Genomic DNA, 57,671 nt, shown 5'->3' on the forward strand with positions numbered 1-57,671 from the left:
CTAGATGATTTAGGACGCAATGAAGAAGCGATCGCATCCTACGACCAAGCACTGAAATTTAAACCAGATGACCACCTAGCTTGGTGCAATCGGGGCATTGCGCTAGATGATTTAGGACACAATGAAGAAGCGATCGCATCCTACGACCAAGCACTGAAAATTAAACCAGATGACCACCTAGCTTGGTACAATCGGGGCATTGCGCTAGTCAATTTGGGATGCAATAAAGAAGCGATTGCATCCTACGACCAAGCACTGAAAATTAAACCAGATGACCACCTAGCTTGGTACAATCGAGGCATTGCGCTAGGCAATTTAGGACGCAATGAAGAGGCGATCACATCCTACGACCAAGCACTGAAATTTAAACCAGATGACCACCTAGCTTGGTGCAATCGGGGGAATGCGCTAGATGATTTAGGACGCAATGAAGAAGCGATCACATCCTACGACCAAGCACTGAAATTTAAACCAGATGACCACCTAGCTTGGTACAATCGGGGCATTGCGCTAGGCAATTTAGGATGCAATGAAGAAGCGATTGCATCCTACGACCAAGCACTGAAATTTAAACCGACCACCTAGCTTGGTGCAATCGAGGCATTGCGCTAGGCAATTTAGGACGCAATGAAGAAGCGATCGCATCCTACGACCAAGCACTGAAATTTAAACCTGATTTACACGAAGCTTGGCACAATCGGGGCAATGCGCTACTTAAGTTAGGACGCAATGAAAGAGCGATCGCATCCTACGACCAAGTACTGAAATTTCAACCTGATTTACATGAAGCTTGGAACAATCGCGGCATTGCGCTAGGCAAATTAGGACGCAATGAAGAAGCGATCGCATCCTACGACCAAGCACTGAAATTTCAACCAGATGACCACCAAGCTTGGTACAATAAAGCTTGCAGTTATGCCCTTAAAAGTAATATTAAGCAGGCACTAGAAAACTTACAACAAGCAATCAATCTGAGTCCTGATGAATATCGAGAGATGGCAAAAACTGACTCAAATTTTGATAGCGTTCGGGAAGATGGGCGCTTTCAAGCTTTAATTCAATAACCACTATAAATACTAAACTAATGTAGGGATTAATGTAGCGATCTCCTTCCCACTTTCACTGAAAATATTAACTGAAATTAAAAGCGATGCTTATGAATGAAAAATTAAAAAGTTAACCTATCTTGAAAAGAGGAAATCAAATGTCAGAAACAATCAATATTGAACAAGCGGTATTAGATAATCTGCGAATTCTCTCGAATGACAAGCAACAAGAAGTCCTAGATTTTGTTGAGTTTCTTGTAAAAAAAACAGTCAATCACCAACAGTTAGACACTGAAGATTCAAATTATAGTATCTCATCAAATCTCCAACAGCAACAACGGCTATCTATCCGAGAAATTGCCCGACTACCTGTAGCAGAACGTCACAAAATACTAGAACCTTTTATCGCCGCCACAGCCGAAGATTTTTTGAATGACCCAGAATTAACAGAGTTTGCCGTTCTGGATGGTGAAGACTGGGAAATTGAAAATGACTAATCCCAAAAAAGGCGAGATTTGGCTAGTGCAACTCGATCCAACCAGAGGACAAGAAATTCAGAAGACTCGCTCTGCTGTTGTGATTAGTTCTAATATGTTGAGTTCCATACCAATGCGGATTATTATCCCTGTGGCAACATGGCAACCTAAATTCCAAAATCGCCCTTTCATGATTCCTATCCAGCAAACTAGTGAAAATGGCTTAGACTCAAACTCAGCAGGTAATGTTTTGCAAGTTCGTAGTGTAACAACTGAGCGATTTGTCCGATGTTTAGGAAAAGTTTCAACAGCCGTTATGCAAGAATTGCTAGATGGTTTAATTATCTGTATTGATTATGCTGCTGAAACCAACGACTGAAAAAGAGTATTTTTGAGAAAAATACAATTCAGATGCAGCGATCGCCTTTGCACTTCCACTGAAAATACGAACTACAATTAAAAGCGATCGCCCCTAAATATAATTACAATAACATTATGAAAATCCTAACCAACAGTTATGCAAAATGAATTGACTACTCTGACTTATGAAATTGAACTAAAACCAGGGGAGAAATTGAATCTCCCAGAATCAATACTGGAAAATATAACTACAGGACGCTGGGTAATCACCATCCAACAAAAAGCAGAAGAACCCAAAAGCACCCGCAACCATGACGCTTTTTTGAACGGTTACGCACCAGAAGACGAAGGACTTTATGACGCATCCCTCAAAAGATAGACATGGCAGTTTAAACGCTATTGTAAAATATACATATAAGGATTCGGGGGGCCATTTAACTGGTCATAAACGCCTATAGAGACTATTTTTGGAAATCTCCAAGGTCTGAAATCCAGCCAGCTGAAGCAACTACAGCGGCTGTATCACCAGCGCATACCAGGCGATCGCATCACCACGCCTGACTTTTCCCAGCGTCTGGCAGCAATTAGCACAGAAGTCAATCAGCCTGTGTGCGCCTACATCAACCGTCGCGGACAAGTGATTCGCGTCGGGGTAGGCACACCGCGTCAAACGCAAATTCCACCCCTGGAATTACCCCGTTACGGTGCAGAACGACTCAGTGGTATTCGTTGTATTGCCACCCATCTGAAGCCAGAACCGCCCAACGAATCGGCGCTCACGGCTATGGCACTGCAACGCTTAGATGCCCTAGTTATCTTAAACATTACCGGAATGGGATTTACACGGCGGGGAGGCGGTGCAACTGGGTATGTCAAAGAAGCTTATCTAGCTCATCTGACACCCCAAGAGTCTCGCACCCTGATTACTAGTCCTGCTGCTCTCAAGGTAGAGGAAAGCCAAATCCAATCCCCAAGTTGGAATATATCGCCACCTCTGGGCTTGGATGATCTGGCAGAGCAAGATTTAGTAGACTTGGTGGAAAATCTGGAAGCGGAATTCCAGCGCGAATTTATCGCCCAGGAAGTAGATGCTGACCACGATCGCGTGCTGATTGTTGGGGTGATGACCAGTGAGATAACTCCCCTACAATTCCAAGACACCCTAGTGGAATTGGCACGTTTAGTTGATACTGCTGGGGGAGATGTATTACAGACAATACAACAAAAGCGATCGCGCGTTCATCCCCAAACCGTAGTTGGCGAAGGTAAGGTGCAAGAAATTGCCCTAACTGCCCAAACACTAGGAGTTAATCTTGTCGTCTTTAACCGGGATCTCTCACCCTCTCAAGTCCGCAACTTAGAAATGCAAATTGGTATTCGGGTGGTTGATCGCACCGAAGTTATTTTGGATATCTTTGCCCAACGCGCTCAGTCCCGTGCTGGTAAGTTGCAAGTAGAACTAGCACAGCTAGAATACATGCAGCCGCGACTGGCTGGTAGAGGTCGCACGATGTCCCGATTGGGTGGTGGTATTGGGACTCGTGGCCCTGGTGAAACCAAACTGGAAACAGAAAGACGTGCCATTGGGCAGCGCATTTCCCGACTACAAAAAGAAGTGAACCAGTTGCAGGCACATCGTTCGCGGTTACGGCAGCGACGGCAGCATCGAGAAGTTCCCTCAGTGGCTTTGGTTGGATATACCAACGCCGGCAAGTCCACTTTGCTGAATGCTCTCACGAATGCAGAAGTTTATACAGCCGACCAGTTATTTGCCACCCTCGATCCTACTACCCGCCGCCTAGTGATTCCTTATGGCGAAACAAATGAACATCAGGAAATTCTCATTACAGATACGGTAGGGTTTATACACGAACTCCCTGCATCGTTAATGGATGCCTTCCGCGCCACCTTGGAGGAAGTCACAGAAGCCGATGCCCTACTACATTTGGTGGATTTGTCTCACCCCGCTTGGTTGCGTCATATTCGCTCAGTCAGAGAAATCTTGGCGCAAATGCCAATAACTCCTGGACCGGCGCTGGTTATTTTTAACAAGATTGATCAAGCCGATAGTGAGACACTAGCTTTAGCTAGGGAAGAATTTCCCTTAGCGGTGTTTATTTCTGCGAGTCAGCGCTTGGGATTAGAAACCCTACGTCAGCGTCTTGCCCAGCTGATTGAATACGCCGTTGACTATGGTTAAAACTTGAGTAGCGAATTCCGCGTCAGCATCTTATTATTAGTGTCCTAAATTTTTAACTTTGGGGAAGGCTAAATCGCCTTCCCCTCTTCATTTCATCTTCATAAAATCTCGGCTCCCCAACCTACACTGGTTTTGGTTTTTGGCTTTAACCCAAGCATATTGATTTAAAACCCACACTTCGCACTTCAATTAGTAGTATAAATAAAATACATTTAATCAAAATCCAAAATTATAAATTTGATACGTAAATAACCGGATGTGTGTGAGTACAAAAGGCTACTTTATTGATATGATTGAGCATCCGCTAACACACTTCTCTTAGCGATACTCACAGCTTGGCTAAATCAATATGCCTCGGTTTCTCAGGTTAGTCATCAATATAATAGTCTTGGGCGCATTGTTACTCATATCCCAGCAAGTTTGGGCCCAAGATTGGCGTCCGGTTCGCGGTGGTATCCCTTTCGGTATCAGTGGTATGGCTTTGATAAAACAGCAAAGCTATACACTCGATTTTCTGATTGTCCATGACAACAAAAAACCCAGTCAAACCCGTTTAGCAATCATCAGCATTAAGGGTAAAAATCAACCTGAATATTTCCCCTTGAACTGGCCAAATAACATAGAATTGCCCATCGACTTAGAAGCTTTAACATCTGTTCCAGAGAAAACAAAATCCTCTTTTATCGCTTTAAGCAGTTCTGGAAAAGCTTATTACATCAGATTAGACCCTGCCAACAAAACCATCTCGGTTCTCAAGGAATTCAATCTCCCAGGAGTTATTCAAGGAAATAATTTTGAAGCATTTGGATTACAAAATATAGACGGCAAATTAGTTGCTATTTGGGCACATCGGGGTCAAGGAAAACAACCAGCAACTATTTTTTGGGGAGTGTTTGACTTGGGTAAATATCAAATTACTCTCGCAGGTTCTGCCAATCTGAAAGTACCGTTTCCATCTGGCAATGTTCGCCATATTTCAGATATTAAAGTAGACCCCGTAGGAATTGTGTACATCACCTCAGCAAGTGATGCCGGTGATGATGGGCCATTTCAGTCAGCTGTATATGTCGCTGGTTATTTGGGATTGCATGGTGACAAAATTGCATGGCGACAAAATCCTCAATTTGTTCCTCTCTACCGCTCTAACTACCACAAAATTGAAGGTATAGAACTTGTTCCCGGTGCGGAAGGCGGTGTGGTTGTTGGTACAGATGACGAGAATTTGGGTTCTTATGTATACATTGTGGGTGGAAGTAGCTAAAAAGTATGTCCTTTGATGGCACAGCAAGTCAATCGGTTAGCAAGCGCTCAACAGCAGGAGGTTTCGACCTACACGCAGATTTTAGCAGGATTAAAATTTAAAAAAGACTTGATTCGTTGAATATTTCGAGAGGGTATGATACGCAAGTCGGTTTTCTACCAACATGCGATCGCGGATTAAGCATGTAGGCAATGAAAATAAAAACTATTGCGTTGCCGATAAATTTTGGTTATCCCTGATATCGTAATGCGTAAGTAACAGCGATAGGCATTCTGGTTTGCCCAACTGGATCATGCGATTGATATCTGCACATTGTAGGAATAATTTGACTTAAACCAATTCTGAAGTTAGTTGTCAGCTTTATTGTCATGAGAACGCAATAGCTTTGGCACACTGATTTCAAAGATCGAGTCTATAATGCAAGCCTAACTCCTTGCATCTTGAATTGAACCAAGCAAAGTTGCTACTTCATCTAATTTTTTCAAGATGCTATTAATAGCAGCATAATAAAATTATGCTTTCAAGTAGCATGAACGAAGAGGAAAAAGAATACTTAGACTATGAAGATAATAATCCACTACTGTCTAAAGTCATACAACGCAACATTCGCACTCTTATCCGTCTTCGGGCCAAGGCTGCTAATAAGAGAAACTTGCAAGACCGAATTGCCGACGTTATTACCTCTTTTTCAGGACATATAGTTTTTGTTTACGTACATCTTGTCTGGTTTGGTGCTTGGATTATTTTGAACACTGGTAAGTTAGGTGTACATCCCTTTGATCCATTTCCCTACGGATTGTTGACAATGGTGGTATCGCTGGAAGCAATTTTTTTGTCAACATTTGTGTTAATTAGTCAAAACCAACTGAGTCAAGAAAGTGAGTATCGCGCCAACTTAAATTTACAAATTGCACTCCTGACTGAGCATGAAGTTACACGAGTATTGCAAATGCTAGATGCGATTCAAGATAAAATGGGCATTGAAAATGATGAAGACAGTGAACTTGCTGACTTAGAAATGGAAACTAAACCGGAAGATGTGTTAGTTGAGATTGAGCGACTTCAGCAGTTAGCACTTAAGAGAAAAAAGCTGAATAAACTCAACCACAGATCATAACTACGATTGCAATAAAGTAGTACGTTTCATCACACAATCGCAATAATTACTCCTTCTAAATGAAGAATATCTTGTGATCATTTTGAGGATTACTGGTTTATTTGCGATCGCCTCGCAACTTCCTTAACAGCAATACCCATATATCGAGGATTTTGTCAATGCTTTTAGGGCGATCGCAGTTAATATTTTTTATATTATGAAAAAGTGGCTCGTTTTTATTACAATTGCATTTTTATGTTTCTGTTCAATTTATATTGTTAATCCGTCTGATTCTGCCTTGATAAATTATGAAAAAAGTTGTAATTTCCAAGTGATGAGAAAGGGAGAAGGTTGTTTTATTTACAAAGTTAAATCGGGTAAATTTTATATTCCTATTTACTACTATCTGCCTGATAATTTACAGGAAAATACTAAAGTTTTATTTGCTATGCACGGTGAAAAACGTAATGCTCAAGATTATCGAACTGATTGGAGAAAGATTTATCAATACAACAGTGATCACCAGAGTAATTTTATTTTACTTGCTCCCCAGTTTGAACAAAAGTGGTTTACAAAAGCTGTAGGGTATAATCTTGGTAATATGTTTACTGAAGATTTAAAGATTTTAAATCCTAGAAATCAATGGGCATTTACTGAAATTGAAAATATCTTTACTTTTGTTAAAATAACCACGAAAGTAAAGGCTAACAAGTACTATCTTTACGGTCACTCTGCGGGCGCACAGTTCGTACATCGAATGGTTATCTTTATGCCCTATGCCCATATTCAAAAGGCTGTGGCTGCTGAGGCAGGTTCGTATACAATACCTGATGAAAATAGGGAATATCCCTGCGGTTTGAAGAAACTAACTGGAGAGCCACTATCATCTGTAGATTTGAAAAAAACATTTACCATACCAATGACAATAATTTTAGGTACAAAAGATAATAAAGTTCTACCTCCTGAACATGATTCTTATGCTTGCGATATACAGCAAGGTTCTAATCGTTTAGCTCGTGGCGAATATTTCTACACTCATGTTAAAAGTATTGCTCATAATAGAAAAGAAAATTTTAATTGGACTCTCAAAGAAGTTACTGCTACTCACATTGTTGCAAATACGAATCCTCCGATTGAAGATCCTATGTTAGTGTCATATGCCGCTTTGGAGTTTTTTCCTAAATTGACCTTCATTAATTGCAAATAGTTATTCAGCTTATACAGCGCTTCCCGCTATTATGCAATACAGTTTTTCTCCTTGCCCTCTCCTAGCATAGCTTTCAGCTTTGAGGATGTACCTCATAGCTGCCGGAAGTGCTGTATAGAAAATTTTTCATCTCTCTTTTTATCAAGAACTGCTGCGATCTCTCCGACGGGCTGTGACGCTCGAATGCGAACAGCGTGTTGTAGACAAGACTCGCTATCGGTGACGCGCTTAGAGCAAGGGTTTAAAACCCTCACTGTTGTGTCAGCTTGTCGCAAGGTACGGGACTGGCTGTGGCTCCAAATCATTCGCGGTCGAAACAAGATAGCTGATTTGTTCTTCCTGGCTCCTTAAATTCTGCACACTGTCAAATTTTGAATTTAGAATTGCAGGAGCGATCGCAATTTGGTGTAGGTTGACCATTATCTGATTGATAACGGTCACTGATTAATTACAGCTACACATTAAATCGGAACAACATTACATCCCCTTCCTGCACAACATACTCTTTCCCTTCACTGCGAACCAACCCTTTCTCCTTCGCAGCATTCATCGAACCAGTTGTTACCAAATCTTTATAAGCAACAGTTTCGGCGCGAATAAATCCCCGCTCAAAATCACTGTGAATTACACCAGCAGCTTGAGGTGCAGACATTCCGGCATTAATTGTCCAAGCGCGGGTTTCTTTGGGGCCGCAGGTAAAATATGTCCGTAAGCCTAGAAGCATGTAAGTTGCACGAATCAATGATTTCAAACCGCCTTCTTCCACACCTAAAGATGCGAGGAAATCAGCTTTATCTTCTTCTGGTAATTCTACTAATTCCGCTTCAACTTGGGCCGAAACGATGACAACTTGGGCATTTTCTGTCGCTGCAATTTGCCGTACTTTTTCTACAAAATGATTACCCGTTGCCAACTCATCCTCAGATACATTGGCGGCGTAGATAATCGGTTTATAAGTGAGCAGTTCTAGTCCCTTAATAATCTCTGTTTCTTCTTCATTCAAGCTCACCTGACGCACCGATTTACCTTCATTTAAAGCCGCAGCTAATTTTTCTAAAACTGAGACTTCAAACTGTGCATCTTTGCTGGTACGAGCTTGTTTGCGAGTGCGGTCAATTCGCCGCTCAATTTGTGATAAATCTGATAAACCCAGTTCTATATTAATGATTTCAATATCTCGCGCTGGGTCAATAGAACCAGCAACGTGGATAATATCGTCATTTTCAAAACAACGTACCACATGGACGATCGCATCAACTTCCCGGATGTGGGACAGGAATTGATTCCCTAGTCCCTCACCCTGACTTGCACCTTTAACTAAACCAGCAATATCTACAAATTCCACCCGCGCCGGGATAATTTGTGCCGAACTGGCAATCTTAGCAAGAACATTTAACCGTTCATCCGGTACTGCGACAACGCCGACATTCGGTTCAATCGTGCAAAAAGGGAAGTTAGCTGCTTCTGCTTTGGCATTAGCAACTACAGCATTAAATAAAGTAGATTTTCCGACGTTGGGAAGTCCGACAATTCCGGCTCTTAGCATTTTGGATTTTAGATTTGAGATTTTGGATTACATTACCAAGGTAATCTAAACAGGTTCCGGTATGGTTTGGGGAATTGGACCTGGAACTGTTTGAGGAATCGGAGCAGGTACTGGTTCTGGTACAGGTTGCGGACTCGGTAGCGGATTTGGTTCAGGATTGGGGCTGGGTAGCGGGTTCGGGCCAGGATTGGGAATTTGTGGTTCTGGTATAGAAATCGCAGTAGGATTAATCATGGTAAGTCTAAATGAAATTATTCAACCTTCCCAAACTAGATGACAACCTCAGCTGTTGACATCTCCCCAAAAGACTATACCCACGAACACTCCCTTTAATAATTTACCCCTCTTCTCATTAGAATTCTCTGCGTCCCTCTGCGTTTCCCTCTGCGGCGGCAGTCGCTCATGGGGAGCCACTGCGGTGGACGGGTTCCCCGGCATAAAGCAAGTGGCGTGGAAACCCCGATCGCTTTTAGCGTCTCCCCTTGGGAGAAGACTGCGCTGCCTTCCCTTTGCGTTTAAATTTCAACCCTCAATTCGGCTCTTTTACCTTTTCTACCACCTCTGGCACTGGATCGTAACCGCCTGGATGAAACGGATGACAGCGCAAAATCCGCCGAGTTGCCATCCACCCACCATGCAACACTCCAAATCGTTCAATGGCTTGAATAGCATACATCGAACAAGTTGGTTGAAAGCGACAAGTCGGGAGAAACAACGGCGAGATAAACATTCGGTAGCCGCGAATCAGCCAAATCAATAATAATTTCATTGCAGTTACCCAAATCTTATAAATTAGTAACAGAGGTAAAAATTTTCATTTTGTTGCATCTTTGTTAATTAAATTTTCTGACTTCACCTCAATTCCGGTTTTATGGCTGCAAATTGCGATAGCTGCAATTTGGGTGTTACTCATCCTCCTAATTGCATCGGTGGTAAACCGCTTTGGCGACAAGCCAGAAATCGTGCGGAAGATAGTTCATATTGGCACTGGTAATGTGATTTTAATCGCTTGGTGGCTCGATATTCCCGCCAGTGTAGGGATTACAGCTTCAATTTTAGCGAGTGCAATCACCTTATTATCTTACCGATTGCCCATTCTTCCTGGTATTAATAGCGTTGGACGCCAAAGTTTAGGGACGTTTTTTTACTCTGTCAGTTTCGGTATTTTAGTTGCCTGGTTCTGGTACTTGCAACAACCCCAATACGCAGCACTAGGAATTTTGATAATGACTTGGGGAGATGGATTAGCAGCCTTAATTGGGCAACGCTTTGGTACACATAAGTATAAAGTCTTTGGTGCAGAAAAAAGTTGGGAAGGCTCTCTAACGATGATGCTCGTTAGCTTTCTAGTCTGTAGTTTGATTTTAGTTGGAACTCAAGGAAACAGTTGGCAAACTTGGGCAATATCGCTGATAGTGGCAGTTATAGCTACAGCTTTAGAGGCTGTTTCATTTTTGGGTATTGACAATTTAACAGTTCCTTTAGGCAGTGCAGCCCTTGCTTTCTTTTTAAGTCAGTTAGTTTTGAGTTAGTAATTGCCTTGAGTACTATTCCTAATTAATCAAATAAGAGACAGTGCTAAAAATTTATCGTTAGTTAATAAATATAGCGCTTCTAAGTTGAGTCCAATACGGGTAAGCAATTTCGTAGTAAAGACTTTAGTCCTTATTTTCTAAACACTAAAGTCCTTACTACAAAACCTCAAAACCAACTTGACAAAGTACTAGGTGCGAAACTGATTTACTGGTTTAGCAGTCCGATCGCCATTTCAAGGTGTATCTTAGCTCTATGCAAGTTAAGCAGTCCCTCTTGGTCGTATCGGTCAGGGTAGCTCATAGCCTTACCCTCCATTGTTAGCTTAATCAGCGCCGCTTGCTCATCAGTGGGTGAGTTCATCTCATCTACCACTCCTTCAAGGAATTGAATAACGCTAAAACCTGGTGACTTCAACCCTCTTCCTTGCCTTAGTTGAGCGAGTGCTATCTGTGGGAATGCCATCAAGGTAACAATCCAACTGGTCTTGTACCCTCCATTCCCGGTAGGCTTCAATCCGTAACGCCTACACAAGTCTCTCAACTCAGCAGTGGTTTTGATTTCGAGTTCTGACCTTATGAACATAAAATAGAGTTACCCATTTGTAAAAGTGGTATCGGTGGTGAACTTGTTTTCTAGACTGGGTATCACCACCGATTTAAAAGTTTATTCTAATGGTTTCGTTAGTATCAAGTTATATTTATATTTCTCAACAATGCCTAATCCTAAAGGGAACCCTCAAAATTTTGAACCAGCGCAACCAAAGGGAGATAAGCCATTAACTGACCAATTGAGTTTTAGAGTCTCCAAGGAAATGAAGGAAGAGGTAAAGGCTAAAGACGACCCTCCTGAATTTTGTCGCCAAGCTATCCAAAAAGCACTAAATGAAGATAAGGAGAAATAGTTAAAAGTTATTGGACTAATAGTTCAATAACTTTTAAGAAAGCCTTCCTGTTAAAGAGGGTATTATCGCTAAGTCAAACTTTTAATTGAATTGAGGTCATGGTCTTATTACCAATTTTTCGTATCGGCTCAATCAACAAAAAATAAATTTTTTTGATTATATTCAATACGACCCATTACGTGAAGATTCTGCTGAGTCTATTACCGCGATCGCTCCAAAATCCAATCGAGTAAAATTGGATTGACTAACTCCGGTGCTTCATCTTGCGGACAATGCCCCACTCCCTCTAAAGGAATAAACTTTTCTACTTGCGGAAAGTTAGCTAATTCTCTACCTAACTTGATTGGTTCCCACGGATCAGCCGTTCCCCACAAGATAATCACAGGACAGGCTAACAGTGGTAAAAGTTCTTCAGGTAGTGGCCCTGTGGAATAAGAAGTAAAAGCCAGGAAAACAGCTCCAGCCCCCGGATCACTTGCTGGTGAAGTGAGAATATCTACCAACTCATCTGTCACCATCTCAGCATTAGCATAGGCTTGCAGCAGAATCTTCCGCACTGTTTTCGGTTTGGCGAGTTGATTGAAAAAGAACTCGCCCACTGGTTTGATAGATAACAGGCGTTGCAGTAGAGGCGCTCCGAAACGACGAGTCCAAGGTAAAGTTACCCGTTTGCGATCGTGCAACAGCCGTAAAGAACAGTTCAGCAAAGCAACTCCTAAGGCAATATCTGGGTTGCTTACTGCTGCTTGCATGGCTACAATACAGCCTATAGAATTTCCGACTAAAAAAGCTGGCTCACCTACAACTTCGCGGCAAAAATCTGCCACCTGCTGTCCCCAGGTTTCTAGTGTGTAGGCAATTTTTTCATCAGGTTGAGGTTTTGCGGAAGCGCCAAAACCAATCAAATCGATCGCATAAACCCGGCAATTTTGTGCTAATACGGGAATATTTTTCTGCCAATGCCACCAAGAAGCGCCAAATCCATGCACCAGGACAACAGCTGGCCCAGTAGTTCCTTGGGTTTGATAGCAGATAGGGAAATCTTGCCAAATCCAGGTTTTTGTAGAGTTAAGTGCTGTTTTGGAACTTGAGGTTGTCATAGAAAATTTGATGAAAACAAGGGTAAAAGCCTTTCAGCAGCAAAACGCAAGTAAAATTGTTTCAAATTTGAATAAAATTTATCAGATTTTCAAAGTAAATCCTTTGCTCTAGTGATAGCTTAGACGTACACCACGAAAGCTTCTAGGCTGATAACACTAGAGTTTTATCCAGTATAGAGAGTTTTCATCTTGTTAATAGAGCTAATTTACTCACAATTTAGATTATGTCAGTATTAGGAATCATCACTTTTGTAATGTGAGTAATATTTTTGCTATTTTTAGATGTGAGAGAATTAGCATCAGTGCTAGATTCAGTAGTTTCACAATTTACGACAGCCAATGCAAGTCTATAAAATTGTCGAATATGAGGCATCGGCTAAGGGGTGGTTTGCAACTGGAAACTGACGCTAAATTTAACAATATTTTTCTTGTTCTTAGTTCTGCGAGCCAGAAAACATGAATCTAGTAGAAACAATTGATACTCCTGTTGGGAGTTACGCACCAGATTTTGAAATACCAGGAATTGATGATCAAGTACACCATCTCAGGCGTTATCTTGAGAAGTTCCGAGCAGTGGGTGTCATTTCCATGTGTAACCATTGTCCTTATCTAGACCGGTATCTAGGCAGGTTAAAAAACATTCAAGGCGAATTTGCCCCAGAAAGCTTCACACTAATTGGCGTGAATGGTAGTAGTGGCGATCGCGACGCTAAATCAACCTTGGAAAATATGAAAGCTTTTGCCAAGGGTCACGACTTGAATTTCCCTTATCTATGGGACTCTACGCAAGATGTGACCCGCAGTTTTGGTGCGACAAAAACACCAACGGCCTTTCTCATAGATGCTAATGGTATAGTCCGCTACAAAGGAAAAATTGACGATCATCCCCAAGATGCCTCAGCAGTGGGAGAGGATTATTTGAGAACTGCGATCGCTTCTCTGCTTCAAGGTCAAAAAATAGATATACCACAAACAGAAGCAATAGGTACTACATTGATTTGGCGTAACTAGATATAGATTGTCCCTGTAACTGCTATCTTAAATTGGAGGCAATTGCAACTTTTCTGATAAAGCGTAACTTCATGGGAACGAATTACCGACGGGTTTTACTCAAACTGAGCGGTGAAGCCTTAATGGGCAACATGGGCTATGGCATTGATCCAGAAGTGGTCAAAGGAATAGCACAAGAATTAGCAGAGGTGATCGCCACTGGAGTTCAAATGGCCATCGTTGTTGGTGGTGGCAATATTTTTCGTGGCGTCAAAGCGGCGTCGGCGGGGATGGATAGGGCAACAGCTGACTATATAGGGATGATTGCCACGGTAATGAACGCCATGACGCTGCAAGATTCGCTCGAACATATAGGGGTACAGACGCGGGTGCAAACTGCGATCGCTATGCAAGAATTAGCAGAACCGTATATCCGTCGTCGCGCCATCCGTCATCTTGAAAAAGGACGGGTGGTAATTTTTGGTGCTGGTTCTGGAAATCCCTTTTTTACTACAGATACTACTGCGGCATTAAGAGCCGCAGAAATTGATGCGGAAGTGATTTTTAAAGCCACCAAAGTAGATGGAGTATATGATGCTGATCCTCATATTTATCCTGATGCGAAGCGTTACAATAGCCTCACCTACGCACACGTTTTAGCCAAAGATTTGCGGGTGATGGATAGTACTGCGATCGCCTTGTGTAAAGAAAATAATATCCCAATTCTAGTATTTGACCTAACGGTGAGAGGTAACATCCACCGAGCAGTCATGGGAGAATCCATCGGTACCCTTGTGGGAGGTTCTTGTGAAATTAGCTGAAGCTGAAAGTACGATGCAAAAAACCGTTGAGTCAACTCAACGAGCTTTTAACACGATTCGCACTGGTCGCGCCAATGCGAGTTTATTAGATAAGGTATTGGTGGATTATTACGGTTCGCCCACATCCTTGAAATCACTGGCAAACATCAGCACGCCGGATGCGACGACAATCTTAATTCAACCCTACGATCGCAGCAGTTTAAATATAGTCGAAAAAGCGATTTCCCTCTCAGATGTCGGTTTAACCCCCAGCAATGACGGTTCCGTAATTCGGCTGAATATTCCGCCCCTGACAAGCGATCGCCGTAAAGAATTCGTCAAAATGGCATCTAAGTATGCTGAAGAAGGTCGTGTTGCTATTCGCAACATCCGCCGCGATGCCATAGATGCCATTCGCAAACAGGAAAAAAACGCCGAAATTCCTGAAGATGAAGCACGGGATCAGCAAGACAAACTGCAAAAGCTGACAAACAAATACAGTGCGAAAATTGACGAATTGTTGGCAGAAAAAGAAAAAGACATCACGACTGTTTAAAGTCTAAAGTCTGAAGTATAAAGGCTGAAGGATGATGGATAAATTCTTCAGCCTTTATCATTTCTTAGGTATCTAACAAAAATTGATCTAGTGAATAATTAAAGTAGGGGCAATTCATGAATTGCCCCTACTCAATAGAAAATAAACTAATTGAGGAGCAAAAATTCAGCCATATGTACGACTGCATCATCGTCGGTGCTGGGCCAGCTGGTGGAACAGCTGCATATCATTTAGCCAAGCAAGGTCGCTCAGTATTAGTGTTGGAGAAAGAATCTCTGCCAAGATATAAACCTTGTGGCGGTGGTGTATCTCCAGCGATCGCTCAATGGTTTGACTTTGATTTTAGCCCAGTGATTTCGGTGAAAGCCGACTCCGTTCGCTTTACCTGGAAATTGGGCGACCCCGTGGAAGCGAAAATTGCCACAAAAGAACCAGTCTGGATGGTGCGACGAGATATTTTTGACCATTTCCTAGTACAGCAAGGACAGAAGCAAGGGGCTGAACTACGAGATAATACGGAAGTAATGGGTATTGAGTTTCAAAGTGATTATTGGCAAGTTAACACAGCCAATGGCTCAGTTATAGGTCGCTACTTAATCGCGGCTGATGGTGCCAAAGGGTCAATGGCAAAATGGTTAGGCTTCAAAGAACGTAAACGCCGTTTAGCGGGAGCCTTGGAAGCAGAAGTTCTCGCAACTGTCAAAGACAAATCCACAATTCATTTCGAGTTTGGCTTGGTGAAAAATGGCTACATTTGGAACTTCCCAAAAGCTGATGGTTATTCCATTGGTGTCGGTACGTTTATCGGCGGCGAACCTCAAGATTTTAAGAAGATTTTAGATGAGTACGCGCGATCGTTTAATGTAGATATCAAAACTAGCAAGCAGTATGGTTATCCCCTTTGCTTGTGGGATGGCAACCAAAAGTTGCATACTCAAAATGCAGTTTTGGCTGGGGAAGCTGCTTGTGTAGTTGATCCAATGACAGCAGAAGGCATTCGCCCGGCAATTTTTAGCGGTTTGATTGCAGCAGGAGCCATTAATCAGGCTCTTTCTGGTGACACTAACGCTTTAGAAAAATATACCGAAGACATTAATGAACAATGGGGTACTGAGATGGCTTGGGCGCAAAAATTAGGTGGAGCATTCTATCGCTTTCCAGGCATTGGCTACAAAGTTGGTGTTAAGCGCCCCTCAGGGGCCCAAATCATGGGTAAGATTCTATGTGGAGAACTACGCTATGGCGAGGTTGCCAGTCGCGCCTTGAAGCGTTTAATCCCTGATTTTGGCGGTTAAGGATTAGGTAACAAATCTCTAACAGACAAGACACCCACCGCACAAAAATTAATCATCTCTAAACTAGGGTTTTATATCATGTCCGCTTGATTACTTATAAAACCCCAAGAACCCCACCCCGGCAAAGCTACACTTTGTCTCCCCTCCCGAAGAGCGGGGAGGGGCTGGGGGTGGGGTGCAATGACTGTGGGAATCATAACTAATTATCCGAATTTGATATTAGTGCTCCAGTTCTATCTTAATTGTGCATGGCTTGCCCGTCTTTGCAAGATATTATTTGAAAGCCAAGCTTAGTTAGCAGGCTTGGCTTTCAAATATTGCACCTTGGCGCGAAATTAAAAATACCTAGATGAAAAGCCAGATAATCACTCCAGTTCCCAATATACAAATAATTCCCGCCAAGCCAGCTAGAGGTTTTTTATTCTTACCTGTGAACCAGTCAGAGACTTTATCTGTGTAAGTAATTAGTTCTGCTGTATCTAGGGTTGCGATCGCCCATATCCATCCCGCGTGCAGTCCCCAAGCTAAACCCAAATTACCGCTTGCAGCAAAGCGTGCCAACACTAGCACTATTCCCATCAGCCACAATCCAGGGAGTTGGGGTGCCGTTTCGCGTTGCTCCCAAACCAGGTGTAGCAAGGCAAAAATCAAGCTAGAAATTGCTGCTGCTAACCAAACTGGATAACCATGCGCTAATTCAGTGAACAGGAAACCGCGAAAAACTAACTCTTCTATCCCACCGACTAATAACGCTATCAAGAAAATCGGTAGCAAGATGGGTAGTACTAACTTGAAATTCGTCTTTTCAAAAGAACACCAACCTAACCCAAATTGCCCACTAAATACAATAGCTAGGCTCACTACTCCCAAACCGAAACCTAGTACTAAAGAACCAAGAGTTGAAAGATTCCCAACAAAGCCGTAATCCGAAAAAGATTTATTCCTCAGCCAACTAACTCCCCATAGAATCAGGGGAGCTAATAGATAGAGTGACGCCAATAACGGCATCTTTTGCTCTGGCTGCAAAGGTTTAGTGGGTTGCCAATTGAGCAATATTGCTGCTACTGCTGCTACTGGCAACCAGCAAACTATCCAGCAAATAAAAAATGCCATCACTATAACTAGTGGTGGTGCATTTTCCAGAAATGCCAGTAGAACGTTGACCGAAGACTCAAAGAAAGTTATCAAAATAAACAAAAAAAACACGATAGACTTCTTGCACTATAGATTTCTTGCTGATTAATCAAGACTCTACTAAATTTGGTGACTCCTGCAAGGGGTCTAATCGTATTTTTTACCTGAGACAAAATTTTCTCAATAGAGCTACCAGTTTGCCGACGGGATAAGGACAAGTTATCATCACCTGAAACTTATCCTTACCATCAGCAAATTTACTCTTCGTCTTCCAAATCTTCGTCTGATTCGTCAGAATCTATATCTTGTGAGGTTAGTTTTTTATCAGTTTCACCGAGTTGAATCAAGTGAATATGCTTGTATCCCAACCTAATTTCAAACTCATCTCCAGGTTTTAAGCCCATTGCCTTGGTATATGTAGCACCAATCACAATCTGACCATTTTGATGGACACTAACCCGATATGTCGGTTCACGACCACGACCATCTTTAGGTGCTTCTGGACTTAGAGGAATTCCTCTAGCCGATAGCAAAGCGTCATAAAAATCGGTGAGATTGACACGAACCTGGTTATTCTTAGTAACAGTGTAATAGCCACACTGTTTAGCTCTTTCTCGGCGCGGTAAAGTGGAAAGTTCTTTTACTTTAGCAAGTAGTGCTTTTCCGGTTAATGGCGCGGTTGCAGTTTCAGTCATTATGCTCAAATTTTCCTTACTCTCTCCAAACTGATAAACGATGTAGTCTTATGCTGGCATTTGACTTTTTAGCATTTGCATAGAGCTACTTCGGACTCTAGTGTAACGAGTGAATTCCTGCTGATAGGAGCCAAAAGCACTTCTATATATGGTTGTCCACAACAAATTAGAGGTCATAGTTGCCACAGACATTAATTTTGCTGATTTTACGGCACTTTTAACCATTATTCGCCATTAGAAATGAAATTGTTTTCTCTTTTGGCGCTACTGTAGCGGTGTAACTTCAGCCACCTTAACAAATTGGGTTGTTTCTACTACAAATAAGTCGTAGAACCAAGAAATTGCAGGTTTTTCACTTTGAGTGCTTGCCCTTCTGGCGAATGAGAAAGTAGAGTTTTCTCTACTCCTACTCTCAAGCTTAGGACAGCATAGTATTTCAATAGAGTCCTACGGGCTTATGCCCTTTTGTCCTGCCAGTAGAGACGCGAATTTTCTTGTCTCTACATTACGAATCAACAAAGCAGTAGTAGCCGCGCTGATACGGCTATTGATTCTGGTTTTGTGACTTAGTAATTTTATATTAAATACTAGCATGGACTAATAATAGCAAAATAATTGTTTAATTTTGAATTAAAGTTGCTAGTAAATTTTTATTTAAATTCCTGGACTTAAAGCTTGGAAAAAGCAGTGACGATTTTCCTAACCCTTGATTGTAAGCGTGAGTGTTGCCAGATGGCTTTTATAAAAACTTATCTAATATAGATGAGCAGTTTTGACCAATGAGTTAAATCCAAGATTTTCTTGATTGAGAGGAAGCAAAAATCTAAAAGTCTCGCGCATCAGGGATTCCCGGTGCAAGAACTTTTCTTTGAAAGTGATGAAGATTTGTCCTCGGTTTATTACTCTAAGCTCAAAAGCGCTCAGAGGATTTTGTACGTATGTCTATGGGAAGAATAAATATCTTAACATCTGCCTACCGCTTGATTGCCACTACTATATATTGAAGATGTGCTTTTACACTTCTATATAATCCAAAAATTCCGTCAAGCGGTAGCAAAGGCGGAATTTTCCAGCCAGGACTGCTTGACTCCAGTTGACATCAAGACGTGTCGCTAACTTGATATGCATTTAATTTGGATACGATCGCTAGGTCAAAGATAAACCTAAGTGCCTTTTTGAGCAAACCCCGTTTCCTTTACATTCCTAAACAGCGAAATTCAATGCAAAGCTGCGATTACATTTTTGGCGTTTTAACTCAGAATTTGACATAAATCTTGCCTAGAGCGCTACTACAAGTAAAATTTTAATGGTTATCCTTAAGTTAGAATCAGTTGCTCTTTCCTCGTCAGCCTATTAACACCAGGGTTTGAATTAAGGGCAAAAAAAGTATAGCTCACTTTTCACAACTACCTACCTTGACTCATGATTGTTGAGGCTGGTGAAGCAATTTTAAAATTTTGGTTAGTGGTCATGGAAGTTATTTTTAAGGTGATTCGACAGCAACAAAATTCCTCCCCTGTTGTGCAAACCTACCTTGTAGAGGCAGAACCAGGTAATACAATCCTGGATTGCCTCAATCATATTAAGTGGGAGCAAGATGGAACCTTGGCCTTTCGCAAAAACTGCCGCAATACCATTTGTGGTAGCTGTGCTATGCGAATTAATGGGCGTTCGGCTTTAGCTTGTAAGGAAAATGTTGGTAGTGAACTTGCCAGATTACAACAAATAGCATCATCCCAAAGTAAAGTAAATGCCATTGGCGAAATCACGATCGCTCCTCTCGGCAATATGCCCGTGATTAAAGATTTGGTTGTAGATATGAGCAGTTTCTGGAATAATCTAGAGGCAGTTGCTCCTTATGTGAGTACGGCAGCACGACTTGTACCAGAAAGAGAGTTTTTGCAAACACCACAAGAGCGATCGCGTCTCGATCAAACTGGTAACTGTATTATGTGCGGTGCTTGTTACTCGGAATGTAATGCTCGTGAAGTTAATCCAGACTTTGTAGGTCCCCATGCCCTTGCCAAAGCTTACCGGATGATAGCAGATTCTCGCGATCGCGACACCGAAAATCGCTTAGAAAGCTCCAACGAAGGTACTAAAGGCGTATGGGGCTGTACCCGTTGTTTATACTGCGATTCAGTTTGTCCAATGGAAGTTGCACCATTAGAACAAATCACCAAAATTAAACAAGAAATTCTCACCCAGAAACAAGCCAGCGATAGTCGCTCACTTCGTCACCGAAGAGTATTGGTGGATTTAGTTAAAGAAGGTGGTTGGATTGATGAACGTCAATTTGGTTTACAAGTTGTCGGTAATTATTTTCGGGATTTAAAAGGATTACTCAGTCTTGCACCCCTCGGTTTGCGGATGATCCTGAGAGGTAAGTTTCCCCTATCATTTGAAGCTTCTGAGGGGACGGAACAAGTGCGATCACTTATTGAATCTGTGCAACAAGCAGAAAACAAAAGTTAGGAGTGAGGAGTTAGGTGAGGAGTTAGGAGTTAGGAATTTTAACTTCTAACTCTAGTTCAACGCGGTTCTTGAGGTATATTTAACGGTTGTCCATTCCGGTCATATACTAAAACATCCCACTGACCGTTGTTACTAGACTCAAAAGCAATCCTACTAGCATCAGCGCTAATTGTAGGGTTGCGGACTTCCGCCTGTAGGTTATTAGTCAAATTCCGTGATTGACGTGTTTCCCGGTCGTAGAGAAAAATAGCCGATCGCCCCTGACGGCTAGCACCAAACACAACATAACGACCATCTTGTGAAACGCTAGGATGAGTTGCGATCGCATCAAAGGAATTTAAACCTGGCAAATCAACCAAATCACGAGTCACTGTATCAAACATATAAACATCTTGGCTACCCCGTCGGTCAGTAATAAAAACAATATATCTCCCAGAAATTTGGGGATCTAATTCCGACGCTAAACTATTGAGACTGCGACCCCCCGGATCAAAGGGATAATTCAAAATGCGAGGGTAGCCAAAACACCCAGTCAATAAACTTAAACATAAAAATGCAGGTATAAAAAAAATACGTTTCATACAATTTAGTCATTAGTCATTAGTCATTAGTCATTAGTCATTAGTCATTAGTCAATAGTCTCATAACTCCTAACTCATAACTCCTAACTCATAATTCCTAACTCCTAACTCCTAACTCATAACTCCTACGGAGGTGAACCAACGGTTGCACCGTTGGGAATATCTAACTCAATATTTGGCCCCCGATCTAGAACTTCAATATCCCACTGACCACGGCTGGCGGTTTCAAAAACAACATAACGTCCATCTGGGCTGATATTTGGTTTTCTGACCCAGCCACGATAGATTGGTGTGACGATTTGCGACTGTTGCGTAGCGCGATCGTAAAGCGCCACTACAGGTCTACCTTGGTCACTAGTAAGATAAGCAATGTAACGCCCTGTGTAGCTCAAACTAGGACTTTCGGCAATTGTTTCCTGTCGGTTTATCCCCGGTGTACTAATAAACAGTTGCCTCTCCAAATCGTAGACTAGTAGCTGCTGATTACCATTCCGATTAGATACAAACGCTAAAAAGCGCCCATTTCCACTCAAAGCAGGTTGCTCCTCGGTGTACCGACTGTTGAGGGAAGTAGGCCCTATGGGAATATCGTTAGAACCACAAGATACAAGCAAACTTGTTAAACCAAAAACCAGGCTCCAATGAATAGGTCTTTGGAGCCAAAATATAGGCGTAAATTTTTCCACCTCAACTGTTTTCCGTCGCCTCTAAATCTACTTCCACGCTAACTGTTTTAAACATCGTCATAATCAGTCAAATTCTCTGGCCCCTCATTTGGCTTTTCAATCGGGTTGTATGGTACATAATCAGTTGGTATCGCCTCATCATCTTCGCGCCCTCTTCGAGGAGTTGAGTCAGTGGGCGGACGACGCTTTCTCGGTCTGGGAGCAACATCATCTTCACGACTTTCGGGACGCCCAGACCCGTTATTAGTGCGGCGAGAAGGTTTTCTGACTTCCCCACCCGAACTTTCCCAATCATCAACTTGTCTAGATGAAGAACCCCAATTTTCTTCTTCAGAGCTTTCAGAAGGGCGATTCACCGGACGCCCAGAAGTACGGCGACGCGTTTTATCAGCTGGAGCCTGTTTTTCACTGCTGCTGTTGCGACGTTCTGAACGACGAGGGGGTTGCTCCTCGTAGTAGTCATCACGAGTTGAAATCTCATCCCTGCTACCCCGAATCCGGGCACGCACGGGGCGTTCTTCCTCGTCTTCATAAGGCAATGGATCTAAGTCTGCATCCATTTCAGCTTGATACTTTTTGCGATCATTGTACGAATAGTTTCTGCTTACCTCTCGCTCATCGTCCACAATCGGAGTGTTGCGCTTTGCTTGCTGGGTAGCTATACTCCGCAGGCGAATACTTTCAACTGCAAAAAACACCGTTGTGCCGACTAAAAGCAGTTGACCAAATTGTAGAATTGGGTCTAGCCGCCATCCTTGAAAGACGAGAATGAAGCCGCAGAGCAAGCCGACTGCCGCAAAAAAGATATCTTGATCCCGTGACAATTCTGGACGCACAGTGCGGAGAAAATACAGTGCTGCCCCAGCCACAGCCAGGAAAATTCCTAGAATACTGGCTGAGTTTGCCCCAAAATTTACCTGAGCCAGAAAACTGGCTGAGTTCAGCCCAAAATTTATCATTGCTGTTTTCCCAATATCAAATCTATGTTAGCGAGTCACAATTAAAATCACTACTCTAATTTGTCACGATATATTGAAGCTTCAAAGCCTCTGGCAAAGAAGCTCTGAAGCTATTCACCGAAAAGTAAAAAAACCTATGTCTGTCAGCTACAACTGCTTATAGCGGCAAACACTGCTGCTTTTGGTGCAATTATAAATACCTGACAGACAATCGGTTATGAGAGTAAATTCAACTCTCATAAGCATTATGAGCGCTGAATTTTATCTTTCTGGCTAATGAAAATTAGACCAACTGTAACGGGTATCACAACAATTGCACTACCCCAAGCCAAACTCCAAAGAAAATTTGCTAAAGAAGGCGTCATACTTCTCAACCTTTTTTTACACACTTCATCCTAATTTTAATAGTGTATTACTTTCTTGAGAAGCCTCTAAGTCTGAACTGCCAAACTTGGTAACTGCTTTCACCGGTTGTTGAGTTAACCGCGTCAGCGTGTTTGCTTTTGTATTCCAGAAAGAAATGCCAGCATTTGGTTAAAATGATCATGAGAGTGCTTTACAAAGCTTAAAATTTTTTGGCGATTTCTACGACGGGCTACGCCTACGCGAAGCGCGGCTTGCCGTTCGCCTAAGTTTTTTCTTTATTTACAGATAGATAGTAGCTGAAACCGATGACTGGTGTTGACCTGACTGCTTGGATTCTGGGACCTGTGTTAGGGCTGATAACATTTTTATTTATATTTCGGATCATTCTCACTTGGTATCCGCAAGTGGATCTGAATCGTTTGCCCTTTAATTTAATAGCTTGGCCTACTGAGCCATTTTTAATACCCTTGCGAAAGGTGGTGCAACCTATCGGTGGGGTAGACATTACACCTATTATTTGGGTTGGTATCTTCAGCCTGCTACGAGAAATCCTGCTAGGTCAGCAAGGATTGCTGACTATGCTATCTCGTGTAAATTAGGGATTGGGCAAAATAGTTCCGAGTTCTGAGTTCCGAGTTCTGAGTAAAGAAGTGAGATTCCCCACTCAGCACTCAGCACTCAGCACTCTCCTAACCGTTCATTTCCTGCACAAAATTTGTATAGACATTACCCTGCAAAAACTGTGGATTTTCCATAATTTTTTGATGAAACCCGATGGTGGTAGGTAGTCCAGTGATGGCACATTCCCGGAGTGCGCGTTTCATACGGTTAATAGCAGTGGGTCGGTCTGCTCCCCAAACAATTAACTTGCCGATCAAGGAATCGTAGTAGGGTGGGATTTGGTAATCTGTGTAAACGTGGGAATCAATCCGAACACCAGGACCTCCAGGGGGAAGATAGCCGCTAATGCGTCCAGGAGAAGGGCGAAAGTCGTGATCGGGGTCTTCAGCGTTGATCCGACATTCGATCGCATGACCCCGTAATACTACTTGGTCTTGGGTAAGCTTAAGTCTTTCCCCTTGAGCAATCCGAATTTGTTCAACAACTAAATCTATCCCAGTAATCATCTCTGTTACAGGATGTTCTACTTGAATCCGGGTGTTCATTTCCATAAAGTAGAATTTACCCGATCTATCCAAGAGAAACTCGATAGTACCCGCCCCAGTGTAATTAATGAATTGGGCAGCTTTGACGGCAGCTTGTCCCATTTTCTCACGTAGGTCTTGGTCGAGAGCCGGACTTGGTGCTTCTTCCAATAGCTTTTGATTTCGGCGCTGAATAGAGCAATCCCGTTCGCCCAAGTGGATAACATTACCGTAGTTATCCGCCAAAATTTGAAATTCGATGTGGCGGGGACGTTCAATAAATTTTTCTATGTAAACGCCAGAATTACCAAAAGCTGCTCCTGCTTCGCCTTGGGCTGCGAGGAAAAGTTTCACAAATTCGTCTTCAGAACGAACTAGGCGCATACCCCGTCCACCGCCACCGGCTGTAGCTTTGATCATCACTGGATAGCCGATATCCTTAGCGAATCTTAATCCTTCTTCCTCGGATTCTACCAACCCCTCACTACCTGGTACTGTCGGGACTCCAGCTTTTTGCATGGTTTCTTTGGCAGTGGATTTATCCCCCATCCGCCTGATAGCTTCTGGAGTTGGGCCGATAAAAGCAATATGATGGTCGGCACAGATTTCCGCAAACCGGGCATTTTCTGCCAAAAAGCCATAACCTGGATGAATAGCAGTAGCATTGCGCGTCAGGGCGGCAGCAATAATATTGGGAATATTCAAATAACTTTTACTGCTAGCAGGTTCGCCAATGCAAACCGCTTCATCAGCAAGTTGGACGTGGAGAGCATTACGGTCAACGGTGGAGTGAACCGCAACTGTCGCAATCCCCATTTCTTCACAGGCGCGGAGAATGCGAAGGGCGATTTCTCCCCGATTGGCAATTAATATTTTGTCAAACTTCATTTTTTAGTTTCGATATCATTACCAGTAGATTCACATTTTCTCTGATCCAACTTGAAACGACGCTTTCGCACTATTTAAAATTATCACAGGAGATTCGCCACCCTGATTCTAAGAAAACGCAAGGTTGCAGGTTGCTGCCTCTATAGTCTTACTACACTAACAACATTGCTGCTGTAAGTCTTGGCTAGCTTACCAAATTCGGCAGGGTGCGATCGCACCCTGCCGAACACAGTCGCTCTACCCTTTTTAATATCACTTGTGTAGCTGCTAGATTTCTGTCAGTCTGATACCGCCTTGAGAAAATTTATATTTTTGAGCAGCTGAATTTAGATATCACCTTACTATAATTATTTTCTTATGCTATAGTCTATCTTTAGACAAACCATGCGGATGTGGCGGAATTGGTATACGCGCACGCTTGAGGTGCGTGTGGCTTTGCCTTGCGAGTTCGAGTCTCGCCATCCGCATTTTTGCTTGTCTAGTCATAGGGTCAATAGTCAAGGGTCAAAACCTCAAACTATTGACCCTTAAATCTGAACCTAGCTCTAATACTTCCTTAAGGCAAGAATGCTTGCTGAAATACTAGTTTTTTATGTTTTTATAGAGATAGGTGAAGTTTTGTAAAAAGCATTGACTATTACTTTTACGCCGACAAATAACTTAACACTGCCAGCAGCTTGGCACCGCCTTACTCCGATTTGGCAAGGAGGGGAGGAAATAATTCAACAAAGTTTACCTCACACTCAGCTAGCACCTGCTTGGCAGCTAATGCTTTTGGGTGACGGCTCTCCAACACGTCACCTAGAATTGCTTACAGGTGAGCCTGTAGAAGTAGATGTGATTGATATGTCATTAATTGGCATGGACTTGGATGAAGCTCCTGAGTTAATCCAAGCTGTCCCAGGTCCGCGACTACGGCGACAAGTGTGGCTGCGTACTGCTTCTGGCCAGCGATTAGCCTATGCTACTTCGTGGTGGGAAGCCAGTCATGTAGATGAGTATTTGCAAAATCGTTCATTACCAATTTGGGCGAGTTTAGCTCGTCTTCGCACAGAGTTGTATCGGGATGTTCGAGGAATTTACTACGGTGACTCATTGGCGCTACAGTCAGGTTTTGATGTAACTGGGCCTTTTTGGGGTCGCCACTACTTGTTTTGGCATCATGGACAGCCACTAACCTTAATTTATGAAGTTTTTTCGCCTTATTTAACTAAATATTTGGGATCTATGCAGATGAGTGCTGTTAATGCTGAGGGATAATACCATTGAAAAATTAAAACGTGTTTTTAGCAGCAGCCTAGTACCGCTTATCTACGAGACGTTGCACATAGCCTGCTTCTTTGAAAAAATACGCTCCCATTCAAAATTCAATTAATTTTTAATCAAAAATTACCAGTTCCTCCTCAGCAAAAATAACAACTGTTTTGCATCAAAATGATACAAATTCCGAAAAATCATAATTCAGCAACATATCTGATTTGTAATATTGGTAATCCATACGAAATCCTGAACACTGAATTGATCTAGGTTAGATAAAGTCAATACCACAGATGGAAGTTATGTAAATAGAAGGCAGTCTGAGTTGCTGATGACTTGCAGCAATGCCCAAGTTAGTTATATCCTCAAAGTGCTTGAAATGACAGATTTAACTCTTGAAGAATTTCCGCAGAGGCAACCGTCTAAACGAGGTGTCCAGCGAAATTCAACAAAGCGTGTTAAAAAAGGTAACTAACCACGAAAACACCGCTTTTGAAACAGTAGGGAAGGTTGATTACGGAAATATCATCAATGTCTAGGATGGAGACATTCATGCAGTTAACTGCCCTAGATAACGGGAAACTTTTTGGTTAACTTAACCAATCAAACAAGTAATGAGTTTGCAAGTATGAGGTATAGGTTTTAATGGCACCGCCTCTTGTGTCTGTTCCGATGAAGAAAAATAAAAATAATAAACCGTCTCTGGTGCTGACGCTCTCGGCTGCTGGGTTATTGATTGGTGCCGGAAGTCTAGCATACTGGTTGTTAAGCCCGAGACAACTATCTTCTAGCGATTTGCTCGTAGGTTCAAATATTATTCCAGGTGATGCCCTGTTTGCGGTTTCTCTGACAACAGATGCCCAGCAGTGGCAGCAATTGCGGCAGTTTGGGACAAGAGAAACCCAAGCAGAACTGGACAAAAATTTAGTAGAATTGCGCGATCGCTTTCTGACTAATAATGGTTACGACTTCCAGAAAGATATCGCTCCTTGGGTAGGTAATGACGTGACGATCGCATTTCTTGCCCCAGACACAGCGAGTAAACCTGCACCCAAACCAGTTACCACCACTGAAGATCCTGCCAATGATCAGCAGTCGATGGTAATGGTATTCCCAGTGAAAAACCCAGAAATCGCCAAAAGCATTTTGGCACAACCCAAAACCCTTAAACAAGGCAAATGGATTGACCGGACTTATCAAGGGATCGCCATCAAACAAAATCAGGGACAAGCAGGAGAAAACTTCTGTGCAGCATTAATAGATGGGCGTTTTTTAGTCATAACTGATAATCCCAAAGCCACAGAACGAGCGATCGACGCCTACAAAAATAAAACATCCCTAGCTGCAACAGGGGGCTTTGCTGAGAATTTTCTGAAAATTGCCAATTACCAACCCTTTGCTCAGTTTTACGTCAATGTGCCAACAGCAGCCAAAATAGCCGCAGCTTCTCCAAACCGCCCTTTACCTGCTCAAGTTTTGGCTCAACTGCAAAATAACCAAGGTTTAGCGGGGACAATGACTTTAGAGCCAGAAGGAATTCGCTTCAAGGGCGTTTCTTGGCTAAATCCTAATAGTCAACGTGTGCTGGCGGTGGAAAACAAAGCTGGGGAAATGCAAAGCCGCCTACCAGCGGAAACCTTAATGATGCTATCTGGCGGTAACTTACAGAGGTTGTGGGGAGATTACGTTTTAACATCTCAGGGAAATCCCCTCTCACCGATCGCACCAGAACAGATCAGAGGTGGGATAAAATCTCTTACCAATCTCGATTTAGATAAGGATTTGCTCAGTTGGATGAAAGGCGAATTTTCTCTATCAGTGATTCCCACTACTTCAAAACAAGGTTCACCAGATGATTTTCGTGCGGGTTTAGTGTTCATGGTACAGGCAAGCGATGCCTACGGCGGGCAAAGCCTACGCCAATCAGCTGAAGCATCCATAAAACAGCTCGATGACGTGATGAGAAATCAATACCAGTTCCAAGTCCAACCGGCAAAAGTCGCAGATCAACCCGTTGTTAACTGGGTTTCACCTTATGGCACATTAACGGCCACCCACGGCTGGTTAGATGGAGATATCGCTTTTCTAGTAGTGGGCGCTCCCATCACTGATAAAATTGTTCCCAAACCCAATAACACACTAGCTAGCACGATCCCCTTCCAACAAACAGTTCCTACAGAACCAAATCCGACAAATGGTCAATTTTTCCTGGATGTGGAACGAACTGTGAAAAATTTCCCTTTACCAACTCTAATTCCCAATCAACAAACTTTGCTAAATGCAACGCACTCAATTGGGATAACATCTGCTGTCAGCGACAGTCGCAGTAACATCTACAACATTTTTATCGGACTAAAAAAAGTTACGAACTCGGCTGCCTTGCCTAGTCCAGAAAGCAATAAGGGCAACTCTGTTAAATAGGGAAGTGGGGAGTAAGAATTTAAGATTTTAGATTTGGGATTTTAGATTGAAATTTAATCTAAAAGACGTTCGCGGACTCGCTCTCTGTGGCCTATCGTCAATCCAAAATCCAAAATTAAATTGCCCTGTTTGGCCCATGCCCCATTCCCTATTTTCGATTTCCTCTGCTTCATGACCCTCTAACCATATAGGATCAGAACAGTCAGAATCCATATTTTAAATCATCCACGGAGAGAACACTTTATGAATCTAGTTGTACTCCAGAACTGGCTGGACAATGCCTCCTTTGCCATATTATTCCTGACAATGCTGGTGTATTGGGGAGGAGCGGCTTTTCCGAATCTACCTTATCTAGCCGCTTTGGGGACAGCTGGGATGGCGATCGCTAATTTGTGCATGGCGACTTTACTAGGGGCAAGATGGATACAAGCTGGTTACTTTCCCCTAAGTAATCTCTATGAATCCCTGTTTTTCTTAACTTGGGGAATTACCACAGTCCATCTAATTGCTGAAAGTAGTAGCCGTAGCCGCTTAGTAGGAGTTGTTACAGCTCCGGTGGCAATGTTGATCGCTGCTTTTGCTACCTTGACACTACCATCGCAGATGCAAATCTCAGAACCCCTAGTACCTGCCTTAAAGTCAAATTGGCTGATGATGCATGTCAGCGTCATGATGTTGAGCTATTCTGCTTTGATGGTGGGTTCGTTATTAGCGATCGCTTTTTTAGTTGTCACTCGCGGTCAAAACATCCAACTACAAGGTAGTTCTGTAGGTACTGGTGGCTATCGCAGCAACGGCTACCGCTTGCACAAAGCATCTGAGCTAATTTCTCAACCACCAGCCTCTCCTGTCGAAAATAACGGCTTTGCTCGTTTTGAAAGTAGTAGCAACGGCAACGGTAACGGTAACACTGCTGTTTTGAATTTAGTATCTACTTCTGAGCCTCAAACTGTAGCGTCTGCTGAACCCCTTTCACCTCAACGCCTTAGCCTTGCCGAAACCCTCGATAACATTAGCTATCGCATCATCGGACTAGGATTTCCCTTGCTGACAATTGGGATCATTGCTGGTGGCGTTTGGGCTAATGAAGCTTGGGGTTCCTACTGGAGTTGGGACCCTAAAGAAACTTGGGCATTAATCACCTGGTTAGTTTTCGCCGCCTACCTCCACGCCCGGATAACTCGTGGTTGGCAAGGGCGTAGTCCCGCAATTTTAGCCACCACCGGCTTTGTCGTTGTCTGGGTTTGTTATCTAGGTGTGAATCTGTTGGGCAAAGGTTTGCATTCTTACGGTTGGTTCTTTTAATAACCTCACCCCTAACCCCTCTGCGTTGGCAAAGCTACGGTCTACACACAAGTTATCTGATATACCCAAAAGTCCTCTAAAACCTCACCCAGTCCTATCTTTAATCCCTCTCCTTAGTAAGGAGAGGGACAAGTTTTACGTAGTAAAACCAGGGTGAGGTATCGCAGGGGCTATGAGACTTAACCGTAAATTGCGTTCAGAAAGACTTGATGTACATTGTAGGTTGGCAAAGAGGGAGAAAGGAGCAGATTTAAATTTACTACTATTTTGTGAGAATTATTTCGGATGAACTGCTAAATCTGTAGAAAGTATAGATTTAGTGAGAGGAGATTTTTATGGAAGATGGATTTGACAGATTAAATCATGATGAAGTTGTGTCTATAGAACCAGACACTTTTAATAAGTTAAATATTGCTAAAACTTTTAAAGTCCGTGATTTAATTACAGCAATTAAGGAATATATCGGAGCAGAAGAGACAGATGAAGTAAATTTGTATACCCAAGGATTAAATTGTGAAGTTTTGCAGTTTAGTACTCAGGGATGGAAAAAAGGAAAAGTTAGACTTGCTTTAGAATTTTGTCCTGATGAATCTGAATCACCACTGGATGAAATTTTTCAAAAACTCAAACAAGTGGAAAACTAATACCCAATGAGATTTTTATTACTTGGAAGTCCCTAAAGACTTGTCCACGAGTATTAAACACTCGTTAACGGAGTTCAAAGGTGGATGAATCGAGTTCAAATACTCGTTAACGGAGTTCAGAGGTGGATGAATCCAGTTCAAATACTCGTTAACGGAGTTCAGAGGTGGATGAATCCAGTTCAAACACTCGTTAACGGAGTTCAAAGGTGGATGAATCCAGTTCAAACACTCGTTAACGGAGTTCAAAGGTGGATGAATCCAGTTCAAATACTCGTCGGTGAGTATCAAAGACTCATTACAGCAGTTTTCATTTACTTAAATTACACTCTCGCCTTCTTCTCTGCGCCTCTGCGCCTCTGCGTGAGACAAAAATCTTTCAGTAATTACGAATTACGAATTACGAATTACGAATTACCCTATCAAGACTTGCACTCACACTTTCAGCATCCGGTGACTTCAATCGCTGCAAAATCTCTAAAGCTGGTTGCAAATAGGATATCGCTTTAGTGTATTCACCCTGTTGTTCTGCCAAATGTCCTAACCACCACAGAGTCATTGCTTTACCTCGGACATCTCCAATGCGTTCATTTATTTCCAAAGACTGATTGAAAAGTGCGATCGCTTGATCCACTTCCCCTTTGTTGGCGTAGATATGTGCCAGTTGGTGCAACGTCGCTGCTTTGCCTTGGACATTACCAATGCCTTCTTCTATTACCAAAGACTGATTGTAGAGTGCGATCGCTTGATCCACTCCCCCTTTGTTGGCGTAGATATGTGCCAGTTGGTGCAACGTCGCCGCTTGGCCTTCGATATCTCCAATGCGTTCATCTATTTCCAAAGACTGATTGAAAAGTGCGATCGCTTCATCCACTTCCCCTTTGTTGGCGTAGATATGTGCCAGTTGGTGCAACGTCGCCGCTTGGCCTTCGATATCTCCAATGCGTTCATCTATTTCCAAAGACTGATTGAAAAGTGCGATCGCTTCATCCACTTCCCCTTTGTCGGCGTAAAGAATTCCCAGTTGGTGCAACGTCGCCGCTTTACCTTGGACATTACCAGTGCGTTCATCAATTTCAAGAACTTGATTGTAGAACGCGATCGCTCGCTTCACTTCCCCTTTGTTGGCGTATAGAATTCCCAGAGATTGCAACGTCGCCGCTTTGGTTTGGACATCTCCAATGCATTCTTTTATTTCCAAAGACTGATTGAAAAGTGCGATCGCTTCATCCATTTCCCCTTTCTTGGCGTAGAGAATTCCCAGATGGTGCAACATCGCCGCTTTGCCTTGGAGATTACCAATGCGTTCAAAAACTTCCAAAGACTGATTGAAAAGTGCGAGCGCTTCATCTACTTCCCCTTTGTTGGCGTAAATCATTCCCAGTTCGTGCGACGTCGTCGCTTTACCTTGGATATTACCAATACGTTCAAAAACTTCCAAAGACTGATTGAAAAGTGTGATCGCTTCATCCACTTCCCCTTTGTTGGCGTAGATACTTGCTATGTTATGCAATGTTAGTGCTTTTGAATAAGCATCACCAATACGTTCAAAAACCTCCAAAGACTGATTGTAGAGTGCGATCGCTTCATCTAGTTCCCCTTTCTTGGCGTAGATAGATCCCAGATTGTTCAACGTCGTCGCTATGCCTTTGACATTACCAATGCCTTGTTTTATTTCTAAAGACTGATTGTAGAGTGCGATCGCTTCATCTACTTCCCCTTTGTCGGCGTAAATATATCCCAGATTGTGCAACGTCGAGGCTTTGGTTTGGACATCGCCAATGCGTTCAGTGATTTCTAAAGACTGATTGAAAAGTGCGATCGCTTCATCCACTTCCCCTTTGTTGGCGTAGATATTTCCCAGACATTGCAACGTCATCGCTTTGCCTTGGACATTTCCAACGCGTTCATTTATTTCCAAAGACTGATTCAAAAGTGTGATCGCTTCATCCACTTCCCCTTTGTCGGCGTAAATACCTCCCAGTTCGTGCAACGTCGCCGCTTTGCCTTGGACACTTCCACCAATGCGTTCATTTATTTCCAAAGACTGATTGTAGAGTGCGATCGCTTGCTCCACATCCCCTTTGTTGGCGTAGATACCTGCTAGATTGTGCAATGTCGCCGCTTTGCCTTGGACATTACCAATGCGTTCATTTATTTCCAAAGACTGATTGTAGAGTGCGATCGCTTCATCCACTTCCCCTTTATCGGCGTAGATTATTGCTAGTTGATGCAACGTCGAGGGTTTGGTTTGGGCATCGCCAATGCGTTCATTTATTTCTAAAGACTGATTGTAGAGTGCGATCGCTTCATCCACTTCCCCTTTGCTGTATTTCAGCATTCCAAAATGATGATAAATTGAAGCTAATTCTTGTTCGTTTTCTGTGGGACAAAGATTTAAAGCTTGTTGGTAATAGTTTAATGCTTGATCAACCTCACCCATTTGGTGTTCACAATAAGCAATTTCTTTGAGAACACTATGGTTTTTAGTTACTTCTAAGGTTGATTTGCACAGATGTATTGCTTCCCGAAATCGACTTTGATGCAACAAGCGGTTCGCCAATGAACTAGCTATTTTCGCTGCAATTTCTCCATCCTTCCCCAACAACCCCAACCGATGAATTTCTACTAACTTTTGTGCCTCCGTAGTAGTTTCCGCCTTTTCCCACCACAGACGATACAAAATTTGTGCAGCTTGTTTATACAACTCTTCACCCTTGGGGTTTTCTGGAAACTCTAGCAACGGTGACAAAATCCGGGGAACACGATACAACCTCTCTCCGTTGTTGGTGAGGGTAACTTCCAACAAACCCAAAATTTCAGCGCGTTGAATATGACTTTCCCAACTAGAGATATGCTCACAAATCGGGGAAATAGCAGCTTGAACAACAGGTAACTCATACACCAACAACTTACCCAGCATTTTCCGCAAACCTGGACTTTGCTGCTTCAGCAATTCCTCAACCAAGATATTCTCACGAAATTTTTCTTCTGCCACTTCCATCTTCTTTAAGATTGTGGCGAGATTATCTGCAATGTTTTCAGAAAGAATTTTATCCAACCATTCCAACAGCCGAGGATTTCCATCTGCTGCTTTTTTGGCGAGTTTCTGCAATTCTGCATCAATCACCAAAGTGCCATTAAACGAATTGAGACGATTATACTTTTTAATTAAATCTGCCCCACCCAGAGCACCCAGGTGTTCGCGGTACAGACGATGATTTAGTTCCGACAATTGGAAATCATAGCGACAAGTAATAATTACCTTGTGGGGAAGTTGGGAATTTTGAATCGCCTTCAGCAACGCCAGCAGAACATCTACAACTTGTGGTTGCAAGACATAAACCCCATTTCGTAATTCCAAATTGGCCTCAAAGTCATCCAGCACAAAAGCAAAGCGCTGTTCTTGGGTATTCAGTCCTTCTGTGAAAAACTTGGTGAGGCGCTGCATCAACGGTAACTTGCCATTGAGAATTTCATGCCCCCGTTCTGAAGTACATTGTTCAGCAAGGGTTTTGAGCAGTTTGTCTTCATCGAGTTGCCGAAAGTTCACCAGCCTGTGATAGCCAACCATCCTTTCTAGAAGTCGCGCAGTCACAGTACTCTTACCTACACCCCCCAGTCCGTGAATGAGTACCCCTAATGAAGTGCGAATAGCTTTGAGACAACGTTGCAAAGTCCGCCGTCTCCCAACAAACTCAGAGGGTTTCGCCACCCGCACCTGTTGGGTATCGGGATCTAAAAATTGTTCATAAGCAGGTTCCGGCGCTGAGAGTGGCAAATCTCCCAACACTTCCACCAACGCACCCGGACATTCTCCCTGAATATATAACCGCAACAAATGCCAGTCACGCACATTCTGTTTAAACAACTGCTGGTAAGTGCTAGCGAGTGCTTCAGCTAATTGATATCCGGCTGCCAATTTGCCGTAGAGGTGTGCGGCGGCGGCTGTAGCTGTCCGATCTTCCACGGGACGCCCCCAACTTAAAACCGCCCTAGCCCCTTGGGCAATTAGTGCTTCAGCCATTGAAGGGACAGCCCCTTTATCTGGTGCTTGTCCAGTCCGACACTCAGATAAAAACACCAATTTGGGAAATCTAAACCGGAAGACTTCCGCAAGTTCTGCCGCTGTGGTTTCGTGACGTTCCCCAATTTCCGTCTCAGTAACAAAATAAGGCGTATTCGCCTCTAAACCTTCCCCCCTCCTCGCTTGCGGGGAGGGGTTGGGGGTGGGGTTCTTTTCCGCTTCCGGAGGAGTAATTGAGGCGTGTCCTGTGAGGTGAAACACATCAAAGTCATCAAGATAGCGACTCCACACCTTACCCAACTCGCTGACGCAACCGCTTTCTTCCACCCGCAAATCTACAGCAAAATCTCGCGTATCAGCCAGAATTTTCGCCTCTTCCTGTTCAAACTCTAACTTTGGTTCCACGTCTTCCGGGTCGGTTGCCATAAACAATACTCGCAATTGTCGTGCTTCCACAGAAAACCCTTCCGTTTCTTTCTCAATCCAGCGCAGAGGCAAAACCACTGGATTAACGCGCTTAACCAAAAAATCCTCATCATCATGCAGCACTTCCCAAGGTAGATGTGCCAGTTGTTTATCAGTATCAATGGCAATTACCAACCCCTCACCGCGACAGTCAGCAATTCCCCGACTCAACCAGCGTCCATCGCCATCCAACCAAAAAAATAACTGCCGCCCGATTCCTGGTAAATTGGGCAGCAGTTTATAGTAATCTCGTTCTCCTTGGTTAAGAAAATTAGCGATTTCTGCTAATTTCAGACGACGTGATTCATAGTGATTTTTTTGAGGTAGCCAATACCTGAGTTCAACTGTTTCCTGCGTACTTTCCCGAAGTTGAATGCGGATAGTTTGCACTTATTTGCTGATAGATTTGAGGATTTCCGTGATTTCCTCTATAGTAGCTTCTTCCAGTAAAATCCTGTTTCCAGTATCAGAATCAAGGATTACCACATCAAATTGCTTTCCTGGATGGGATTTATGCCATTCTTGATACCATTTGCGGATTTGTTCAGCTAAAGCAGCAGCACCACCCACAATGCCGACAATAGTAGCAACGGCTGCTAGAGTCGCCTCTTTTTGGCTAGGAACTTCGTAGCTTCCCGATATTCCGGGAATTTCTAGCAAAGCCTCGGCTGCTGCTGGTGCGTTTTCGCCTTCAATACCAACTTGAATTTCAGCCATTAAATTACCTACGAATTTATCCAAGATTCCGTATATTATCCATTGAATTGGGGATAAGATTCACCCAGAGACGCAGAGAGGATTGCAAAATTAGTTACTTTGTGTTGCAAGAATTGCCTAAAATAAGGCAACAGACGCAAACCTGGAAACTCACATCTTGCACCTAGTCCTGGCGATTAGAAATCGCGGCTATACAAACGAAGTCCACCTTTCCTGCGGAACGCTACGCGAACGTGGACTAAGAGAAAATCAAAGGTTTTTAACCCAGGTCGGTGGGTTTTGTCTGTGTAGCCGCGACTTCTAGTCGCTGCAAGTCAAATCCAAAAACTATGAGAAGAAATGGTATGGACTCCCCTACATGCAAAAATACATCGCACCATCCGATCGCGCCACTTGTTTGAGCGCAACCAGCGGCTATTAATCGCTGTCTCCGGCGGACAAGATTCTCTGTGTTTAATAAAATTACTTTTAGATTTACAATCCAAATGGGGATGGTATTTAGGTATTGCTCACTGCGATCATCGCTGGCGTTCTGACTCCCAAGCGAATGCTAATCACGTCGAAAACTTAGCTAAAACTTGGGCTATATCCTTTTATTTAGAAACAGCAAACCAACCTATAAATAGTGAAGCTGCTGCACGCGATTGGCGCTATCAAGCTTTAAGTGCGATCGCTCAAGCAAATAATTATCAATATATAGTTACAGGACACACCGCAAGCGATCGCGCTGAAACTCTCCTCTACAACTTAATTCGCGGTACTGGTGCTGATGGCTTACAAGCCCTGACTTGGCAACGCCCTCTAACTACAGCCATTATGTTAGTGCGTCCACTTTTAGAAATCACTCGCTCACAAACAGAGCAATTTTGTCAAGAGTTTAAATTACCAATTTGGGAAGATTCTACCAATCAAGATTTGCAATATGCTCGCAACCGCATTCGCCAAGAGTTAATACCATATTTGCGGGAAAATTTCAACCCACAAGTAGAATCAGCCTTAGCCCAAACAGCAGAACTTCTCCAAGCGGAAGTGGAATATTTAGAAAAAGCTGCCCAGGAGTTGCGGGAAAAGGCGATGGAAAGGGACATGGGGCATGAAGAAGATTCCCTTACTCCTCTTTTTCCCTTGCGGTTAAATCGTCGGGTATTACAGAAAGCACCATTGGCACTGCAACGTCGGGTGATGCGTCAGATATTGCAGCAAATACTGACTGATGCAGCGAGTTTTGAACACATTGAGAAATTAACGGCTCTAATTATAGCGCCCAACCGATCGCAAACTGATCCATTTCCTGGTGGTGCGATCGCTCAAGTAGAAGGCGACTGGATCTGTTTGAAATAGTTATTTAAAGTCTTTTTGCGATCGGGGACGATGCATATTATTAGTTTTAGAATCTTAAGAAAATATGCAGAAAACCATGCAGATTGCCAGGAAGCATTAAGCAATTGGTATAAAGTTGCTACTAAAGCGAAATGGTCAAATTTAGTTGAAGTAGAGCAGATTTTCCTGAAAGCTGAAGCTGTTGGTAATTTTACAGTTTTCAATATTAAAGGAAATAAATATCGCTTAATTGTTAGTATAGATTATCAAGGGCAGTTAATTTATATTAAGTATATCCTCACCCATGCGGAATACGATAAGGAGAACTGGAAAGATGACCCTTACTTTTAATCCAGATAAATACAAGCATTTATTAATAGCTTATCCTCCCAAGCTGATAAAAAGTGAAGCTGAAAATGAGCAAGCTTTAGGGATAGTGGAAGATTTGATGCACCGGGAACGCACCCCAGAAGAAGACGAACTTTATCAGTTATTAATTACTTTAATTGAAAAGTTTGAACAAGAATATTATCAGCCAAGCCAGCAGAATAATCCTGTATCTATGTTGTTATTTATCTTAGAAGAATCTGAGAGAAGTAGAGATGATTTAGTAGCGGTTTTAGGGACAGAAGATTTGGTTAATAATATTTTAAATGGACAAGAGAAGATAAATACACAACAAGCGCGTAAGCTTGGAGAGTTTTTTCATGTAGAATCTACTTTATTTATGGAATAATCGCAGACTGATCCATTTCCTGGTGGTGCGATCGCTCCAGTAGAAGGCGACTGGATCTGCTTGAAATAGTCCGCCCTCTGCTCTTAGGCGGCGAATTCCGCCAATCCAAGATCCACCTCTGGCTCCACAAGAGCGATCGCCACTTCAACTTTGCCAAATCCAGAATAAAAGCGGATATCGCCCCAGTTGTTACAGAAACTAATAGTGTCCATGATTACCTCAGTGATAGTACTGATCTAGAATCAGCTTTATCCGAATATACTTGTTATTTTAATAATGTCTTTTAAGCTAAATAGATTTTCCCATTTGTTGGCATACAGCTAGCTAAAAAGACAAGTTTTGATTTAATTAAAGGCAGTGTATGGAAGAAGTAATTTTCACCTATTTAACATCAATCAAGAATGAATTAAAGGAAACTGGTAGAAAAAGAAAAAATCTTAAAATTAAAAGTATTCTTAACCAACTTGGTTGTCAGCGTAGAAGTCAGTCACTTATTGACAAATTCAATAACTGTTTAGCTGATTTGGGCTTAAAAATAATCCCAGCATTTAATATTGATTTATCATATGATGAAAGAGTCGCTATTTACTTTGATGGAGTTACTTCTACAAAAAATGAAGTAGAAACGATAGATTCTATCGCAGAAAAAAATAGTCTAAATTTCTTGAACCCTTTAAAAGTTAAACATGATTTATTCTATTATTTATTTGATTTTGATTCTGAGCAAGAATACGAGACTTTTCAAGCTTGTTTAGACTCAAATAAACCAGTTGGTTTATTCCTGATTCCATCCAAAGAGGATTTTTATTCTGATGTTGTAGCGAAAATTTTAACTTATGAACTAATTCGCAAAAAACAATATATAGGAGTGACTCCAAAATTAGTGACTTTCCATGCAAATTTTAATAGTTACCTTAATGAAAATGAAATAAATGAATCTGTAAATACTGGTGATAAATCTGAATTCCCATCCTCAAGTATTTTGCACTTTAGTCAGTCAACAATGACCAATGTAATACTGGGAAATACAAGTTTTGATCTAATTGAATCAGAAAAATTTGAGGAACAATTTAACGAGCTATCACTGTATACTAATAAATACTATTCAGAACAACTTTTCATTATATTTCATTGTCCTTCGCAAGCTGAGATGCATAAGCATCAGAAGCAGGATTTGTTTGGATATTTGGTAGATACAATTGCTAAAAAGCTACCATTTGTATTTACATTAAAGTGTAAGTATCCTGACGATAAATCAGTTCCTCTTGAAGTTAGGATAGACATACAACATCATCTAAGTATTTTATTAGAATCTCCAAATTATATTTCAGATGATGATAGTTTATCAATAATTGACTATTTTTTAGAACTACAGAAAATACAAGTTCAGGCAGAAGCTCAGTTACTCATTAATATGAAAAATGAGCATTTCAAAACTTTGGTTTATGGTTATGAGTCTGATGAACACATATACCTCAAATATTTTGCTATTAGAACTCTTGAATGCCAGGGTCATAATCTATCTCAAATTCGCTGTGAAGCAACAGTTAATCCTGACAGTAATGAGACAGATGGAAAATCAAAAGTCAAGAGAAGACCAGATGTTTATATTGAGAATAATACAATAGTTGAGGTAGAAACATTAAGAGGTAAGGCATCTGGAGAGAACGTTTTTCTTCATTTAATACAAGATATATCAATAAAAATAGATGGATGGCCTAGTAACGTAAAGAATGTATGGCTGGTTCTTCCTGGATTTGAAATTGCCCGGAATTACTATCAACTTAAAAAAACACAAGAAATTTTAGAACAAAAATTAATAGAGAAATATGATAAATCAGTGAGCTTTTATATTATGGCTCCTGATTATGAAAATCATCAACTCATTCCTGTATCGTTTGATTTGATAAGCTATCTACCCCATGAAATAGGAACAGTAGTTCATCCAGGTCCAAAACCTGGCCCTCCAGAACCACCAGTAATTAACTTTGAATATGTAAAGGGTTTAAATGAAGAGAAGAGTAGGCTTAATAAACTCTTAAAAATACAGTTAAAAGGAATTAATAGTGGTATTAACGGAATATTATTTTTTGGCTTACCTGGATGTGGTAAAACTCTTTTAGCAAATGCGTTTGCTAACGAATCTGGAAGATACTTCTTTAAGCTTTCTCCATCTGATATTCAGAGTGTGTGGATTGGACAAAGCCAAAAAAATTTAAGAGCTATTTTTGCTCAAGCTAAAAAGAAAGCTCCATCTGTCGTATTTATTGATGAATTAGATAGTATTGGCTTTAGTAGGAATGAACTATACGCACATACAGATCAAAAAGCGACGATTAATCAACTACTAATAGAATTAAATAATATTGGAGAGCATAATGTAATCGTTATTGCAGCAACAAACTATCCAAGTGGCATTGATAATGCATTGAAACGTTCGGGGAGATTAGATTGGAAAATACCTATTTTTCCACCTAATGCAACTGAAAGAACTGAGCTATTCAAACATTACCTTTCACTATCAAAAGTTTGTGATAATCTTTCAGTTACAACCGAAAGTTTGAATTTAATAGATTATGAAAAATTAGGGAATGAAAGTAAAATGCTAACTCCTTCTGACATTGAGCTAGTCTGCAAAGAAATTAGAAATGATATTTTACTTGAGGAAATTTCGCCTGAATTAACAACTTCATGTGTGGCTTCTTATATAAATAACCTTAGAGAAGGAAATTTAACACTAATACAATCCCAAGTTTCACAATTTATAAGTGAGTGTAAGAGCTTAAGTATAAAAAGTTATAAGCTTGAACAGCTAGAGAATGAGTGGAATCTTTATTGAATCAGATATAAATTAAAAATTAATACCAGACCCATTAAACTTTGGAAAGTATAGCGCCCAACCGATCGCAAACTGATCCATTTCCTGGTGGTGCGATCGGTCAAGTAGAAGGCGACTGGATCTGCTTGAAATAGTTATTTAAAGTCTTTTTGTGATCAGGGACGATGCACATTATTAGTTTTAGAATCTTAAGAAAATATGCATAAACCCATGTAGATTGTCAGGAAGCATTAAGCAATGGTCAAATTAAATATAAAACCTCACCCTGCCTCCGGCTTCCCTCTCCTTACTAAGGAGAGGGATTGAGGGTGAGGTTTGATCTTATATTTAATTACGCCTACCTACTTAAGTTCGTAGTTGGGCTTTAGCCTAGCTTAAGCCCCTTGTCTCACCAAAGCCCCAGAACTTGTTAAGACGCCAGTAATTCTGGCTGAGGCATTAAACTTTGAAGAGTATGACGCAACTGTGCGATCGCTTGCACTTGAGAGTCACCAGTTTCCTGGAATTGATCCAAAGATTCTCCAATTCCTTGCAGCTTTTGCCGTAAGCTATCCAGAGAATCCTGAATTGGTTGTAGTGCTTCTTCATAGAGATTCACTCGACCACAGCATTCAGCAATTGTTCTTCGCAGGAACAGCAAGTTTTCCTCGATCGCTTTAAGTTCTTGGCGTTTTTCATCCAAATCGTGAGTTTGATTGTCAATCATTCCCTGATTTAGCTCAATACCAGCACGGATCTGCTCAATCTCACGTTCCAACTTTTGGATTTCTTGTGAATATTGTTGTCGCTGGGTTTCAATTTGTAACAGAATCGGTTCTAAATTAATTTGGTTGTTGCTTTCTTTTTCATCAGCAACAGTATGTCCTTGTCGCCGTAACAGTACAGCTTGGTGTTGCTTGAGAAACTCCTGATGCTGTAACATATTGCGGCGTTGTCCCACTAAACTGGAGTTTAGCATCTGATAGAGGTCTTTTTCATCCGTTAGTTCCAGTTCCAAATTGATGTGGTCATGGTCAGATGCGTGATTGATTTTAGTTTGCAGTTCTTCTATAGTTTCTTGTTTATATTCCAGTTCTTGTTCTTGATCGTGAACAAAGCTAGCGTCTATTTCCATCTTATATTGCAAGTCTTGTACTATTTTTTGTAGTTCTTCTAAAGACTTTTTCTCCAAAGCTTCCACATCAACTTGCTGACCAAGAACTACATCACCAGATGTTGCAGCCAAAGACTGAACCTGTTGATATAACTCTTCTTGGTTTCGTAACTGCTCTTTGATTATCCGAGCATACTCTTGCTTGCTCGTAAGGTCTGCTGTATTCACCTGTAATTGCGTTATGTGCTGGGCTAGAGAATTTTGTGCTTGAACACAAGCGTTTTGGCGATCGCTAAAGTTTTGTAACAAACCCTCAACTTCTGCTTGCTGTTGAGCGATCGCAGTTTTTTGCTCCTCCAATTTTTGCCAGTGTGGGGTAAGAGTAGCTTGCTGCTTTTCGACCAATTCAAAAGCCAAATGGAGGTGTTCTCTGACTGTTTCCGTGGGAGCCGCATGACTAGACAAGCGATCGAGTAACTCACTCATTACCCGACTTTGCTCCTCATCCAAAACCGTCCCTTGTTTAAAATCCCCTTCACGTTCCTCTAGACGACGCTGCTCACCCCGCAAATGCTCCCAAGCGCCTTCCAACTCTTGGCGATTGCGCTCATTTTCTGTTTGCAACCGTTCAAGTTCCTGGCGCGAGGTGTCAACTTGCTGTCTTTGCTCCTCTAGGCGTTGCACCTCATCCTCCATTTCTTCCAACTGTTCTGATCGTACTTCCATGTCCATTTCACGGCGATTCAACTCTTGCGCCTGAAACGTCAGCGACTGCTTCCACTGATCAATCTCATCTTCCTTGAGCTTAAATTTCTCCAATTGGCGAGAAAAATTCTGCAAAATGTTGACTAGTGGACGCCCTGCTTCTTGAATCCGCTGCACTTGGCGATTCGGATTCAGTTCAACCAGTACCAAAGCACCATCATTTAATTTGCTTGCGTCCTCAGCAGCAATCACATCCTCCGACACAGTACTCCAATTCTGGTCAGTTCGCTGACAAGCTAGCAGTTTCAGTTCAGTTTTGGCGCCGCCACTGAGTAAACCACCTTTCTGTTTTTGTACTTCTGCTAAATACAGCACACCGTTAGTCCTTTACCGTTAGTCCTTTATTGATGCACTTAAAGTTCGTGTTTTGGGATATACCTGAAATAATTCTGTTAACTTGGCTCACTGAACCAAAGTTTAGGAGCATAAGACAGACAAAACTATAGACGCGAGATATTACGTCTTGGATACTTATAAAAGCAGACTTGATCGCGCCTTTATATTTTGTACTGATGACAGTGATGATGACTTCCGTGTTAACACTAGCTTTGTCGAAGTGTATTACGAAAGATTAAGGTTTATAGCTTAATGTATTCTGCCATGACAACAAAGCATAGGGTAATAATCTTTCCAATACTCCATAATCAATACTTAAACTACCTACTCAAAAAATGGAAAAATTGCGGGACACAACTATTAACAATTCAAAATTCACGCATTCAAAATTTAAACATTTTAGACAATTTCAGACTCTTATTTAAACCCGGACTGAAATTGAGCGGAGTCGGAGACACCGAAACTCCGAGCTACGTGTAATGGTACAGGTCTTCAACCCTTCGATTTCCGATAAATAATATTAACGGCATTACAAGGAAGGAGTACTTTTTAGATAAATGCAGGGAAATTTAAATGAAATTGATATTTGCAGTATCCTGCAATTGATTGAGTTGGGACAGCGAACTGGGCAACTATGGGTAGAAGCTCATAGCTCTCACCATAAGAACAAACTGGGTGGAGAGGGAGCAAGTATTTATCGCCCGAAACAACAGTCTTGGTTTGTCTTTTTCCTGAATGGTCAAATTATCTATTGTCAAGAAGGCGAGAGTAGTTTATCCAGAATTAGGGATTATTTACGCCATTACCGAGTTGAAATGCGGCTCACCGACAAACAAATTGCTTCCTTACCATCAATCGACGCGTCAGAGTATGCCTATCTTTGGGCACTCCTGGAACGGAATATCATCAACCCAAAGATAGCTGGTAGTATCATTTACAGCTTGGTGCATGAAACCCTTTTTGACCTGTTGAGCTTACACCAAGGTAACTTCATTTTCCATCAGGGTGCGGCACTTGCCCCGCAATTAAATACTTTCGAGATTGCTCCATTCGTTACAAAAATTACGAAACAGGTGCAAGAGTGGAAGCAATTCTATCCACACATTCAGTCTCCAGAACAATTGCCAGTGCTATCTGACAAAATTCAGCTCCAATCCTCGCTACCAGAAGCAACCGTGAATAAGCTACAACATTGGGCTGATGGTAAAACATCCTTGCGTCAACTGGCTCGCTATCTCAACCGAGACATTTTGACAGTCGCTAAGGCAATATATCCATATGTGCAACAGAGTTGGCTACAACTAGTCTATTCAGAGACAACTAAACCAAATGCCCACACGGATAACGGGGAATTGAAAGAAAAACACAAGGGGCGGATAGTATGTATTGACGATGCGATCGCTATCGGTGAGACTATAAATTCCATCCTACAACCACAAGGTTATGAAGCGATCGCCCTCACCAATCCCTTAGAGGCACTGAGTCTGGTTTTTCAACTCAAACCGGATTTAATTTTATGTGACATTGCCATGTCGGAATTGGAGGGGTACGAGGTTTGCGCCATGCTGCGACATTCAACAGCATTTCGGCTGATACCGTTTATCATGCTTACTGGTAAAGATGGATTTATTGATCGAGTCAAAGCTAAGATGGTCGGGGCTACAGATTATTTAACAAAACCGTTTACAGACACTGAGTTACTTATGCTCGTAGAGAAATATATCAACATAGACTCTCAATAGAGCATAGGGCAGAAGAATTTTAGATTTTGGATTTTGGATTTTGGTGAAGTAGCGCGGTCTTGGGGGTTTCCCCCATGAGTGACTACTGAACCCGGAGGGATTGAACATCTAAAATCTAAAAGACACTTGAGGACTGGCTAACGTGAATCCAAAATTGGGGAGGCATGGGGCATGGGGCAGATAAAAAGATCCAAGATTTGTTGATCTACTAAAAGATCAGGTAAAAGATGTTATCACAGAGTCAGCCTACTTAGTGAAAGATCAATATCCAGGAAAATAGTGAAAAACTAGAATTAATTTATACAGTTAATACTTGCGGAGGAATCAGGGAATGTTCCAAGTAGGAACGTTTACATCAGGAGGTAGATAGACACTTATGAGTACAGTTCTGATTGTGGAAGATAGTATCGCGCAAAGGGAGATGATTACAGACCTCCTGAAAGCAACTGGCTTAACTGTCACCCATGCCAGTGACGGATTAGAAGCATTGGAGGCAATTCAAATAGCACCTCCAGATTTAGTGGTATTGGATATTGTCATGCCCCGGATGAACGGCTACGAAGTTTGTCGGCGGTTAAAATCCGATCCAAAAACCCAAAATGTCCCTGTGGTGATGTGTTCTTCCAAAGGCGAAGAATTTGATCGCTATTGGGGCATGAAGCAGGGCGCAGATGCCTACATAGCCAAACCGTTTCAACCAACCGAGTTGGTGGGAACAGTCAAACAACTGCTGCGAGGATAAGGATAAAAGCAATATGGTCAGCAAACCGGACTTTTTAAGTGGTAGCGGTCAAGACCATTTCCGTCCTGAATTACAAGTAGAAAGTCCTGAAGGTGAGTTACATTTGAGGTTTTACATACCCTCGCATCAGGAGTTTGCACTACAAGCAACTGGTATCCGGGAGGTAATTGAACTAAGTCCTGATAGAATCACCCCGATTCCTAATGCTTCTCCTTTACTTTTGGGTACTCTAAATTTACGAGGTCGAGTTATTTGGGTGGCTGATTTGGGTCAATTTCTTGGGGAAGCAAGTGCATTAAACACGGATAGAGCTGAAATTTCGGTGATTGCCATTGAAGAGCAAGACACAATAGTGGGTTTAGCAGTAGAGGAAATCGGTGGTATGGACTGGCTGGATGTCCAGAATCTCATGCCACCAACTAATGTTCCCGATACTATGGCTCCCTTTTTACGTGGAGAGTGGTTATTACGTGCTAAAAATAATCAGTCTCTACGACTGCTCGATCAAATGGCAATTTTACGGAGTGCGCGGTGGGCAGGATGAAATTGGAGGAGGAAATGGCAGCAAGTATTGATAATCACGAGCCAACATATCAACAGGCGATGACCGCCTATGTCCAAAGGGATTATGAGGTTGCCGCTAGTTTAGTTGACCAAGTGGTGCAAAATTTCCCAAATGACCCTAACTCTCATTTGTTACGGGGTCACATCTACTATGTTTTGCAGCAGTACGATGTTGCAAAAGAACAATATCAACTGGTATTACAACTGAGCGACGATCAAGAAATTATTGGTTTTGCCAATAATGGAATTGAGAATATCAATCAATATTTACAGTCATTCAGTGGGGAGATTGATACATCAGGAAGTCAAGGGGAAATAAATTCCTCAGAGATGTCTGATCCACTGGTATATAGCAAACAAGAATTAGAAGATTTGGGCGCTAGTGAGGATTTTGACAGCAATAACCTTGATTTGAACTTTTTTGGAGAGGTTCAAGAAACTGTGAATGGCGTTGAAGAGGTATCTTCAAAAAGCCCATTTGACATACCTACAGAAGATAGTATTGGAACAGTAAAAATATCAGATTCTTCTCCAGTTTTTGGTGACGACCCTTTTGCCTTCAATGAAGAATCACTAGAACAAGAGTCAAATAGCAACTCGGAGGAGAAAACAGAATTGGAGTTGCCTGCTTTCTGGCAGGAAGATGTATCAGAAGATAGTCTGGAAGAATCATTAGTAAATAGTCAGTTTTCAGATAATGGGATAAATTCTGATCATGGAAATTCAGCTATTGACAATAATAACTCTTCATCTTCTAATTCCCAAACTGGTAATAACGAGAATAATTTCTCTGATTTGTTGAGTGAAGCAAAGTCTCCAGAGCTTGCTATTGGTAATTTAGAATATAAAAAATCTAGTTTTGGAGACGAAAGTTTACTGATTATTGAAGAAGAACTTAGAAATGGTTCGGCAACAACAAATAACTTGGAATCCAGCAGTCAAGAATATTTGCCAGAAACCGAGGCACATGATTGGTTAAAACCAACAAATTTGGGAACAGAGTCAGATTTTGTTCCTGATTTATCTGATGATTCTTCATCTTTTAGCAGCAATCTTCCTCTGGAAGAAAAGCAGTTAAAATCAGGTGAAATTATCGGGGGAAATAACTTTGATGACGATGAAAACTTTGATATGGAAGCATTTGAGTCGGCCTTTGGCTCAGAGGGATTAAGCTCTTATGAAGACTCAAACAATATACTAAATGGAGAAAGTTCTAAGAGTAATATCGAGTTTTTAGATGACTTTGAGGAATTTGACGATTTAGGCAACATTCCAGGGTTTGACCTGACGGAAGGAGGTTCTAACTTCGGTGATCTAGCAATGCATTCTGCTCCAGCAGAAACTAGTGGCAGTGGAAGCCCTCAAACCGCGGAGGCTTTTTTAAGTGATGCAGCTAGCGATCGCGATGAGGAACTATTCTCGATGACTGGTTCCCATGAATCAGTTCCAGTCTTTAGCCAAACAGATGTCTCGAAACTAGAACCCAATGTCAGCATCGAGCAAGGCTGGTTAGCACCATTAGAGAATGCCTCCATAGAAAGGAAACAATGGCTAATTGCTGGAAGTGTGGGCATTGTCTCGGCGCTGGTTGTAGCCACAGTTAGCTTTGTTGCCACCACATTTTCGCCAGCCCAACAACGAGAATCAGTCCGAAACACAGGTTGGGCAATGTCATTAGCATCTGGGATTGCCGGCTTTGCTACCGCCGGCTTCATGGGGAATCTGGCGCTTAAACAAATTCGGCGCACAACTGATGATCTCCAAACTCAGTTTGAGGCTGTACGTCAAGGAAATCTGAATGCTCAAGCCACAGTATTTTCCGAAGATGAATTGGGGAATTTAGCCACTGGCTTTAATGAAATGGCGCGGGTAATTTTCACGACCACAAGTGAAGTCCAACGGAAAGCCGATGAACAAGAGGAAGCCAAAGAAAACCTCCAACGCCAGGTGATTCGCCTGTTGGATGATGTGGAAGGAGCTGCTAGAGGAGATTTAACAGTCCAAGCGGAAGTGACAGCAGACGTACTGGGTGCTGTCGCTGACGCCTTTAACCTGACAATTCAAAACCTGCGGGATATTGTGCAACAGGTAAAAGTGGCAGCGAAGGATGTGACAAAAGGTGCAACCAACTCCGAAACCTTTGCTAGAGCCTTATCTGGTGATGCGTTGCGCCAAGCAGAAGAGTTGGCAGTGACGCTGAATTCTGTACAGGTGATGACCGACTCGATTCAACGGGTAGCAGAGGCGGCGCGGGAAGCTGAAACCGTCGCCCGCGATGCTAGTACGATCGCCCTCAAAGGTGGGGAAGCAGTAGAAAATACTGTGGCGGGGATTTTGGAAATTCGGGAAACCGTTGCCGAAACCACCCGAAAAGTCAAGCGGTTGGCGGAATCTTCCCAAGAAATTTCTAAAATTGTGGCGTTGATTTCCCAAATTGCTTCGAGAACTAATTTACTGGCACTCAATGCTAGTATTGAGGCGGCAAGGGCGGGAGACGCTGGACGCGGATTTGCGATCGTCGCAGATGAAGTGCGCCAGTTAGCAGACAAATCTGCTAAATCCCTGAAGGAGATTGAACAAATTGTGATGCAAATCCAAAGCGAAACCGGCTCGGTGATGACCGCGATGGAAGAAGGCACACAACAAGTAATTAAAGGGACAAAATTGGCAGAAGAAGCCAAGCGATCGCTCGAAAACATTATTCAAGTGGCGAATCGTATCGATATTCTTGTGCGCTCGATTACCAACGACACTGTGGAACAAACTGAAACCTCCCGCGCTGTCGCTCATGTAATGCAATCAGTAGAACTCACTGCCCAAGAAACCTCCCAGGAAGCACAGCGAGTTTCAGGTGCCCTACAACACTTAGTAGGTGTATCCCGTGACTTGATCGCCTCCGTTGAACGTTTCCGAGTGGAAACTATGGAAACTAGGTAAAAAAGTTAGGAGTTAGGAGTTAGGAGTTAGGAATAAAAATCACAACTTACAACTCACAACTCATGACTTGGAAAAAAGTTAGGAGTTAGGAGTGAGGAGTTAGAAATAAAAATCACAACTCACATCTCACAACTCATAACTTGGAAAAAAGTTAGGAGTTAGGAGTTAGAAATAAAAATCACAACTCACAACTCATAACTCATAACTCATAACTCATAACTCATAACTCATAACTCATAACTCATAACTTTTGCCATGCTGCCGGAACAACAACAGCGGATTTTGGGTTACTTTATCGAAGAAGCCAGGGATCACCTGAATACCATTGAGCAGGGGTTGCTGAATCTAGAGGGTACCTTGAACGACCCAGAAATGATCAGTGAAGTCTTCCGGGCGGCTCACTCCATCAAAGGAGGAGCGGCGATGCTTGGATTGACTAGCATCCAGCATACCTCCCACCGTCTGGAAGATTGTTTCAAAATTCTCAAAGATAATCCGGTTAAGATTGACGAAAAGTTAGAGTCTTTATTTCTCGGTGTATCTGATACTCTAAAAGCGCTGTTAGAGCAGTTGAGCGGGCCATTTGGTCTTTCTGAAGATGCGGCTAATACTTTGATGTCAGAAACTGAGCCGGTTTTTCAATGGCTGTATCAGCATTTGGAACTACTTGTACAACAAGCGAACAGTGGAGTAGCCAGCAGTCTTGACGCCACAGAACTACACACAACCTCTGAAGATAATGTCTCCACACTTACAGAACTTTTCCTGCGGCGAGATATTCCCGGTTTGGCAGAAGACATCCATCAGGAATCTCCAGAAATATCCTTCTCTGTAGCACCCCAAGAGGTGCGAGACGCTCGAGGACTCAGTAACGCTGGGCTATCGCCAAAGACGTTGGCGCAACCAGACGATCGCGGACTCAGTAACGCTGGGCGATCGCCAGTCACCGCTAAAGAAAATAATACCTGGAGCGAGTTTCAAGCTCAAGTGTTGCAAACACTGCGGGAAATGTTGAAACTGTTTAAGCAAACCACAACACCCTCAACTCGGGAAAACCTTCAACAATGCTGTTATCAGTTAGTCAAACTTGGTGAGACTTGGAATTTGTCCAAGTGGTGTGGTTTGTGTCAAGCAGCAGCCAGTGCGATCGGCAATCCTGAAAATACTTATCTCACGTTAGCTAAAATTGTTATTACCGAAATCAAGCAAGCTCAAGAATTAGTCCTGCAAGGTAGGGAAGCCGAAATTGCAATTAGTCAGCAACTAGAAGCACTTTTGAGCTTTGCAGAAATTGAGTTATTAGAAATTACCCCTGATTTGTTTGATGAACAGCTTGCGGCTTTGACAGAATTATCAACTGCCTCAGAGCCAATTCTATCTGGTGACACCCAGCCGTTAGTCATAACTAACCTAGCCCAGGCAACTGAAGAACTTAATCTAGACGAGGATATTAGCGATGGCTACGCCAACGTCAAGGACGAACGCCCCTATCCTCTCCAAGGGACACTACTAAACGTTGCAACTCACACTAGTCTTGCTTTCACTGCACATGACGAAGTACATCCAATCAGTAGCAATCTTGACCACAATGGGCCAGAGGTAGGAATAGCTGAGTTAAATACACTTGCCGATTTATTTGCAGGTGAGACTCCCGAACTAGATGAAAGTTGGCATCAAGAAGAAACCTTAAATATTGTTGCGATCGATGACTTTGGAATTGATTTGGGCAGCACTGAGGCTGAGGACGCTCATAACGATTTATTCGATTTACTTTCTTTTGATGAAGACATCAGCAAGAAGCAGCATCCAACAACCACCGCTGCGACAGAAGATTTATCCCTATTATTTGGCGACAATTTCTTAGAAAAAGAGAATTCAGAACCGCAAAATCAACAAAAATCTGCTCCGACTTTAGAGTTAAGTGATATTAACGTAGTTGATATAAATTTAGACTCTTCTTCTTCGGAAAATTTACAATATTTTACTGATGTTACTAGCCATACAAACCAGTCTCCTGGGGAGATTGTCCAAAATAGTGTCAATAAAAACGATGTCGTTGAAGATTTATTGACACTGCCACTAGATGATGATATTGAACTATTGCCTACAGGCGAAGTAACTCAACCAGAAACTGAAGCGATCATCGGTGTGGAACTATCTACCAACCAACAAAACAGTTTTGATAACTTATTCTTAGAAACTAGAAATGCAAATTGGGTAGAAGAAATTACCCCTAGTGACTATATAGAATTACCCCAACAAACAGGCTTGTCTTTGGATAGCCTGTTTGGTGAAATGGAAGAACAGACACTACTGCCTACAAGTGAAGCAGAAATTGGTGATTTATTTGATACATCTGCGGCAACAGCGCCTGAGTCTTCTGAATCAGAAAATGATCTGAGCAACTTCTGGAGCGAGGAAACCACAGAGGAACAGGACGAATTCGAGTCCTTAATTGAGCAGAATGTGGAAAGGGCGTTAGAGGAGAGTTTGTTTGCTGATAACATTTTTGCTGATAGTCAACAGCCCATAGTTTCTCCTATAGCCAGTTTTGACATAGAAGAAGATTTTGATCTCAATTTCCAGCGTCAAGAGCAGCTAGATTTACTATTCTCATCAGATTCTGGAAATGATTTATTTGATCAGTTAGCACCGAGTAACTCAACTATTTCCCCTGTAATCAATGATGCTTCCACAACTGAAACGCCGTTATTCGCGCCGCATCCAGAGGAGGAAATTCTCAGGCGATCGCAACAACCAGAAGCTTTAGATTTTGTTCCAGAATTTACTAATCAGCCCCCAGAGATATCTGATGTTGATCTGGAACTTAATTCATTCGGCTCTTTGGATGAACTACCGACTAGAAAAACTTCTCTAGATATCAATTTTGGGGAAACTTCAGATTTAGTATCACCCCAAGTACAGCCAGATGATTTGTTTGGCTCTTTCGATGAAAATCCGCAACTGCTGTTTGAGGATGTAGCCAGAGATGACTCCACCTACATTCAGATGGAAACCACAGATAATACTGTGGATGAACTACCGACTAGAGAAACTTCTCTAGATATCAATTTTGGGGAAACTTCAGATTTAGTATCACCCCAAGCACAGCCAGATGATTTGTTTGGCTCTTTCGATGAAAATCCGCAACTGCTGTTTGAGGATGTAGCCAGAGATGACTCCACCTACATTCAGATGGAAACCACAGATAATACTGTGGATGAACTACCGACTAGAGAAACTTCTCTAGATATCAATTTTGGGGAAACTTCAGATTTAGTATCACCCCAAGCACAGCCAGATGATTTGTTTGGCTCTTTCGATGAAAATCCGCAACTGCTGTTTGAGGATGTAGCCAGAGATGACTCCACCTACATTCAGATGGAAACCACAGATAATACTGTGGATGAACTACCGACTAGAGAAACTTCTCTAGATATCAATTTTGGGGAAACTTCAGATTTAGTATCACCCCAAGCACAGCCAGATGATTTGTTTGGCTCTTTCGATGAAAATCCGCAACTGCTGTTTGAGGATGTAGCCAGAGATGACTCCACCTACATTCAGATGGAAACCACAGATAATACTGTGGATGAACTACCGACTAGAGAAACTTCTCTAGATATCAATTTTGGGGAAACTTCAGATTTAGTATCATCCCAAGTACAGCCAAGTGATTTGTTCGGCTCTTTCGATGAAAACACCGATGAGAATTCGCAACTGCTGTTTGAAACGGTTATTCAGGAAGATGTAGAAACCTATTTGTGGGATCTAGGAGAGACATCTGAAGTTGCACCAGTATCAAAGGGAGAAAATGCTATTATTGCCCCGACTGAAGAATCGGCAACCGCAGAAACCATTGAAATAGTTGCTCCAGAAGATGAATTTGCAGACTTGGCAGCATTACTAGGAGAGGAAGTAGCACCCATCCCCAAAGCTAAGGAAATACCAGAACTAGATTTTGATGCCCTGGAAGAATTGCTAGGTACAGATAACGACGAGGCGGCTGCTATATCTAGCGATGTCTACGACGGGCTACGCCAACGCCAGCCCTTGAACACTCAACCAGTCTTGGCTAAAAATGCCCTTCCATCACCAGGCACAGATGAATTTGGTGACTTGGAGAAGTTGCTGGCAGAAGCAGATCAAACAATATCCCATTCCCCAGTAGTAAAATCTAACACCAGCAAAATTATACGCCCCTCCACTCGTCGGGCTGCGAGATTTGAAGAATCGATGAAGGTTCCAGTTAAGCAACTGGACGATATGAGTAATTTAGTTGGGGAGTTGGTGGTAAATCGCAATACCTTAGAGCAAGATAACGAACGGCTGCGGCAGTCACTAGATAACTTGCTGATTCAAGTACAACAACTCTCGGATGTGGGCGCAAGGATGCAGGAGTTGTATGAGCGATCGCTACTGGAAGCTTCTCTGTTAGCTGGACGCAAAAAGAAAGACTCCGGTTTGCCAGCCTCTGATTTCCATGCCGATAGGGGTTTTAGTGAGCTAGAAATGGATCGGTTTACTCCTTTTCATACACTCTCCCAGCAGATGATTGAGCGCATTGTCCGTATACGTGAATCGTCTAGTGATATTGACTTTGTTACCGAAGAAACCGAGCGAGTAGCGCGGCAGTTCCGCCAAGTAACCACCCAGTTACAAGAGGGATTAACAAGAGCGCGAATGGTGCCTTTTGCCCAAACTATCGATCGCTGGCGGCGAGGAGTGCGTGACAATGCGATCAAGTGTGGCAAACAAATAGAGTTGGTGATCGAAGGTGGTGATACCTTAATTGACAAGATGATTTTGGATCATCTGACCGATCCGTTAACTCATATGCTGAATAATGCGATCGCTCACGGTATTGAAACGCCAGAAGAGAGGCAAGCTGCTGGTAAACCACCTGTGGGAATCATTACTATCCGTGCCTTCTACCAAGGCAACCAAACTATCCTTTCTGTAGGCGATGATGGCGCAGGTATCGATTCCGCAAGGATTAAAGCTAAGGCGGTAAAGATTGGCATGATTACAGAAGCGCAGGCAAAAGCCATGTCTCGCCTGGAAGTCTACGATCTGCTGTTCCAGTCTGGTTTTACGATCAAAGATCAGGCAGATGAAATTTCTGGTCGTGGTGTGGGTATGGACGTAGTGCGCTCCGAAATTAGCGAAATTCGGGGGACAGTGACCACCGATTCGACAATCGGTAAGGGAACCACCTTCACAATTCGTCTGCCACTGACTCTGAGTATTTGTAAAGCTCTTTGCTGCGTCTCTGATCGATCTAGAATTGCTTTCCCGATGGACGGTGTAGAAGATACGCTGGATATACCAGTCAAAAATATTCAGCATGATGCTAATGGGCAATCATTTATTTCCTGGCGCGATACGGTGCTGCCATTCCGACCCCTGAGGGAACTTTTAACCTTCAATCGCCAGATCAGTCGCGGCAATGTCTATGGCGGCACCAGAGATGATGATATGGTTTCTGTAGTTGTGGTGCGATCGGCAAATACCATGATTGCTTTACAGATTGACCTGGTGTTGAGCGAACAAGAAATTGTAATTAAGCAATTTGAAGGCCCAGCGCCTAAACCCATTGGTGTAGCTGGTGCTACAGTCCTGGGTGATGGTCGGATTATGCCTATTGCTGACGTGCTGGAAATAATTGACATCTTCCAGGGACGGATTTCTACACAACTTGGTGGCAGTTCTTGGCAACAGAAAGCTACTCCCCCAGACACATCTGTTGCGAAGATTGACCCGACAGTGCTGATCGTCGATGACTCAATTACAGTTCGAGAATTGCTATCCCTGACGTTTAACAAAGCAGGTTATCGCGTAGAACAGGCGCGTGATGGACAGGAAGCTTGGGATAAACTCCGCTCTGGTCTGCCTTGCGATATCGTATTTTGCGATATTGAAATGCCCCGTTGCGATGGTCTGGAATTACTATCTCGCATTCAGAAAGACCCAAACCTCAACCACTTACCGATCGCTATGCTCACCTCGCGGGGTGCAGACAAGCACAGACAAATTGCAGCTCAACTCGGTGCTAGTGGCTACTTTACCAAGCCCTATCTCGAAGAAGCTCTACTTGAAGCTGCGGCGCGGATGTTGAAAGGGGAAAAACTTCTTAGCAGTACAAGTAATGTTTAGTGACACTAGTAAACTCAGCGAGTTCCGTGAGGAACTCGCTGAGTTTACTAATTCTTGGTTCATGCAGTCCACAAAACATGATTAGTTTCCCAATCAAACCCGTGCGAAGTTAGCTTTTCGCCCTACTCCTCTTGGGCATCAGGTGCGGGTGAACCCGGTATGTATTTGACTTGCTCGATCGCACCAGTGTATTTAAAGACCCCATATTTTTTGTAGAGATCCCATGACACCGGACTACGGGCATCTTTACCGATGTCTAATCCTTCATAGGGAAAGCCACCAAACGTTAGCCCCAGTTTCCCTGCCGCAACTTGCTGCCCGTTGAGGGAGAGTCTTCCAGACCCCTGGCGCTTGCCCAGTGCATCGTAATTCAAATCGATGTTAAGTTGACCCGGCTCTAGCGGGACGGCGGGAAACTTAATCGACTGACCATAGTTATTGTGTTCGTAGTACAGCTTACCATCCTCAATATAGAAGATATAACCAACTTCCTGTCCACCGTGGGCCAGAATCACCCCGCGATCGCCTGCTTTATACTGAGCCTTCACCTGGATAGTATAATCGCGATCGCTCACCAAGGGCAAAATGTCTGGTTCCAGTACCAACTCACCTGTATGGAATGTCTTCGGTTTCACTTTCTCCTTAATATAAGGCGGCACTCCTCCATGTTCCGGGGATTCTAACAGGGGATAAACTTGATACTTGAATGCTGCTGCATCAAAGGCTGCTGCCAGTTTTTTGACTTTCTCTGGATACTGGTTGGCCACATTGTTGCTTTCGGAGTAATCTTTGTTGAGATTGTACAACTGCCACTCGGAGTCACTAAATGGTTTCCCGGTCTGATGATCGGTGACAGCATACCAACCATCTTTGTAATACCCTCGATTGCCTGAATTCTCATAGTATTGTTCAGTTCTTTGAGAAGGCGTATTGGCATTATTCAAGAGATAGGCAAAGCTGATACCTTCGAGAGGTTTCGTGGGTTTGCCATTAAACCTGTCAGGATGCTTGATGCCCGTCAATTCTAGGAGGGTAGGTGTAATGTCTGTGATGTGCGTAAATTGTGTCCGTGTAGCACCCAAATCTTTGATTTTTGCTGGATAGGAAACAATCAATGGATTCCGTCTACCGCCCCCAAGGGTAAAGAACTTGTACAGCTTCAGGGGTGTATTAGAAACGGTTGCCCAGCCAATAGGATAGTGAGGCGCAGTCTGAGGACTACCAATCAACTCGAACCGACTGATATCTAGGGCTTTATCGTCTGGTAAACCGGAGTAATGTCGGGCTACATTCGTCGTACCATTTGCCCCACCTTCTCCAGAACCCCCATTATCAGAAGCAACAATGATAATTGTGTTGTTGAGTTGCCCGGTGGACTCTAGATACTGATAGAGTTTGCCAAAGTTTTGATCCAGGTTATCAACGAAGGCTGCATAGGCTTCTTGGTAACGGGCAAATAGCTTTTTATCCTCAGCCGATAGTGTATTCCAAGCTTTAACGCCTGGATTTGGGGGTGGTAGTTGAGTGTCGGCAGGAATTAGCTTTGATGCAAGTTGCTTCTGGTACCGTTGTTGGCGTAGTACGTCCCAGCCGACATCATACTTGCCCTTGTATTTGGCAAGGTCTGCTGGATGAATATTAAACGGTGAGTGAACAGCATTGTTGGCAAAATACAAGAAAAATGGCTTCTCTGGAGATTTAGTTTTTGCTTGTTTGAGCAATGCGATCGCTTTTTCTGTCCAGTAATCGGTGGTGAGGAAATTCTCAGGATAGCGATCGACTGAAATCGGCGTATTGTCTTCGTAGAGAATATGGGGTTTCTGGGGATGTTCCAATCCATCTAAGAACCCAAAGAAATGTTCAAACCCCCGTTGTAACGGCCAGGAATTTAATGAAGCGGTGGCCGTGCGATCGTAAGTTTGAGTCAAATGCCACTTACCTGTCAGCAGGGTAGAATAGCCATTGCTATGTAAAATTTCTGCCAGAGTCACAACATTGCTCTGAATTTCACCCGCATAACCAGGAAAACCAGGGTTTCCCTCAGCAACCCAACCGACACCCGCAGAGTGGGCATTTAATCCGGTCAATAAAGATGCTCTTGTGGGAGAACAAAGCTGATGCGTTGTGAAGTTATTAAACCGCAGTCCGTTAGCTGCTAATTTATCAATATTTGGTGTACTGATTTCTGAACCGTAGGGGCCTAAATCCGAAAACCCCAGATCGTCAATTAGGAAAACAACAATGTTGGGGGCCCCTTTTGGTGCTGCGGTGGTGCGGGATGAAGCCAGAGATTTGTCGCCTAAAACTGA

General features: G+C 42.6%; 47 protein-coding genes and 1 tRNA gene (1 of these 48 running past the window's edge). 31 read left to right on the top strand and 17 right to left on the bottom strand.

Annotated features, from left to right (window positions below):
* The 9 genes from V7K36_RS26160 to V7K36_RS26200 form a co-directional block, all read left to right on the top strand.
* The coding region (locus V7K36_RS26160) for a tetratricopeptide repeat protein (protein ID WP_335120605.1) at positions 1-585 on the top strand (585 nt) is incomplete at its 5' end.
* Between the two features lie 17 nt (positions 586-602).
* A complete protein-coding gene (locus tag V7K36_RS26165) occupies positions 603-1,064 on the top strand; it encodes a tetratricopeptide repeat protein (protein WP_335120709.1) in 462 nt (153 codons plus the stop codon).
* 140 nt (positions 1,065-1,204) lie between these two features.
* Positions 1,205-1,543 carry a hypothetical protein gene (locus V7K36_RS26170; RefSeq protein ID WP_335120606.1) on the top strand — a complete coding sequence of 113 codons (339 nt, stop codon included), beginning with the start codon at positions 1,205-1,207 and terminating at the stop codon, positions 1,541-1,543.
* On the top strand, positions 1,536-1,901 hold the full coding sequence (locus V7K36_RS26175; protein WP_335120607.1) for a type II toxin-antitoxin system PemK/MazF family toxin: 366 nt from the start codon (positions 1,536-1,538) through the stop codon (positions 1,899-1,901). The genes V7K36_RS26170 and V7K36_RS26175 overlap by 8 nt, the downstream gene beginning before the upstream one ends.
* A gap of 138 nt (positions 1,902-2,039) precedes the next feature.
* The gene (locus V7K36_RS26180; RefSeq protein WP_335120609.1) at positions 2,040-2,261 is read left to right on the top strand and encodes a hypothetical protein; all 222 of its coding nucleotides are present in this window, start codon (positions 2,040-2,042) and stop codon (positions 2,259-2,261) included.
* Positions 2,262-2,336: 75 nt separating this feature from the next.
* A complete protein-coding gene (gene hflX / locus V7K36_RS26185; RefSeq protein WP_335120710.1) occupies positions 2,337-4,082 on the top strand; it encodes a GTPase HflX in 1,746 nt (581 codons plus the stop codon).
* Between the two features lie 349 nt (positions 4,083-4,431).
* A complete protein-coding gene (locus V7K36_RS26190; protein ID WP_335120610.1) occupies positions 4,432-5,343 on the top strand; it encodes a hypothetical protein in 912 nt (303 codons plus the stop codon).
* A 514-nt stretch (positions 5,344-5,857) separates the two neighbouring features.
* Positions 5,858-6,460 (top strand): DUF1003 domain-containing protein, encoded by a 603-nt coding sequence (locus V7K36_RS26195; RefSeq protein ID WP_334823030.1) that lies wholly within the window; start codon positions 5,858-5,860, stop codon positions 6,458-6,460.
* Positions 6,461-6,656: 196 nt separating this feature from the next.
* A complete protein-coding gene (locus tag V7K36_RS26200; protein ID WP_335120611.1) occupies positions 6,657-7,646 on the top strand; it encodes a hypothetical protein in 990 nt (329 codons plus the stop codon).
* A 454-nt stretch (positions 7,647-8,100) separates the two neighbouring features.
* On the opposite strand, the gene ychF is transcribed toward V7K36_RS26200, so the two are convergent.
* From ychF to yidD, 3 genes are all read right to left on the bottom strand, one after another.
* Positions 8,101-9,192, bottom strand: a complete 1,092-nt coding sequence (gene ychF / locus V7K36_RS26205) for a redox-regulated ATPase YchF (RefSeq protein WP_335120612.1) — start codon at positions 9,190-9,192, stop codon at positions 8,101-8,103.
* A gap of 45 nt (positions 9,193-9,237) precedes the next feature.
* Entirely contained in the window at positions 9,238-9,426 is a 189-nt protein-coding gene (locus V7K36_RS26210) for a hypothetical protein (RefSeq protein WP_335120613.1), read from the bottom strand.
* A 295-nt stretch (positions 9,427-9,721) separates the two neighbouring features.
* On the bottom strand, positions 9,722-9,961 hold the full coding sequence (gene yidD / locus V7K36_RS26215; RefSeq protein ID WP_335120614.1) for a membrane protein insertion efficiency factor YidD: 240 nt from the start codon (positions 9,959-9,961) through the stop codon (positions 9,722-9,724).
* A 61-nt stretch (positions 9,962-10,022) separates the two neighbouring features.
* Here yidD and V7K36_RS26220 point away from each other — a divergent pair, with 61 nt between their 5' ends.
* Complete coding sequence (locus V7K36_RS26220) at positions 10,023-10,724, top strand: diacylglycerol/polyprenol kinase family protein (protein ID WP_335120615.1); 702 nt, start codon at positions 10,023-10,025, stop codon at positions 10,722-10,724.
* Between the two features lie 208 nt (positions 10,725-10,932).
* Here V7K36_RS26220 and V7K36_RS26225 read toward each other — a convergent pair whose 3' ends face one another.
* Positions 10,933-11,310 (bottom strand): hypothetical protein, encoded by a 378-nt coding sequence (locus V7K36_RS26225; protein WP_335120616.1) that lies wholly within the window; start codon positions 11,308-11,310, stop codon positions 10,933-10,935.
* 37 nt (positions 11,311-11,347) lie between these two features.
* On the opposite strand from V7K36_RS26225, the gene V7K36_RS26230 reads away from it, so the two are divergent.
* Positions 11,348-11,629, top strand: coding sequence for a hypothetical protein (locus tag V7K36_RS26230; protein WP_335120617.1), 282 nt, complete (start codon positions 11,348-11,350; stop codon positions 11,627-11,629).
* Between the two features lie 200 nt (positions 11,630-11,829).
* Here the strand turns inward: V7K36_RS26230 and V7K36_RS26235 are convergent, their stop codons facing one another.
* The gene (locus V7K36_RS26235; RefSeq protein WP_335120618.1) at positions 11,830-12,729 is read right to left on the bottom strand and encodes an alpha/beta fold hydrolase; all 900 of its coding nucleotides are present in this window, start codon (positions 12,727-12,729) and stop codon (positions 11,830-11,832) included.
* Positions 12,730-13,185: 456 nt separating this feature from the next.
* On the opposite strand from V7K36_RS26235, the gene V7K36_RS26240 reads away from it, so the two are divergent.
* The 4 genes from V7K36_RS26240 (at position 13,186) to V7K36_RS26255 (ending at position 16,370) form a co-directional block, all read left to right on the top strand.
* Positions 13,186-13,740, top strand: coding sequence for a thioredoxin family protein (locus V7K36_RS26240; protein ID WP_335120619.1), 555 nt, complete (start codon positions 13,186-13,188; stop codon positions 13,738-13,740).
* Between the two features lie 71 nt (positions 13,741-13,811).
* A complete protein-coding gene (gene pyrH, locus V7K36_RS26245) occupies positions 13,812-14,540 on the top strand; it encodes a UMP kinase (RefSeq protein ID WP_334823053.1) in 729 nt (242 codons plus the stop codon).
* The gene (gene frr, locus V7K36_RS26250; protein WP_334823055.1) at positions 14,527-15,075 is read left to right on the top strand and encodes a ribosome recycling factor; all 549 of its coding nucleotides are present in this window, start codon (positions 14,527-14,529) and stop codon (positions 15,073-15,075) included. The genes pyrH and frr overlap by 14 nt, the downstream gene beginning before the upstream one ends.
* A gap of 173 nt (positions 15,076-15,248) precedes the next feature.
* Positions 15,249-16,370: a geranylgeranyl reductase family protein gene (locus V7K36_RS26255; RefSeq protein ID WP_335120712.1), complete on the top strand. Its 1,122-nt coding sequence runs from the start codon at positions 15,249-15,251 to the stop codon at positions 16,368-16,370.
* Between the two features lie 345 nt (positions 16,371-16,715).
* Here V7K36_RS26255 and V7K36_RS26260 read toward each other — a convergent pair whose 3' ends face one another.
* The gene (locus V7K36_RS26260; RefSeq protein WP_335120620.1) at positions 16,716-17,576 is read right to left on the bottom strand and encodes a CPBP family intramembrane glutamic endopeptidase; all 861 of its coding nucleotides are present in this window, start codon (positions 17,574-17,576) and stop codon (positions 16,716-16,718) included.
* A gap of 185 nt (positions 17,577-17,761) precedes the next feature.
* On the bottom strand, positions 17,762-18,199 hold the full coding sequence (locus V7K36_RS26265) for an AbrB family transcriptional regulator (protein ID WP_069074038.1): 438 nt from the start codon (positions 18,197-18,199) through the stop codon (positions 17,762-17,764).
* 1,470 nt (positions 18,200-19,669) lie between these two features.
* On the opposite strand from V7K36_RS26265, the gene V7K36_RS26270 reads away from it, so the two are divergent.
* Positions 19,670-20,674: a succinate dehydrogenase/fumarate reductase iron-sulfur subunit gene (locus V7K36_RS26270; protein ID WP_335120713.1), complete on the top strand. Its 1,005-nt coding sequence runs from the start codon at positions 19,670-19,672 to the stop codon at positions 20,672-20,674.
* A 56-nt stretch (positions 20,675-20,730) separates the two neighbouring features.
* Here the strand turns inward: V7K36_RS26270 and V7K36_RS26275 are convergent, their stop codons facing one another.
* From V7K36_RS26275 to psbX, 4 genes are all read right to left on the bottom strand, one after another.
* Positions 20,731-21,255 carry a TolB family protein gene (locus tag V7K36_RS26275; RefSeq protein ID WP_334823060.1) on the bottom strand — a complete coding sequence of 175 codons (525 nt, stop codon included), beginning with the start codon at positions 21,253-21,255 and terminating at the stop codon, positions 20,731-20,733.
* A 125-nt stretch (positions 21,256-21,380) separates the two neighbouring features.
* Entirely contained in the window at positions 21,381-21,941 is a 561-nt protein-coding gene (locus V7K36_RS26280; protein ID WP_334823062.1) for a TolB family protein, read from the bottom strand.
* Between the two features lie 47 nt (positions 21,942-21,988).
* Positions 21,989-22,900: a Ycf66 family protein gene (locus V7K36_RS26285; RefSeq protein ID WP_335120621.1), complete on the bottom strand. Its 912-nt coding sequence runs from the start codon at positions 22,898-22,900 to the stop codon at positions 21,989-21,991.
* A gap of 245 nt (positions 22,901-23,145) precedes the next feature.
* Entirely contained in the window at positions 23,146-23,265 is a 120-nt protein-coding gene (gene psbX / locus V7K36_RS26290; RefSeq protein ID WP_292763886.1) for a photosystem II reaction center X protein, read from the bottom strand.
* A gap of 306 nt (positions 23,266-23,571) precedes the next feature.
* On the opposite strand from psbX, the gene V7K36_RS26295 reads away from it, so the two are divergent.
* Positions 23,572-23,865 carry a YggT family protein gene (locus V7K36_RS26295; RefSeq protein WP_335120622.1) on the top strand — a complete coding sequence of 98 codons (294 nt, stop codon included), beginning with the start codon at positions 23,572-23,574 and terminating at the stop codon, positions 23,863-23,865.
* A gap of 90 nt (positions 23,866-23,955) precedes the next feature.
* Here V7K36_RS26295 and accC read toward each other — a convergent pair whose 3' ends face one another.
* Positions 23,956-25,299, bottom strand: coding sequence for an acetyl-CoA carboxylase biotin carboxylase subunit (gene accC, locus V7K36_RS26300; protein WP_335120623.1), 1,344 nt, complete (start codon positions 25,297-25,299; stop codon positions 23,956-23,958).
* Between the two features lie 386 nt (positions 25,300-25,685).
* Between accC and V7K36_RS26305 the strand changes: the two genes are divergently transcribed.
* The 5 genes from V7K36_RS26305 (at position 25,686) to V7K36_RS26325 (ending at position 30,926) form a co-directional block, all read left to right on the top strand.
* Positions 25,686-25,766: transfer RNA gene (locus tag V7K36_RS26305), tRNA-Leu, on the top strand.
* A 163-nt stretch (positions 25,767-25,929) separates the two neighbouring features.
* Complete coding sequence (locus V7K36_RS26310) at positions 25,930-26,559, top strand: chorismate lyase (protein WP_335120624.1); 630 nt, start codon at positions 25,930-25,932, stop codon at positions 26,557-26,559.
* Positions 26,560-27,201: 642 nt separating this feature from the next.
* Positions 27,202-28,977, top strand: coding sequence for a DUF3352 domain-containing protein (locus V7K36_RS26315; RefSeq protein WP_335120625.1), 1,776 nt, complete (start codon positions 27,202-27,204; stop codon positions 28,975-28,977).
* A gap of 243 nt (positions 28,978-29,220) precedes the next feature.
* Positions 29,221-30,282: a c-type cytochrome biogenesis protein CcsB gene (gene ccsB, locus V7K36_RS26320; RefSeq protein WP_335120626.1), complete on the top strand. Its 1,062-nt coding sequence runs from the start codon at positions 29,221-29,223 to the stop codon at positions 30,280-30,282.
* A gap of 335 nt (positions 30,283-30,617) precedes the next feature.
* Positions 30,618-30,926, top strand: coding sequence for a KGK domain-containing protein (locus tag V7K36_RS26325; protein ID WP_300417633.1), 309 nt, complete (start codon positions 30,618-30,620; stop codon positions 30,924-30,926).
* Between the two features lie 397 nt (positions 30,927-31,323).
* Here V7K36_RS26325 and V7K36_RS26330 read toward each other — a convergent pair whose 3' ends face one another.
* Positions 31,324-35,805, bottom strand: a complete 4,482-nt coding sequence (locus V7K36_RS26330; protein ID WP_335120627.1) for a tetratricopeptide repeat protein — start codon at positions 35,803-35,805, stop codon at positions 31,324-31,326.
* A complete protein-coding gene (locus V7K36_RS26335; RefSeq protein WP_335120628.1) occupies positions 35,806-36,132 on the bottom strand; it encodes a hypothetical protein in 327 nt (108 codons plus the stop codon).
* 339 nt (positions 36,133-36,471) lie between these two features.
* Between V7K36_RS26335 and tilS the strand changes: the two genes are divergently transcribed.
* From tilS to V7K36_RS26350, 3 genes are read left to right on the top strand one after another with little or no spacing between them, the layout of a single operon-like run.
* Positions 36,472-37,473 (top strand): tRNA lysidine(34) synthetase TilS, encoded by a 1,002-nt coding sequence (gene tilS, locus V7K36_RS26340; protein WP_335120629.1) that lies wholly within the window; start codon positions 36,472-36,474, stop codon positions 37,471-37,473.
* A 30-nt stretch (positions 37,474-37,503) separates the two neighbouring features.
* Entirely contained in the window at positions 37,504-37,803 is a 300-nt protein-coding gene (locus V7K36_RS26345; RefSeq protein WP_335120630.1) for a type II toxin-antitoxin system HigB family toxin, read from the top strand.
* A complete protein-coding gene (locus V7K36_RS26350) occupies positions 37,787-38,188 on the top strand; it encodes a helix-turn-helix domain-containing protein (RefSeq protein WP_335120631.1) in 402 nt (133 codons plus the stop codon). The genes V7K36_RS26345 and V7K36_RS26350 overlap by 17 nt, the downstream gene beginning before the upstream one ends.
* Positions 38,189-38,271: 83 nt before the next feature.
* Here V7K36_RS26350 and V7K36_RS26355 read toward each other — a convergent pair whose 3' ends face one another.
* Positions 38,272-38,400: a hypothetical protein gene (locus tag V7K36_RS26355; protein WP_335120632.1), complete on the bottom strand. Its 129-nt coding sequence runs from the start codon at positions 38,398-38,400 to the stop codon at positions 38,272-38,274.
* 149 nt (positions 38,401-38,549) lie between these two features.
* Here V7K36_RS26355 and V7K36_RS26360 point away from each other — a divergent pair, with 149 nt between their 5' ends.
* The gene (locus V7K36_RS26360; RefSeq protein ID WP_335120633.1) at positions 38,550-41,027 is read left to right on the top strand and encodes an ATP-binding protein; all 2,478 of its coding nucleotides are present in this window, start codon (positions 38,550-38,552) and stop codon (positions 41,025-41,027) included.
* 409 nt (positions 41,028-41,436) lie between these two features.
* Here the strand turns inward: V7K36_RS26360 and hmpF are convergent, their stop codons facing one another.
* A complete protein-coding gene (gene hmpF, locus V7K36_RS26365; RefSeq protein WP_335120634.1) occupies positions 41,437-43,200 on the bottom strand; it encodes a pilus motility taxis protein HmpF in 1,764 nt (587 codons plus the stop codon).
* 578 nt (positions 43,201-43,778) lie between these two features.
* On the opposite strand from hmpF, the gene V7K36_RS26370 reads away from it, so the two are divergent.
* The 5 genes from V7K36_RS26370 (at position 43,779) to V7K36_RS26390 (ending at position 55,362) form a co-directional block, all read left to right on the top strand.
* On the top strand, positions 43,779-44,963 hold the full coding sequence (locus V7K36_RS26370; protein ID WP_335120636.1) for a response regulator: 1,185 nt from the start codon (positions 43,779-43,781) through the stop codon (positions 44,961-44,963).
* A gap of 376 nt (positions 44,964-45,339) precedes the next feature.
* Entirely contained in the window at positions 45,340-45,705 is a 366-nt protein-coding gene (locus tag V7K36_RS26375; protein WP_069073698.1) for a response regulator transcription factor, read from the top strand.
* A 13-nt stretch (positions 45,706-45,718) separates the two neighbouring features.
* A complete protein-coding gene (locus V7K36_RS26380) occupies positions 45,719-46,249 on the top strand; it encodes a chemotaxis protein CheW (protein WP_292767238.1) in 531 nt (176 codons plus the stop codon).
* A gap of 14 nt (positions 46,250-46,263) precedes the next feature.
* Positions 46,264-49,206 (top strand): methyl-accepting chemotaxis protein, encoded by a 2,943-nt coding sequence (locus V7K36_RS26385; protein WP_335120637.1) that lies wholly within the window; start codon positions 46,264-46,266, stop codon positions 49,204-49,206.
* A 255-nt stretch (positions 49,207-49,461) separates the two neighbouring features.
* Complete coding sequence (locus V7K36_RS26390; protein ID WP_335120638.1) at positions 49,462-55,362, top strand: hybrid sensor histidine kinase/response regulator; 5,901 nt, start codon at positions 49,462-49,464, stop codon at positions 55,360-55,362.
* Positions 55,363-55,484: 122 nt separating this feature from the next.
* Here V7K36_RS26390 and V7K36_RS26395 read toward each other — a convergent pair whose 3' ends face one another.
* Positions 55,485-57,671, bottom strand: the 3' portion of a protein-coding gene (locus tag V7K36_RS26395; RefSeq protein WP_335120640.1) for an arylsulfatase. The gene runs 246 nt beyond the window's last position; 2,187 of the gene's 2,433 nt are visible here — the last part of the coding sequence; its start codon lies beyond the right edge, outside the window — the gene reads right to left on this strand; it ends in the stop codon at positions 55,485-55,487.

The sequence above is a fragment of the Nostoc sp. genome (genome assembly GCF_036919555.1).
Lineage (GTDB): Bacteria > Cyanobacteriota > Cyanobacteriia > Cyanobacteriales > Nostocaceae > Nostoc.

What these genes read in the sequence shown, in the direction of transcription:
- V7K36_RS26170 (WP_335120606.1), top strand. Translation starts at nt 1,205, where the DNA reads ATGTCAGAAACAATCAATATTGAACAAGCGGTATTAGATAATCTGCGA.
- V7K36_RS26175 (WP_335120607.1), top strand. Translation starts at nt 1,536, where the DNA reads ATGACTAATCCCAAAAAAGGCGAGATTTGGCTAGTGCAACTCGATCCA.
- V7K36_RS26180 (WP_335120609.1), top strand. Translation starts at nt 2,040, where the DNA reads ATGCAAAATGAATTGACTACTCTGACTTATGAAATTGAACTAAAACCA.
- V7K36_RS26190 (WP_335120610.1), top strand. Translation starts at nt 4,432, where the DNA reads ATGCCTCGGTTTCTCAGGTTAGTCATCAATATAATAGTCTTGGGCGCA.
- V7K36_RS26195 (WP_334823030.1), top strand. Translation starts at nt 5,858, where the DNA reads ATGCTTTCAAGTAGCATGAACGAAGAGGAAAAAGAATACTTAGACTAT.
- V7K36_RS26200 (WP_335120611.1), top strand. Translation starts at nt 6,657, where the DNA reads ATGAAAAAGTGGCTCGTTTTTATTACAATTGCATTTTTATGTTTCTGT.
- ychF (WP_335120612.1), bottom strand. Translation starts at nt 9,192, where the DNA reads ATGCTAAGAGCCGGAATTGTCGGACTTCCCAACGTCGGAAAATCTACT.
- V7K36_RS26210 (WP_335120613.1), bottom strand. Translation starts at nt 9,426, where the DNA reads ATGATTAATCCTACTGCGATTTCTATACCAGAACCACAAATTCCCAAT.
- yidD (WP_335120614.1), bottom strand. Translation starts at nt 9,961, where the DNA reads ATGAAATTATTATTGATTTGGCTGATTCGCGGCTACCGAATGTTTATC.
- V7K36_RS26225 (WP_335120616.1), bottom strand. Translation starts at nt 11,310, where the DNA reads ATGTTCATAAGGTCAGAACTCGAAATCAAAACCACTGCTGAGTTGAGA.
- V7K36_RS26235 (WP_335120618.1), bottom strand. Translation starts at nt 12,729, where the DNA reads ATGACAACCTCAAGTTCCAAAACAGCACTTAACTCTACAAAAACCTGG.
- V7K36_RS26240 (WP_335120619.1), top strand. Translation starts at nt 13,186, where the DNA reads ATGAATCTAGTAGAAACAATTGATACTCCTGTTGGGAGTTACGCACCA.
- pyrH (WP_334823053.1), top strand. Translation starts at nt 13,812, where the DNA reads ATGGGAACGAATTACCGACGGGTTTTACTCAAACTGAGCGGTGAAGCC.
- V7K36_RS26255 (WP_335120712.1), top strand. Translation starts at nt 15,249, where the DNA reads ATGTACGACTGCATCATCGTCGGTGCTGGGCCAGCTGGTGGAACAGCT.
- V7K36_RS26265 (WP_069074038.1), bottom strand. Translation starts at nt 18,199, where the DNA reads ATGACTGAAACTGCAACCGCGCCATTAACCGGAAAAGCACTACTTGCT.
- V7K36_RS26270 (WP_335120713.1), top strand. Translation starts at nt 19,670, where the DNA reads ATGGAAGTTATTTTTAAGGTGATTCGACAGCAACAAAATTCCTCCCCT.
- V7K36_RS26275 (WP_334823060.1), bottom strand. Translation starts at nt 21,255, where the DNA reads ATGAAACGTATTTTTTTTATACCTGCATTTTTATGTTTAAGTTTATTG.
- V7K36_RS26285 (WP_335120621.1), bottom strand. Translation starts at nt 22,900, where the DNA reads ATGATAAATTTTGGGCTGAACTCAGCCAGTTTTCTGGCTCAGGTAAAT.
- psbX (WP_292763886.1), bottom strand. Translation starts at nt 23,265, where the DNA reads ATGACGCCTTCTTTAGCAAATTTTCTTTGGAGTTTGGCTTGGGGTAGT.
- V7K36_RS26295 (WP_335120622.1), top strand. Translation starts at nt 23,572, where the DNA reads ATGACTGGTGTTGACCTGACTGCTTGGATTCTGGGACCTGTGTTAGGG.
- accC (WP_335120623.1), bottom strand. Translation starts at nt 25,299, where the DNA reads ATGAAGTTTGACAAAATATTAATTGCCAATCGGGGAGAAATCGCCCTT.
- V7K36_RS26315 (WP_335120625.1), top strand. Translation starts at nt 27,202, where the DNA reads ATGGCACCGCCTCTTGTGTCTGTTCCGATGAAGAAAAATAAAAATAAT.
- ccsB (WP_335120626.1), top strand. Translation starts at nt 29,221, where the DNA reads ATGAATCTAGTTGTACTCCAGAACTGGCTGGACAATGCCTCCTTTGCC.
- V7K36_RS26325 (WP_300417633.1), top strand. Translation starts at nt 30,618, where the DNA reads ATGGAAGATGGATTTGACAGATTAAATCATGATGAAGTTGTGTCTATA.
- V7K36_RS26335 (WP_335120628.1), bottom strand. Translation starts at nt 36,132, where the DNA reads ATGGCTGAAATTCAAGTTGGTATTGAAGGCGAAAACGCACCAGCAGCA.
- tilS (WP_335120629.1), top strand. Translation starts at nt 36,472, where the DNA reads ATGGTATGGACTCCCCTACATGCAAAAATACATCGCACCATCCGATCG.
- V7K36_RS26345 (WP_335120630.1), top strand. Translation starts at nt 37,504, where the DNA reads ATGCATATTATTAGTTTTAGAATCTTAAGAAAATATGCAGAAAACCAT.
- V7K36_RS26350 (WP_335120631.1), top strand. Translation starts at nt 37,787, where the DNA reads ATGACCCTTACTTTTAATCCAGATAAATACAAGCATTTATTAATAGCT.
- V7K36_RS26355 (WP_335120632.1), bottom strand. Translation starts at nt 38,400, where the DNA reads ATGGACACTATTAGTTTCTGTAACAACTGGGGCGATATCCGCTTTTAT.
- V7K36_RS26360 (WP_335120633.1), top strand. Translation starts at nt 38,550, where the DNA reads ATGGAAGAAGTAATTTTCACCTATTTAACATCAATCAAGAATGAATTA.
- V7K36_RS26370 (WP_335120636.1), top strand. Translation starts at nt 43,779, where the DNA reads ATGCAGGGAAATTTAAATGAAATTGATATTTGCAGTATCCTGCAATTG.
- V7K36_RS26375 (WP_069073698.1), top strand. Translation starts at nt 45,340, where the DNA reads ATGAGTACAGTTCTGATTGTGGAAGATAGTATCGCGCAAAGGGAGATG.
- V7K36_RS26380 (WP_292767238.1), top strand. Translation starts at nt 45,719, where the DNA reads ATGGTCAGCAAACCGGACTTTTTAAGTGGTAGCGGTCAAGACCATTTC.
- V7K36_RS26385 (WP_335120637.1), top strand. Translation starts at nt 46,264, where the DNA reads ATGGCAGCAAGTATTGATAATCACGAGCCAACATATCAACAGGCGATG.
- V7K36_RS26390 (WP_335120638.1), top strand. Translation starts at nt 49,462, where the DNA reads ATGCTGCCGGAACAACAACAGCGGATTTTGGGTTACTTTATCGAAGAA.